The organism is Shewanella cyperi, assembly GCF_017354985.1.
GTDB classification, from domain to species: Bacteria; Pseudomonadota; Gammaproteobacteria; order Enterobacterales; family Shewanellaceae; genus Shewanella; species Shewanella cyperi.
The window spans coordinates 555,858-613,528 of the sequence record NZ_CP071501.1; the positions used below are offsets into that span (position 1 = coordinate 555,858).

At 54.7% G+C, this 57,671-nt stretch carries 45 protein-coding genes and 1 riboswitch (2 of these 46 cut by a window edge); of the genes, 21 read left to right on the top strand and 24 right to left on the bottom strand.

Annotation, left to right across the window (positions count from 1 at the left end; all coding sequences use genetic code 11):
* Positions 1 to 116, bottom strand: the beginning of a protein-coding gene (locus JYB84_RS02330; protein WP_207321852.1) for a cytochrome c. It extends 1,117 nt beyond the left edge of the window; the window shows 116 of its 1,233 coding nt (coding positions 1–116); it begins with the start codon at positions 114 to 116; its stop codon lies beyond the left edge, outside the window.
* A gap of 289 nt (positions 117 to 405) precedes the next feature.
* Here JYB84_RS02330 and JYB84_RS02335 point away from each other — a divergent pair, with 289 nt between their 5' ends.
* The 5 genes from JYB84_RS02335 (at position 406) to JYB84_RS02355 (ending at position 8,261) form a co-directional block, all read left to right on the top strand.
* The gene (locus JYB84_RS02335) at positions 406 to 1,464 is read left to right on the top strand and encodes an NHL repeat-containing protein (protein WP_207321853.1); all 1,059 of its coding nucleotides are present in this window, start codon (positions 406 to 408) and stop codon (positions 1,462 to 1,464) included.
* A 36-nt stretch (positions 1,465 to 1,500) separates the two neighbouring features.
* Positions 1,501 to 2,937 carry a 4Fe-4S binding protein gene (locus tag JYB84_RS02340; protein ID WP_207321854.1) on the top strand — a complete coding sequence of 479 codons (1,437 nt, stop codon included), beginning with the start codon at positions 1,501 to 1,503 and terminating at the stop codon, positions 2,935 to 2,937.
* Positions 2,938 to 2,949: 12 nt separating this feature from the next.
* The gene (locus JYB84_RS02345) at positions 2,950 to 3,549 is read left to right on the top strand and encodes an iron transporter (RefSeq protein WP_207321855.1); all 600 of its coding nucleotides are present in this window, start codon (positions 2,950 to 2,952) and stop codon (positions 3,547 to 3,549) included.
* A 198-nt stretch (positions 3,550 to 3,747) separates the two neighbouring features.
* Positions 3,748 to 6,042: a sensor domain-containing diguanylate cyclase gene (locus JYB84_RS02350; RefSeq protein WP_207321856.1), complete on the top strand. Its 2,295-nt coding sequence runs from the start codon at positions 3,748 to 3,750 to the stop codon at positions 6,040 to 6,042.
* The gene (locus JYB84_RS02355) at positions 6,039 to 8,261 is read left to right on the top strand and encodes a bifunctional diguanylate cyclase/phosphodiesterase (protein WP_207321857.1); all 2,223 of its coding nucleotides are present in this window, start codon (positions 6,039 to 6,041) and stop codon (positions 8,259 to 8,261) included. The genes JYB84_RS02350 and JYB84_RS02355 overlap by 4 nt, the downstream gene beginning before the upstream one ends.
* Positions 8,262 to 8,716: 455 nt before the next feature.
* On the opposite strand, the gene JYB84_RS02360 is transcribed toward JYB84_RS02355, so the two are convergent.
* The 9 genes from JYB84_RS02360 to JYB84_RS02400 form a co-directional block, all read right to left on the bottom strand.
* Complete coding sequence (locus JYB84_RS02360; protein WP_207321858.1) at positions 8,717 to 8,962, bottom strand: DUF2375 family protein; 246 nt, start codon at positions 8,960 to 8,962, stop codon at positions 8,717 to 8,719.
* A 26-nt stretch (positions 8,963 to 8,988) separates the two neighbouring features.
* Complete coding sequence (locus JYB84_RS02365; RefSeq protein WP_207321859.1) at positions 8,989 to 9,237, bottom strand: hypothetical protein; 249 nt, start codon at positions 9,235 to 9,237, stop codon at positions 8,989 to 8,991.
* 401 nt (positions 9,238 to 9,638) lie between these two features.
* Positions 9,639 to 10,571 carry a M48 family metallopeptidase gene (locus JYB84_RS02370; protein WP_207321860.1) on the bottom strand — a complete coding sequence of 311 codons (933 nt, stop codon included), beginning with the start codon at positions 10,569 to 10,571 and terminating at the stop codon, positions 9,639 to 9,641.
* Entirely contained in the window at positions 10,564 to 11,028 is a 465-nt protein-coding gene (locus JYB84_RS02375; RefSeq protein ID WP_207321861.1) for a YbjQ family protein, read from the bottom strand. Before JYB84_RS02375 ends, JYB84_RS02370 begins: the two co-directional genes overlap by 8 nt.
* A gap of 5 nt (positions 11,029 to 11,033) precedes the next feature.
* Positions 11,034 to 11,348: a YbjQ family protein gene (locus JYB84_RS02380; RefSeq protein ID WP_207321862.1), complete on the bottom strand. Its 315-nt coding sequence runs from the start codon at positions 11,346 to 11,348 to the stop codon at positions 11,034 to 11,036.
* Between the two features lie 125 nt (positions 11,349 to 11,473).
* On the bottom strand, positions 11,474 to 12,580 hold the full coding sequence (locus tag JYB84_RS02385) for a site-2 protease family protein (protein WP_207323066.1): 1,107 nt from the start codon (positions 12,578 to 12,580) through the stop codon (positions 11,474 to 11,476).
* Positions 12,581 to 12,625: 45 nt separating this feature from the next.
* The gene (locus tag JYB84_RS02390; RefSeq protein ID WP_207321863.1) at positions 12,626 to 12,997 is read right to left on the bottom strand and encodes a DUF4144 family protein; all 372 of its coding nucleotides are present in this window, start codon (positions 12,995 to 12,997) and stop codon (positions 12,626 to 12,628) included.
* A gap of 13 nt (positions 12,998 to 13,010) precedes the next feature.
* Positions 13,011 to 14,681, bottom strand: a complete 1,671-nt coding sequence (locus tag JYB84_RS02395; RefSeq protein ID WP_207321864.1) for a DUF342 domain-containing protein — start codon at positions 14,679 to 14,681, stop codon at positions 13,011 to 13,013.
* A 254-nt stretch (positions 14,682 to 14,935) separates the two neighbouring features.
* Positions 14,936 to 15,967 carry a methyltransferase gene (locus JYB84_RS02400; RefSeq protein ID WP_207321865.1) on the bottom strand — a complete coding sequence of 344 codons (1,032 nt, stop codon included), beginning with the start codon at positions 15,965 to 15,967 and terminating at the stop codon, positions 14,936 to 14,938.
* Between the two features lie 174 nt (positions 15,968 to 16,141).
* Here JYB84_RS02400 and JYB84_RS02405 point away from each other — a divergent pair, with 174 nt between their 5' ends.
* Genes JYB84_RS02405 through JYB84_RS02415 form a run of 3 tightly spaced genes read left to right on the top strand, consistent with a single transcriptional unit; the run spans position 16,142 to position 20,143 of the window.
* A complete protein-coding gene (locus JYB84_RS02405) occupies positions 16,142 to 16,540 on the top strand; it encodes a hypothetical protein (RefSeq protein WP_207321866.1) in 399 nt (132 codons plus the stop codon).
* Positions 16,537 to 17,688, top strand: a complete 1,152-nt coding sequence (locus JYB84_RS02410; protein WP_207321867.1) for a hypothetical protein — start codon at positions 16,537 to 16,539, stop codon at positions 17,686 to 17,688. The genes JYB84_RS02405 and JYB84_RS02410 overlap by 4 nt, the downstream gene beginning before the upstream one ends.
* A gap of 4 nt (positions 17,689 to 17,692) precedes the next feature.
* On the top strand, positions 17,693 to 20,143 hold the full coding sequence (locus tag JYB84_RS02415; protein ID WP_207321868.1) for a putative bifunctional diguanylate cyclase/phosphodiesterase: 2,451 nt from the start codon (positions 17,693 to 17,695) through the stop codon (positions 20,141 to 20,143).
* A 110-nt stretch (positions 20,144 to 20,253) separates the two neighbouring features.
* On the opposite strand, the gene JYB84_RS02420 is transcribed toward JYB84_RS02415, so the two are convergent.
* The 7 genes from JYB84_RS02420 to JYB84_RS02450 all read right to left on the bottom strand — a co-directional run bounded on the left by JYB84_RS02420 (position 20,254) and on the right by JYB84_RS02450 (position 27,276).
* A complete protein-coding gene (locus JYB84_RS02420; protein ID WP_207321869.1) occupies positions 20,254 to 21,636 on the bottom strand; it encodes an alkaline phosphatase in 1,383 nt (460 codons plus the stop codon).
* A gap of 35 nt (positions 21,637 to 21,671) precedes the next feature.
* Complete coding sequence (gene gshB / locus JYB84_RS02425) at positions 21,672 to 22,625, bottom strand: glutathione synthase (protein ID WP_207321870.1); 954 nt, start codon at positions 22,623 to 22,625, stop codon at positions 21,672 to 21,674.
* A gap of 20 nt (positions 22,626 to 22,645) precedes the next feature.
* Positions 22,646 to 23,377 (bottom strand): 16S rRNA (uracil(1498)-N(3))-methyltransferase, encoded by a 732-nt coding sequence (rsmE, locus tag JYB84_RS02430; protein ID WP_207321871.1) that lies wholly within the window; start codon positions 23,375 to 23,377, stop codon positions 22,646 to 22,648.
* A gap of 15 nt (positions 23,378 to 23,392) precedes the next feature.
* Positions 23,393 to 24,121 carry an endonuclease gene (locus JYB84_RS02435; RefSeq protein ID WP_323128507.1) on the bottom strand — a complete coding sequence of 243 codons (729 nt, stop codon included), beginning with the start codon at positions 24,119 to 24,121 and terminating at the stop codon, positions 23,393 to 23,395.
* Positions 24,122 to 24,240: 119 nt separating this feature from the next.
* The gene (locus tag JYB84_RS02440) at positions 24,241 to 24,789 is read right to left on the bottom strand and encodes a SprT family zinc-dependent metalloprotease (protein ID WP_207321872.1); all 549 of its coding nucleotides are present in this window, start codon (positions 24,787 to 24,789) and stop codon (positions 24,241 to 24,243) included.
* Positions 24,790 to 24,860: 71 nt separating this feature from the next.
* On the bottom strand, positions 24,861 to 26,018 hold the full coding sequence (locus JYB84_RS02445) for a C15 family peptidase (protein WP_207321873.1): 1,158 nt from the start codon (positions 26,016 to 26,018) through the stop codon (positions 24,861 to 24,863).
* Positions 26,019 to 26,364: 346 nt separating this feature from the next.
* Entirely contained in the window at positions 26,365 to 27,276 is a 912-nt protein-coding gene (locus tag JYB84_RS02450) for a LysR family transcriptional regulator (RefSeq protein ID WP_207321874.1), read from the bottom strand.
* Between the two features lie 120 nt (positions 27,277 to 27,396).
* Between JYB84_RS02450 and JYB84_RS02455 the strand changes: the two genes are divergently transcribed.
* The 4 genes from JYB84_RS02455 to JYB84_RS02470 all read left to right on the top strand — a co-directional run bounded on the left by JYB84_RS02455 (position 27,397) and on the right by JYB84_RS02470 (position 37,257).
* Positions 27,397 to 31,950: an ATP-binding protein gene (locus JYB84_RS02455; RefSeq protein ID WP_207321875.1), complete on the top strand. Its 4,554-nt coding sequence runs from the start codon at positions 27,397 to 27,399 to the stop codon at positions 31,948 to 31,950.
* 137 nt (positions 31,951 to 32,087) lie between these two features.
* Positions 32,088 to 33,491, top strand: a complete 1,404-nt coding sequence (locus JYB84_RS02460) for a diguanylate cyclase (protein WP_207321876.1) — start codon at positions 32,088 to 32,090, stop codon at positions 33,489 to 33,491.
* A gap of 269 nt (positions 33,492 to 33,760) precedes the next feature.
* Entirely contained in the window at positions 33,761 to 35,851 is a 2,091-nt protein-coding gene (gene fusA, locus JYB84_RS02465) for an elongation factor G (protein ID WP_207321877.1), read from the top strand.
* A gap of 185 nt (positions 35,852 to 36,036) precedes the next feature.
* Entirely contained in the window at positions 36,037 to 37,257 is a 1,221-nt protein-coding gene (locus JYB84_RS02470) for a methyl-accepting chemotaxis protein (RefSeq protein ID WP_207321878.1), read from the top strand.
* A gap of 7 nt (positions 37,258 to 37,264) precedes the next feature.
* Here JYB84_RS02470 and JYB84_RS02475 read toward each other — a convergent pair whose 3' ends face one another.
* The 3 genes from JYB84_RS02475 to JYB84_RS02485 all read right to left on the bottom strand — a co-directional run bounded on the left by JYB84_RS02475 (position 37,265) and on the right by JYB84_RS02485 (position 39,777).
* Positions 37,265 to 38,032, bottom strand: a complete 768-nt coding sequence (locus JYB84_RS02475) for a PepSY-associated TM helix domain-containing protein (RefSeq protein ID WP_207321879.1) — start codon at positions 38,030 to 38,032, stop codon at positions 37,265 to 37,267.
* Complete coding sequence (locus JYB84_RS02480; RefSeq protein ID WP_207323068.1) at positions 38,029 to 38,553, bottom strand: FMN-binding protein; 525 nt, start codon at positions 38,551 to 38,553, stop codon at positions 38,029 to 38,031. The genes JYB84_RS02475 and JYB84_RS02480 overlap by 4 nt, the downstream gene beginning before the upstream one ends.
* 63 nt (positions 38,554 to 38,616) lie before the next feature.
* Entirely contained in the window at positions 38,617 to 39,777 is a 1,161-nt protein-coding gene (locus tag JYB84_RS02485; RefSeq protein WP_207321880.1) for a porin, read from the bottom strand.
* A 244-nt stretch (positions 39,778 to 40,021) separates the two neighbouring features.
* Between JYB84_RS02485 and JYB84_RS02490 the strand changes: the two genes are divergently transcribed.
* The 5 genes from JYB84_RS02490 (at position 40,022) to JYB84_RS02510 (ending at position 48,126) form a co-directional block, all read left to right on the top strand.
* Positions 40,022 to 40,723: a DUF3581 domain-containing protein gene (locus tag JYB84_RS02490; protein WP_207321881.1), complete on the top strand. Its 702-nt coding sequence runs from the start codon at positions 40,022 to 40,024 to the stop codon at positions 40,721 to 40,723.
* Positions 40,724 to 40,937: 214 nt separating this feature from the next.
* Entirely contained in the window at positions 40,938 to 44,606 is a 3,669-nt protein-coding gene (locus tag JYB84_RS02495; protein WP_207321882.1) for an ATP-binding protein, read from the top strand.
* The gene (locus JYB84_RS02500) at positions 44,606 to 45,253 is read left to right on the top strand and encodes a hypothetical protein (protein WP_207321883.1); all 648 of its coding nucleotides are present in this window, start codon (positions 44,606 to 44,608) and stop codon (positions 45,251 to 45,253) included. The genes JYB84_RS02495 and JYB84_RS02500 overlap by 1 nt, the downstream gene beginning before the upstream one ends.
* Complete coding sequence (locus JYB84_RS02505; RefSeq protein WP_207321884.1) at positions 45,250 to 46,470, top strand: phosphoenolpyruvate carboxylase; 1,221 nt, start codon at positions 45,250 to 45,252, stop codon at positions 46,468 to 46,470. Before JYB84_RS02500 ends, JYB84_RS02505 begins: the two co-directional genes overlap by 4 nt.
* A 405-nt stretch (positions 46,471 to 46,875) precedes the next feature.
* Positions 46,876 to 48,126: a dicarboxylate/amino acid:cation symporter gene (locus tag JYB84_RS02510; RefSeq protein WP_207321885.1), complete on the top strand. Its 1,251-nt coding sequence runs from the start codon at positions 46,876 to 46,878 to the stop codon at positions 48,124 to 48,126.
* A 93-nt stretch (positions 48,127 to 48,219) separates the two neighbouring features.
* Here JYB84_RS02510 and JYB84_RS02515 read toward each other — a convergent pair whose 3' ends face one another.
* The 3 genes from JYB84_RS02515 to JYB84_RS02525 form a co-directional block, all read right to left on the bottom strand.
* A complete protein-coding gene (locus JYB84_RS02515; RefSeq protein ID WP_207321886.1) occupies positions 48,220 to 48,630 on the bottom strand; it encodes a hypothetical protein in 411 nt (136 codons plus the stop codon).
* Positions 48,631 to 48,888: 258 nt separating this feature from the next.
* Positions 48,889 to 49,419, bottom strand: a complete 531-nt coding sequence (gene ppa / locus JYB84_RS02520) for an inorganic diphosphatase (protein WP_207321887.1) — start codon at positions 49,417 to 49,419, stop codon at positions 48,889 to 48,891.
* A gap of 116 nt (positions 49,420 to 49,535) precedes the next feature.
* Positions 49,536 to 50,501: a class 1 fructose-bisphosphatase gene (locus JYB84_RS02525; protein ID WP_207321888.1), complete on the bottom strand. Its 966-nt coding sequence runs from the start codon at positions 50,499 to 50,501 to the stop codon at positions 49,536 to 49,538.
* Between the two features lie 227 nt (positions 50,502 to 50,728).
* On the opposite strand from JYB84_RS02525, the gene JYB84_RS02530 reads away from it, so the two are divergent.
* On the top strand, positions 50,729 to 52,981 hold the full coding sequence (locus tag JYB84_RS02530; RefSeq protein WP_207321889.1) for a S9 family peptidase: 2,253 nt from the start codon (positions 50,729 to 50,731) through the stop codon (positions 52,979 to 52,981).
* A 109-nt stretch (positions 52,982 to 53,090) separates the two neighbouring features.
* On the opposite strand, the gene arcA is transcribed toward JYB84_RS02530, so the two are convergent.
* Positions 53,091 to 53,807, bottom strand: a complete 717-nt coding sequence (gene arcA, locus JYB84_RS02535; protein WP_207321890.1) for a two-component system response regulator ArcA — start codon at positions 53,805 to 53,807, stop codon at positions 53,091 to 53,093.
* Between the two features lie 562 nt (positions 53,808 to 54,369).
* On the opposite strand from arcA, the gene JYB84_RS02540 reads away from it, so the two are divergent.
* The 3 genes from JYB84_RS02540 to JYB84_RS02550 form a co-directional block, all read left to right on the top strand.
* Positions 54,370 to 54,801, top strand: coding sequence for a DUF3293 domain-containing protein (locus tag JYB84_RS02540; RefSeq protein WP_207323069.1), 432 nt, complete (start codon positions 54,370 to 54,372; stop codon positions 54,799 to 54,801).
* Positions 54,802 to 54,930: 129 nt separating this feature from the next.
* Positions 54,931 to 55,108: riboswitch (Lysine riboswitch) on the top strand.
* A gap of 132 nt (positions 55,109 to 55,240) precedes the next feature.
* Positions 55,241 to 56,599 (top strand): lysine-sensitive aspartokinase 3, encoded by a 1,359-nt coding sequence (gene lysC, locus JYB84_RS02545; protein WP_207321891.1) that lies wholly within the window; start codon positions 55,241 to 55,243, stop codon positions 56,597 to 56,599.
* Positions 56,599 to 57,671, top strand: the 5' portion of a protein-coding gene (locus tag JYB84_RS02550) for a succinylglutamate desuccinylase/aspartoacylase family protein (protein WP_207321892.1). The gene runs 34 nt beyond the window's last position; the window shows 1,073 of its 1,107 coding nt (coding positions 1–1,073); it begins with the start codon at positions 56,599 to 56,601; its stop codon lies beyond the right edge, outside the window. Before lysC ends, JYB84_RS02550 begins: the two co-directional genes overlap by 1 nt.

Sequence of the window (57,671 nt, forward strand, 5' to 3'; positions counted from 1 at the left end):
CCATGGCATTGGGCACAGTTGTTGCGCCACAGTATGGCACCGTTCGCGTTTTGCTGAGAAGGCGTGTCCGCTGCCTGGCCGACGACGGTAAAACTGAAGAGGAGGACGCTAAACAAGCATCTGATAAGGTTTGTTTTTTCCATGGAACTCAACGGCCTCCGGCAACACTGGATGCAGGTATACTAACAAGGTTAAGGGTTGTACATCAGCAGAGCCTGATGCAATTGTGTAATGGATCACACTTGATTTTTAAATTTTTTGATAGTCTCTCACCAAGACAATGACCCTTAACCCAACAGGAACTTTGCAGGATATCTCATGGTGAAACTCAAGGGACCCCTAACGGCAGTGGCCTGTATTTTAGCAGTCAGCAGTTTGCTGTCGGCTTGTTCTAGCTCAAACAAAGTGCAAAAGGCAGAGGAGTTTGTTTACCCCAAGCCGCCCGATGAGCCCAGGTTTTACTGGGACCGCATGCTGCTGGGCAGCATGAGCGTGGAGCACCAAACGGAAGAGAGCAAGATCAGCTCCTTTCTCACCGGCACCTTTGCTGCTAACAAGGGATTCGTTAAACCCTATGGTATCGCCGTACACCAGGGGCGCATTTTTGTCTCGGATCCCCCGGGGCGTGATGTGATGATGTTTGACCCGGCCCACTACCTGTTCAAGTCTTTGACCTCTGATCCCAATGTATTGTTGATGAAGCCCTATGGGGTGGAAACCGATGCTCAGGGAAACCTGTTCGTGCTGGATCAGGGCCTCAAGGACGTAAAATTGTTCGACCGTGATGGCAATTATCTGCGGACCATCAAACCCGATGCCCAGTTGAGCATGCCCACGGATCTGGCCATTACACCCGATGGCAAGACCATGTACATTTCCCAGACCGGCGGTGTATCTGAGTCCATGCATGTAATTTTCCAGTTTGATACCGAGACCGGCAAGCTGCTCAAGACCTTGGGTAAGCGCGGCCGCGGCGACTTGGAATTCAACCTGCCGAAGGGCATTGACCTGGACAAGAACGGCCTGCTCTATGTGGTCGACAGTGGCAATTTCCGCATTCAGGTGATAGATCCCGATAAAGAAGTGATGGTGCGCACCTTTGGCCAGGTAGGCCAAAGATTGGGGACCTTCTCCCGACCCAAAGATGTGGCGGTGGATAAGGATGGCAACATCTATGTCTCCGATGCGGCCTTCGGCAATTTCCAGATTTTTAATCCCGAAGGACAGTTGTTGCTGTTCGTTGGTGAGCGCGGCAGCGATCTCAAGCCCGGTACTTATATGCTTAACTCAGGTATTGCCGTGGATGAGGATGGCCGTGTGCTGATGGCGGATCAGTTCTTCCGTAAGGTGGACATTTTCCGTCCCGCCAGAGTAGGCAAGGAGCAGGGCTTTTTGGGCGTAAAAGAGAAGATTACGGACGAGGAATACATGAAAATCAAGCAAGAGCAACAAAACGGACAATGATGCTGCCTTGCTTATCCGACACCGGAGAACACCACTATGCACGTATCTGAAGACAATGTAATCCCCTGCAGAAACGTCGATGTCGTGCCACAGCAGCAGGGACGTATGCTCTGGCTTGAGCGCTTCTTCTTTAAATACCGCAGCTATATAGGTCTGGTGCATTTCGCGGTGTTCTGGGTGTTTTTGGCCTTGCTGTTTGTGCCCTTGTTTCTCGACGAGGTGTCGGAAACCGACACAGTGTTTACCCACTTCACCCTGCTGGCCAATTACACCATGTGGGGCTTATGGTTCCCCTTGGTGTTTCTGTCGGTGATCTTCACCGGCCGTTCCTGGTGCGGCTTGTTGTGCCCCATGGGCGCAGCCAGTGAATACATCAACAAGTTCGGCCTGCACCTGAAAATCCCGGCATTTATCCGTTGGGAAGGTATGCCCATCATCAGTTTTCTGATTATCACCACCCTGGGACAGACCGTGGGTGTGCGGGACCATCCGGAAGCCATAGCTTATGTGTTCGGCAGTGTGATGTTGGCGGCTATCATCATTGGTTATCTGTATGGCCGGAACAACAGGGTCTGGTGTCGTCATATGTGTCCCATCGGCCTGATGCTGGGACTGTTTTCGCGCCTGGGCGTGGTGCAGTTTTTCCCCAAGCGTCCAAGTCATGGGGCCGATCAGTATCATGAATCCAGTCTGTGCCCGACCATGATAGATTTGCGGCACAAAAAAGAGAGCCGCCACTGCATTGAATGCTTCAAGTGTGTACACCCCGAAGCCAAATCCAGCCTGATAGTGAGGGCCCGTGCCCCCGGTGAAGAGGTGGAGAATATCCACAGCCATAATCCCAATTGGGCCGAAGTTTGGTTCTTCTTCCTCGGCACCGGCTCCGCACTGGGGGGCTTCCTGTGGTTGGTTTTGCCCTTGTACCAGGATCTGCGTCAAGCCTTGGGTGAATGGTTTATTGAACATGACCAGTTCTGGATTGGTGAATCCGGCCCCTGGTGGTTGATGAGTGTGCATCCCGAGCGTCGTGAGGTCTATAACTGGCTCGATTTTATGACCATAGTGGGCTTTATGACCGCGGTAATGCTGGTGTTTGCCACTGCCATGTTCCTGCTTAATCTGCTCAGCAGCAGTATCGCCCACGCTGGAACAGGAAAAGATCGCCGCCAGTTCTGGGGCAGCTATGTGGAATTGGCCTATCAATACATGCCCGTGGCCATGGTGTCATTGCTGATTGGCTTGGGCGGCAAAATATTCGAACTGCTTGGTTTGGTTGGCCTTGGCAGCAACGGCATTTTAACCATTAAGCTGGTGCTTTTTGGCATCAGCTTGTTATGGAGCCTGTGGCTTGGCTGGCGCATCCAGACAGTGCAGGAGGTTCCCTTGGGACGTAAGGTACCAGGTCAAATTGTCGGGACCTTGACCAGCCTCTTTATTGCTGCGTGCTGGTGGCCCGCTATCTTTGGTATTTGAGAAGGAAAAACAATGAAATCACTCAAGTTGACTGTCGGAACCCTGATGGCGGGACTGCTTTTTACTTCGGCCGGTTGGGCCGCCGGTCAGGCTCAGGACCAGATAACAGAAAAATACGGTATGAAGATCTGGGGTCTGTACATTCAACCCGTGTTGATGACAGGTGGCAGTACCAATCTGAAGATGCCACTGGGTGAAATGGCCGACATGCAGCATATGGATCATGCCAATATGAGCAGCACCGACCATAAAGTTGAAGCCGGCGCGGATATTCACCTGGAAGCCAAGGTGCACGCGCTGGAAAACAATCCCTATGGTTTTGTAAAGGATTCCTGGATCCCTTATCTCAAGGTTGACTACCGGATTGAAAAAGCCGGTTCAGACTGGTTTACCTCGGGCAGTTTCGATCCCATGGTCGCCAACGACGGCCCCCACTATGGTGGTAACGTTAAGCTCAATGGTGTCGGCAAATACAAGGTGATGTTCCGCATCACGCCGCCAAACCTGATGCTGCACACAGATAAAGAAACAGCACCGTCCAAATGGTTTGAACCTTTCATCGTCAGTTGGGATATGACTTATTTGGGAACCGGTAAGAAAGGTGGCTATTGATCCTGACTTTTTGCCAAATCTGTAATTGTGATCAAATAAATTGTCATAAATCTCAGATGATTAACCTTGCCAGTAGCTGGGTCTTCGGAGACACTGGGAACGCAGGATTTCCGGCCTTCCCGCTTGGGTTTCGGAGTACCCTGCGATGGTTCTGACTCAGGGATGGTCGTCTAGGCGCGTAAAGCTTCTTGAGTGCAGATGCAGCAAGTGTTTCGCGACAGTGACCGACTCTTGGGAGGTGGCATGATTGGTTGGTTGATGCAATGGTTTGATGTGCAAAATCAGATGATAAGTGCACAGGACTTGGCGTCGCTGCGAAAAAGACTGCTGGGCAAGTTTGCCACGGTTTATATGCGCCTCACCCTTGTCTGTCTGGTATTGGTTGGGCTCTATGTTCTCATCGCCTTTAAGCTGAGCTTTGCCGAACTGACCGAGCTTAAATACAGTGAGCTGGGGCGGGTACAGAGCCAAACCACCCAATTACTGCGGGAAATAGAGTTAACCAGTGAAGAAGAGGCCAATCGCTTTTCGGCCATGACCTTCAGCGGCCTGGATCACCGCGAGCGCAGCTTTACCATCTCCAAACTCTTCAGTGAATATGTCCAGGTCGTGTCATACATTGACGTGGGCAGCGGCATGATAGATGACTATATGCCGTCTTATCCATCGAACAAATTTAGGCATACCGTCAGTCAAAAGCTGGGTGTCGATAACCACCTGATAGAATATTATAAAAAAGGTAACCGGAACTCGGTTTTCGGTTTATTGACCCCGCCGGGCCATGATGCGGATGTCAATTTTTACGTTGCCAGCCCCATGTTGTTCGGTGACGATGTGGCCGCCATAGTGCTTATGGTATTCAACGCCAGGGTGTTGTGGCCGCAAGATTACACCGACCCCAATTTCAGAATGATGTTTGCCAATGGTCATGACCTTGGGGGGCAGCAGGAATTGTTTGATCTGCAGGACACCCCCTGGAACGGCGTCATTGACTATATCAAGCAGCATCCCGACCAAAGGGTAAAAGAGCAATCCCTCAGCCGTATCATTTACCGTACCATTTCCATGGCGGCCACCGACACCGAAACCAAGCCACTGTGGCTAAGTTTCAATCTGAATATTACTCCTTTTGATGTGTTTCACTTCGCCAGTTACCGCTTTACCACAGCCGGCGTGGTGTTTTTGCTGCTGTCCCTGTTGAACCTGGTGATCAGCTATTACTACTCGGTCAACCGGGTGCGCCAGTGGCTGGCCCAGCGCGAATCTGCTGTGCGGGCCATGGCCTTTGATTGCTGTGAAGGACTGATTATCCGCGATTCCTCAGGTGTGATAGTCAATGTCAACCAAGGGGTGCTGGACAGCACAGGGTATAGAAAAGAGCACATCTTGGGCACCAATTTGAGTTTGCTCGATAAAGATCAGGTGGAGCGCAGTTTTGCCCAGGGTATCTACCTGCAAGCCAGACAACAGGGCCGCTGGCGTGGTGAAGTAGTCACCTACAACAAGGACAGGAGCCACAGGGTTCAGCTGCTGACCCTGGGGGTGTCCTATAACGAACGGGGTGAGGTTGCATATTACGTCGAGAGTTATGCCGATCTGACCAAGATTAAACAGCAGGAAACCGAGCTGCGGATTGCGGCCGTGGCCTTTGAAACCCAGAACTCCCTGGTGATAACCGACGTGGAAGGCACAGTGCAGAAGGTCAACAAGGCTTTCAGCCAGATGACCGGCTATTCGGAACGGGAGATAGTGGGCGGCAAACCCAATGTGCTCAGTTCCGGACGCCATGATCAAAAGTTCTATCATGCCATGTGGCAGACCCTGTTACAGGAAGGCTGTTGGCGTGGGGCGGTATGGAATAAGCGTAAGGATGGTTCCATTTATCTGGAGCTTAAGGTCATCACCGCGGTGAAGGACGGCTCGGGCACTATTACTCACTTTGTTTCCAACGGTATGGACTTCACGTTGCAAAATGAGCTGGAACAAAAGCTCGAACGTATCTCCAAAACAGACGAACTGACTCAGTTGTATAACAGGCGTTGCTTTGACGAGATGCTTAAAGATCAAATAGCCATTTTCAATCGCTATCACACCGAGTTTTCAATCATCATCCTGGATTTGGACCACTTCAAGTCCATCAATGACAACTATGGTCATGATATAGGTGATGAGACCCTCAGGCAGGTGGCCCGCATTTGCCAGGAAAGTGTCCGTGATACCGACACTGTCTTCCGCTGGGGTGGGGAAGAATTTGTCATTCTCTTGCCGGAGACAGGTACAGAGGGTGTGGCAGTCATGAGTGAGAGGCTGCGAAAAACATTGGAAAACAGCAAACTGCAACCACCAGTCACCTGCAGCATTGGCGCCACCAGTTTCTGTGATCGGGATGACAAGGATACAGTCCTCAAACGGGCGGACGATGCTTTGTATCGAGCCAAGGTAACGCGCAATACCGCCATCATAGCTGAACTCGCCAATGAAGAAGTTACATGAGTGAATCCTTTCGTGTCGGGCTGAAGACCTATCTGCTGCCTTTGATCCTGAGCTTGCTGACATTTTTTGTTGGCACTCGCTTCATTGACTTGCAAACCACTCTGTGGAGCAGGGATCAGGCCGATATTTTGGAGGCGCTGGCCGAACAGCAGGCGATCAATATCAAGCAACAAATAGACAGTGCTCTGATCTCATTGGAGATACTGTCTGATCAAGTCAAAAAGAATCCCGATATCAGCCGTGAGGAATTTGAGGTGGTGGCCAAAACTGTGGTCAGTTCCATCAAGATCCTTTCCAATGTGCAGTTGGCCAGGAATGGAGTGGTGAGCTACATATACCCACTGGCCGGTAACGAGGCTGCCATTGGTCATAACCTGCTGATGGATGACAATCGCCGTGCCGATGTTCTCAAGGCCATCAATTCCCGCAGCCTGGTGTTATCCGGTCCCTATAAGACAGTTCAGGGGCCGATAGCCCTGATAGCCCGGCTGCCAATTTTTATCGGCGAAGGACAGGGCAAGGGTTTTTGGGGCTTTGCCACCGCGATGATCCACCTTGACCGGTTCGAGACCAAGGTGGGGATCAGTAACCTGGTGGAAAGTGGTTTTCTCTATCGCATAACCACCAAGGTGTCCGAAAGAGAGTTTGCCTTCGGCGACAGGATAGCCCCGGAACTGGTGTCATTTTCAAGGGAAATCCACATCAATAACAATGGGGTTTGGACTCTGACCGTGGCGTCCAAAGGCAGCTCCAATTTGTTTGCCATCCGCATGGCCTATGGCGCGCTGATCATCATATGTATGCTGATCTTCTATATCAATTTCCAGCTGTTCCGTCGCCCGAGCCGCCTGATTTCCAAGCTGGACAGCGCCACCAAGGAACTGGCCAGGCTGGAATACAATGATGAGCGCAGTGGCTTACCCAACCTGCATTACTTCACCGATATGTTCAACAAGAACAAGTCGAACAAGGAATCACGTCATGTGGGTGGCTTGCTGCTGATTAAGATTGATAATTTCAAGATGTTGCGCTCGGTGTTTTCGTCCGAATCCCTCAGACACGTATATCAGGATATAGCCTCGGTACTGACCACCATTACCCGAAAATCCGATTTGATTGCCCAGGTGGGGGAAGACAGTTTCGTCATATATATAGACAACTTCACCAGTCTTAATGATGTGTGGATTTGCGCGAACAAAATATCAAAGCTGTTGAATAAACAACTTTCTTTTGATGACAGAATTTTCCAGCAACACTGTTTGGTGGGGATCTGCCTTTTTGGCCAGGATGGCACAGATCCTGATCATTTACTCAAGCGGGCCAATATCGCCATTGATGTTGGGGTGCAGAGCAATTCCAATATCAATTTCTTCAGTCACGAGATGGAATCCCAGTTCCTGCAAATGATGGAATTGGAGATGCAACTTGAAAAAGCGACCGCTGAAGAGGAATTCATTCTTCACTATCAACCGCAGGTCGATATAGAGACCATGCAAATCAAGGGCTTTGAAGCGCTTATCCGTTGGCAGAAACAACCCAATGAAGTGATTTATCCCAATGTGTTTATATCGGCGATAGAACGCATGGGGCTTATCAACACCATAGGTTATTCGATCATTAAACAGGCCTGTCAGGCCCAGGCCATTTTTACCAACGTGCTGGGGCGGAATGTGGGCATGTCGATAAACCTTTCCCCGAGCCAGTTTGTCGACCCCAATCTGTTTGCCGTGATTAAGGAAAATATTCTCAGCATTGGCAGTCCTCCAAACTGTTTTACGTTCGAGATCACCGAGTCCCTGTTCGTGGATAACAGCGCCAATGTGATGGACACCTTGAATAAGTTGAGGGGTTTTGGGGTGCATATTGCCCTGGACGATTTCGGTACCGGTTATTCGAGCTTCAACGTGCTGCGGACCTTACCTATTACCGAGCTCAAAATTGACAAGAGCTTTGTCGATAATGTCACTCTCAATCCCGTGGATGAAGGTATCACCACCACCATCATCAAGTTGGCCAAAGATCTCAATATGAAGGTGGTGGCTGAAGGCATTGAGACCACCACTCAGCACGAGTTTATGAAAACCCACAATTGTAATCTTGGCCAGGGGTATCTCTACAGCAAGCCGGTTTCCCTCGACAAGGCGCTGGAGCTGCTGTATCAGGAACGTGAGCACAGGCCACATAGGCTGGGTGTAGACCCCATGCCTCAGTCAATCTGAGTCACCTCACAAAAAGCCAATCACAAGGCTGCTCAATAAAGCAGTTGAGAAAAGCAGCAAGCGGTGCACCAGTCACCGCTTCTTTGTCTGTGTGGCCGCTTGGACTTTGTGAAAGGCCTGCGCCAATGAAGTGGCTTAGGCAGTCTCAGCCACGAAAAAAGCCGCTCAGGAAAGCAGTTCAGGACAGCAGCACACGGTGTAACAGCCACCGCTTGTTTGTCTGTGTTGCCGCATGTGGTTTGTGAAAGACCGGTGCCAATTAGGGGCAAGCGTGAGCGGGCACAGTAGTCTGGGGCCTGGGGTGGTGGAGGGGCTGAAAAAAGTGACAGACAGCAAGACAGCCCCTTTTCGCAGTGGCAAAATATGGGCCGTACGCATAGGTGACCGCTTTATCGGCTAAAGCGGGTTTCCTGGCCCCGGGCAGGTGCAGCGATGGCAACCCGCCCGAAAGCAGGTCAGGCTACGGCGGATTCGACGTAAGCGCGCTCACCAAGTGAGTTGAGCACCTTCACGTTGCCTTCAAGTACCGCAACAATAGTCTTGTCTTGCTTGAATTCTGCCGGGATAATGACCCGCTGGTTGCGGATGGCGAGTTTATCAAGCACGGCGGCATGGATCTCCAGACCCAGGATGCCTTCGTAATAAAGTACTGTGATGGGGCCAGATACATTGATGCTTTGGTTGTTTGATACCTGCAGCATAATTGCCTCCTTTAATTCCTTTGGAATTAACAGTTTGATGAGAGCAGTTCAGTTGAATTGAAACTCATCTTGCCACTGGGGTCGAGAGTTCCAAGTTCAAATCCATTTGCAACTACGGCGTAGGGCTCACCTTTTCTATGGTTGACCAGCAACAGCTTGTAGCCATATTTGTAGAGACCGAAAAGCACTGTCTTTTGTGCTGATGTCAATGCATCCCAACGGTCATCCTGAGTTGTGTGTCCTTGCCTTCCTGCCAGCGCTAGATTGTGATGCATTTGTTAATCCTCGGCTAACTGGACAAGTTGTTTATTAATTCAACGATATAGTACCAACGTACCAAGTGCGGTTTGTTGACGGAAAACAAGGTTGCCCTCGCTTTTTCAATTCATCTGTAACCCATTGAAAAATTTATACCTATAAAGTGGTATCAAAAATTATTTCTCTAAGTGCATGAATATGCTGATTAATTTTTAGTGCCTATGGTGGGCAAATTTTGCTGTTCTTTTTCAGATAAGAAAAAATCATTCCCGAATTTGAGAATGATTCTTGAGGTGTAATGACTTTGTTTCCATAGGGTTGCGAAAAGGTATTCGGGTGCCGGATTGTACAATCTGGCATCAAACTGCCAGCTGCAACGGTCGGGCGAGTCGTGTCAGGTTGCTTGGCATGGCGCCGATCAAGGCCCCGGCTTATCAAGGGGCAGCAAGGGGTAAGGCAGGCAGATGTTGTCTTGCAGGCACACAGGCGACATGCCGGTAAGTGCAACCTTATCTGACTCAGGGAGTGGCTCGGCTATAGCGCTCGCCTTCACCTGTAAAGTGCGCTCGTTAATGGCCCGAATACGGCTATCCGGGGCGGGGTGAGTACTCAGCAGGGCAGGCACCTTGAAGCCTTCCTGGTGCGCCAGATAATCAAACAGCTCGCCACTGCCCGCCAGATGCCCGTAGGTGGCAAGCATGGCGTTCATCGCCTGCCCATCGGCATCCAGTTCCATATCGCGGCTGAACGATAGCAAGGTCGCCTGGCCTCCTGTGTTCACCAACCAGTCCGGCAAGGCGGTCTCGGACACCCCGGCAATGGCCGTCAGGGCAACCACGACCACCAATCCCCGTCCCAGTGCCTTGATCGGATGACGTAATTTAAGGTGCCCAAGTTCATGGGCAATGACGAAGGCCAGTGCGTTTTCGCTGTGCACCTGCTCCAGCAGGCCACGAAAGATGAACACCTGGCCATCCAGGGTGGCAAAGGCGTTAACCAGATCCGCGTCCACATAATGTATTTTGGGTGTCAGTTCCGGCGGCAGTGCCATATGGGTGCCTATCTTGCCGGCCAAGCGGTCGAGGTAAGCCTGCACCTTGGCCCTGTCTTCGGTTGTAGCGGCTTCCGTTACGGCGCTCTGGGCAACCAGCTGGGGCAATTTGCTGGCCAGAGCCGCTTCATAGCTTATGGGGATGTAGCGAACCAGGAAATCCGACGCCAGGATTAACAGGAACAAGGCTGCGGCGAGCCCCAGGCCCGTTACCAGCAGCAGGTGCAGGAAGTCCTTCAGCGGATGTTCCGTACTGACATTGATGCCCTCCGGCAGCCGGGGATTGCTGTATTCAGCCATTGGCGGGCGCAATCAAGGCAGTGCCATAGGCATACACCTCGACACTGCGGGTCTGATTATTTTGCCCCTGGCTTATGGCCGAGGTTTCCAAACGGACGTTGAATACTGCCTTGGCTCCCAAACGCCGCGCTTCTTCCTTCATCCGCAGCTGGGCTTCGCGTCTGGCACGTTCCAGCAGTGATTCATAGGCGCTAACCCGACCTCCCACCAGATTGCGCAGTCCCGCGGACACCATTTTGAAGTAGTCCACGGATACAACCACGGCGCCGCTAACCAGTTGGCCACGGCAGTTATCGAAATCTGTGGGGATTTTGCGTTCACTGAAGGTCAGTATGTCCGCAAGGTTTGCCTCACGCTCGCGGATGGATTTGAAGTGCCGCCGTTCGGCCATGCGACCAAAAATGTAGCCTATGAGCACCAGGCTCAGAAATATGCCCAGATTAATGAGTTGGTCCATGGCAGTTACTCGACCAACACGGCTGTGCCATAGACAAACAATTCGGCGGCCCCCGCGGTGACGCTGGAAGTGGAGAAGCGTACATTGACCACGGCGTTGGCTCCTATGGCCTGGGCCTGGGAGATCATGCGTTGGGTGGCCTCTTCCCGTGATTCATTGAGCAGTTCGGTATAGCCTACCAATTCACCGCCAACAATATTTTTCAGGCCGGCCATAAAGTCACGGCCAATGTGCTTGGCCCGCACTGTATTCCCTTGCACCATGCCCAGATGCTTGACTATGTTTTTTCCTGGAATCGTTTCTATGTTAGTGATTTCCATATCGGTTTCCTTAATTGTTATGCACTTGTATCTGAGGAATTTACCCCTATACCCAGATGAATGGAAGGGGACTGGGCCATAAAAAAGCCCGGCATTGCCGGGCGTTAGTTTGCAGGGGTATTGGTTCAGCTTTGCAATATCTTCAGCGGCAGGCCCAATATATGATTGCCATCGCCCGTGCCGGCGAAGAACCAGATGATGGCCACAAAAGCACCCAGGGTCAGCAGATACCATACAGCAGAAAAGATTTGTCCGTATCGGTCCAGCGGCAACAGATGACTCTGATGGCGGCTGCGCCATTCCAACATGATTTCGGCACAGCCGATCAGCAGCAGGAAGCCCAGCAGGCTCAACCCCAGTTTGTAGCTGATATAGACCCCAAAGATGGCGCCGCCCACACAAATAAGCAGACCTGTGATGCTGTTCATTGAGAAGCTGATGCTCTTGACCACATGGCCGCCGTCCAGGGGCAAAATGGGCAGCAGGTTGAACAGGTTCAACAGGGCGTTGAAGGCTGCCAGACCGGCGAACAGGGGATTGTCGGTCACCCACCAGACAAGCAGGCATGCCAGTGACATCAGTAACCCGAAGACGGGCCCCATGATGGCAATCACTACGTCCTGCCAGCGGGTATTGATCTTGTCATCGGTGAGGGCAACGCCGCCCATAAAGGGGATGAGGTAAAATCCCTTGGTCTTCATGCCGAAGTATTTCATCGCCCGCACATGGCCATACTCATGCACCACAAGACACAGGATCAGCGCCAGGGCAAACTGAAATGAAAACAGCCAGGAATAGGCCGCCAGGCTGGCTCCGGCCAGGGCCACCTTGATCACCTTGGCACTTTTCAGCAGTTTAAACAGCAGTGAGCCCAAGCCCGCCAGGCTCAGCTTGCGCTCCTGGGGCCGGACTGTGCTGGGTTGCTGTCGCTCAAGATCCCTGGCGTTGCGTTTGCCCTGGCTGACCACTTCATCATCGATCAGCAAGCGGTAGTCCAAAGAGAAGGGTTGCCAGATCAGGTCGGTTTCCAGACGGATCTGCAATGGCAGTTCCGCGCTGGCGGACTGCAGTTGGAATTCATGTACTTTCAACCCCTGGTTGTCAGCGCTGGCTGACTTTTCCGATACCAGATGATTATTCCAGAAAAGTTGTTGCCAGCCAGCCAGCGATGCTTCCAGTCGCAGCGGCTTGCCAAGGCAGTCGATATTCAAGAGTTCCAATGCGTTGTCCAGATGAAAAGAGAGTGGCGGCGATTTTACCCGGATTAGGTCCGGGGATCAGCTATCGAGTGAACGGACCAGCTCAATGCCCTGGGCCACGGTAGTGAATCCCAGTTTGGCAATGCAGCATTGGCCTGCTGCCAGGGCATGGGCTTTGACCCAGGGCAGCAGCTCCAGCGGAGTCAGGGGAAAGGATTGTGGACTCAGGTTTGGCAAGTGTGCGACCGGGCTGTCTTGCTGGGCCTCCGGTGCACTTATTCGATACTGTTGGCCGTCACTGTCCGCCAGACAGTCTCCTTCCTGAAAGCTGTGTTGATACAGGCAGGCAATTTCCAGCCAGTCCCGGGGGGATTCCAGGAGCAGCAGCTCATCGCTGTTGACCAGCTTAATGATGGCTGGCCAGTGAATGTCATTAATAATGCTTTTCATCTGTGACTCGCCATTAACCCCGGGCGCTGTAATCAAAATTGATTTCCTGCCCCTGATTGCTGACGATACAGGGGCCATGTTCCCTTTGGGTGCGATTGAAGGCATTGCCTATATGTATTTCCACGTTACCGAAGATGTGTTTGTGGGCTTCAATTCGGTAGTGGTTGAAATAGTTGTCTGCTTCAATACGCAGATGTTCAAATTCCAACTCTTCCCGGTTGCGCTCTTCCTGGATGCGGTTTTTCTCTTCAAGCATCATCTGCACCTGTTCGAGCATCACAGGATCGTTTTGCCACTCTGATTTTGGCGGCAGCTTGCGCAATCGGCCCTCTATGTCCAGGCTGGCGACCACCAGGGCTTTGACACTTTCATCCAGTTGCTTGAGTTCTTGCCTCAAATCGCCATGTTTCATGGCACAGTAGAGTTCGGTTCGGGTGCCCGCCGTTGCGCCTATCACCACGGCTTTGATCCCCTGATCTGCCTGAACCACGCCGCCGACCAAGTCGCCTCTGCGGCCCGTGGCGTCGCTGACCGTCAGGCAGCCGTGGGTGATGCTGTGACTATGGAGCAATTGTTTGGTCACCAGGATATTGCCCTCGGCCTCAAGCTGGGAATATTGCACAAACTGCGCGCAGATCTGCCCCTTGGCCTTGATTTGGGTCGAGAGTTTATTGCCGCCCAATTGCCTGCCAATGACCCCCTTGCTGACGATAACGTCGCCTTCGGCCTCCAGTATGGCTGAGTCAACGAACCCCATTACCGTGATATCACCTGTGGCCTTGACATGCATGCCCTCACAGACATCGCCGCTCACCAGCACCGAGCCCTTGAAGTTCACATGGCCATATTTGACATCGACGTTTTTAATTTGCAGTACATCGTCAACCTGCATGCCACTGCGGGTTTCTACCGGCTGACCGGCCACCAGGGCGATAAGTTTGTTGGGATCCTTGGGGGAGAAATCACAGCCATTGCCCGGGGTCATGGTGACATCTTTACCTGGCTTGGGTTCCAGTGGCTGTCCCGTGACTGTGTAGCCGGCGGTTCCCTCTGTGGCCGGGATCTTGACCATGAGAACGTCGTTGGGACGCACCATGATGACGGCACCCAGATCGCGCATATCCACTGTACCATCATCCCTTTCCTGGGGTTGCAGCAGACGCTCACGGGCCAGGGGGACCTTGCGATCCAGTCGGGCATTGACGCCGTTGATCGCTTCCTTGCCGTTGGCAATGATCTGGCGGCATTGTTCGCCCGGTGCCAGGGTTGGTAATTGGCGGAGCAGCAGCTCGATGCGCTGTTTGCTCAGGCCCATGGCCACGCCGTCGGTCTTGAGTGCCTTGAGAATGTCCTGCAAGGTCACTTGTTTACCACCCCAGGCCGAGGTGATGATCATCTCGGCCTGCATGTGATCGTCACTGATCACAATTTCGATCTGGCCGTCGCGCCGTTCGGCAACGGCAAAAAACTGTTCGAACTTGCCATCTTCGGTGCCGCAAAGCTTATTGGTTTGGAGGACGGCTTTTTGGATTACAGGTTCCAGGGGGCAGAAAGAAGAAAATTCGGGAAGGTGGAGCAAATGAACCAGATCATCCCGACTGATGGGGCCGTTGTTATTGGGGATCAGCCTCAGCTCGACTTTGTTTCCATCACTACTGAGTTCGAACAGTTCTGGCGCCAGCATAGTTTTCCCTGTCTTGTTGTTATATTTCTTCGCAACTGAAACCCAAGCGAGTATTTCGGGCATAGTCGAATAGAAATTAGCCGACTGTAATTGGCCCTGAACCTGGTTTGGTAACAGGAGTATAACAAGATAAACTTTGTACAAAAAAGCCTTAAATGGTCAATTCAGTTGCTTTATCTGCACTTCAAATGCACAAACTAACGTACAGCCTTATTTGGGACCAGTATGAAACTCAAATATGTCGTCGCCATTGGCTATTTGCCGCATCTGTGATGGTAAACCTTGTATTTGTTGTTTTCGGCCAACACCTGCACCTTGCCAAATACGTTGGCAATGGTATCGGCATAGGGCAGATGACGGTTGGCGACAATGTGCCACTGTCCGTTGTCGCTCAATTTGGCGGCGCTGTGCTCCACAAAGCGGGTGGCGATATCGGTCGTGCTCTTTAGTCCATCGTGGAACGGGGGATTGGAGATGATGGCGTCGTAGCGGCCTTCGGTCTGTGCCAGGCCATCCGATGGGTATATTTTGGCTTGCATGCCATTGGCCGCCATGGTGCGCTGGCAGGAGAGCAGTGCCATGGCATTGATATCCACGCATTCCAGCGTCAGTTCCGGCTGCTGCTTCAGCAGGGCCGCGGCAATAACGCCCGCGCCGCAGCCAAAGTCCAGCACCCGTCCGTGCAACCTTGGCAGGTGGTCAAGCAAGAGTGCCGTTCCCTCATCCAGGCGCCGATCGCTGAAAACGCCGACCGCATTACAGATCACCAGCTCACCTGCCGGCGTTGGCAAACTGTACTGCTGGATCCAGCTATCCAGGTTCCAGGCCGGAGCCTGCTCCTCCAATTGGCTCAAATACAAAAGACAATGGCGGGCATTGTCCAGCTTATGTGCCTGCCCAAAGCAGCCGGGCAAGAGTTTATCAAGGGACTTGATGCCGCCCTTGTTTTCTCCGCACACCAACAGCTGCCCGCCGGCCTTCAGATATTGGGCCGCCAAATTAAACAGGTAAGGTGCCAAGGACTTGGCCTTGGGAAAGAAAACTACTACCGAGTCGAAGCTGTCTTGGGCTTGCAGTTCGTGGCCAAACTCGACCTTGAGTCCGGGGCGACCGTGGCAGACCAATTGATTGAAGTGGTTGAAATCCAGCGCTAATGCGGTCACTTCGGTCGCAGTCCCCAGCAATTCGCTGCCTAAGGTATCGGCCTCGATATTGAGCAGTAACACCTTGTGGTTGGCGAGCAGTTCGATATTTCTAACGATAAGTTGTGATGGATTGGTCAGCAAGGCGTCGCACTTGGGCTGTGAATTTGGGCCGATTATAACGCAAGGACCGACATATCTTCAGCCAAATTCCTGTGCAGTGCCGTACATCCTTGCCTAAGCTTTTATTCATTAAGGCTGTTTTACCGGATTCAGGATCAAGTCGCAGGCGCCCGGGCGCCAATACGGAGAGTTTAGATGCGCTGGAAAATAACAGGGATGTTATGCCTGTGCCTGTTGTCCTCACCCGCCTTGAGTGAGGTGATTTTCAACGCATCAGTCGCTGAAGCCGGATTGGATGCGGCGGAGCTGAGGTTGATATTCAGTCGGCAGCGATTGTTCTGGACCAATGGTCAGGCGATAAGGGTATTTATTCTGCCGCCGGATTCCGAAGACCACAGGCAGTTTTGCCAAAACTCATTGGATGTTCTTCCTTATATGCTGCAACGCAATTGGGACAGGGCGGTCTATTCCGGCATGGCCGACAGGCCCGAAATTGTCAGTTCGATTGCCGAAATGCGCAGAAAGGTATTCAGCACCGCCGGTGCAGTGGGGTATGTGCCGGATGAAATAAGTGCTACAGGGAGTAGCGAATGAGATATATCAGGGGATTTGTATTGGTGACGGGAATGCTGTCTTCCCTGGCTTTGGCTCAGGATTGGCAGTGGAACGGTTTCATCAGTCAGGGGCTGGTCGGTGTTGATGGCAGTCATTTTTTCACCGATGACGATACCAGTCTCGAGCTGACCGAAGCGACATTGATGTCCTCCTGGAGACCGGCTGAGCACTGGCGATTGGCTGGAGCCCTGAACTACAGACAAAGAGGCAATCTCATCGACGAAGCTTGGCAGACGGATTACCTGTTTGTTGAGTACCTCCATTTTCTGGCGTCGGGCCACATGGGCGCGCGTCTGGGCCGGGTCAAGAATGAAGTGGGCCTCTATTCCAGTACCCGGGATGTGCCCTTCAGTCGCCCCGGGATCATCATGCCGCAATCCATTTATTCCGATTACTATCGTGATGCCCAGTTGCATATAGATGGCCTGGATATTTTCGGCCAATATCACTTGGAAGACGGTCAATTGAATTGGCACCTAACGGGAGGCAGCGCCGATGCCACCAAGGATTTGACCCGTAATGTCAATGGCACCCTGGCATATGGCCAATATCATTCCGATGCGTTCGTGTCCCTGGACCTGGACCTGCAGTATCAGGATTGGACCCTGGGTGCCACCTTGTTTCATGTGGGGCTGGGATTTGAAACCGAACCCAAAACCTTCGAGAGCCACGTGGATCTGCGGGCTCTGGTGCTGTCGGCCCAATACCGGGCAGGCCCGCTGGAGCTGACCGCCGAATTCATGCAGGGCAATCGCTATCTCAAGGGGATTTTTTCATCCGGGGGGGAGCAGCGAGAGCCTTATCGGGGTTATTACCTCGACCTTCACAGCCGCTTCGCCTCACCGGTTAACGTTTTTGCCCGCTTCGACCACATGATTAACAATCTGGATGACCGCAACGGAGTCAGGCTGGAGCGCGCGACCGGGATCCCAGCCCATTATGGTTACAGCAAGGACTGGGTCGCCGGAGTGCAGTGGCAACTGGCAGACAACTGGCTGTTGGTTGCCGAACATCATTGGATAGAAGGGGCTGCCTGGGTGCCACCGGTTATATTTCCTCAACCTTTAACTCAGGATAAATACTGGTCGATCTTTGCCCTGCAACTCTCTTATCGGATGCAGTGGTGAGCCTATGGCGGAAGTCAGACCTTTTCTCAGTCTGAAATGGAAACTGCTGCTGAGCGTATTGTCGCTGATGACAGTGCTTACCCTGTCATTGGGATGGTTTGCTTCCCGGGAACTGTCGCAACAGCAGGGATTTTTGCTTGAGTCACAGCAAAATGGTCTGCAGCAAAATCTCAATAATGTCATACACCAGGCGGTGGACCATGCCGTCGACTCGGTGCAGCAATTGGTCATCCTCTATGAACAGAATGAAGCTATTGCCGACATGGAGACCCATTGGGCTGACGTTCAATTGCGCTGGGGTATCAGTGCCTTGGGTATTCTTGGGCGCGCAGGTGAGCCTTCCTATTTTCTGGGGGCTGCGCCCGGTGCCAGTGAAAAGGCCTGGTTTGAGCGTTGGTCCAGGGCCTCTGTGCCTGTATGGCGTATTCATTGTAACAGTCGCTGCCTGTTGCAGGTACAGGTGCCGATACTGCTGAATAAACAGCAGGTGTATTTCTTTATTGAATCTGAATTGACCTCCATTTTGGCGAACTTCCGCTCCCAGGAATCCTTTGAGTTGGCCGTGCTCGGCAGCCATTCGGAACATCCCATAGCCAATGCTTATTGGGGCCGACAACTGCACAGCATCAGCAACCGTTCCCGCAGTGAACCCCTGTTGCGCCAGGCCGCGGCCAATTGGCGCTGGGATGAGATAGTGGCAGGCAACAGTCTGTATCAGATAGGGGATGCTCCCTATGCCATCTGGCGCTTTCCTCTGGATCAATCCGTCGATGGCCCCGCCTTGCTGGTGATCTCCAATCTGGTGGAATGGCACCAGCTGCTCAAACAGTTTCAGCAAAGTATGCTGGGGTTGCTGTTGATATCCTTGCTGTTGACTGCGTTGTTGCTGTCAATGTTCGCCTGGTCGCCCATTGCCAGGTTGGAAGGGCATGTGAAGGCCTTGCCGCTGCTGGCGGAACGACGCTTTGATGAGGTCAGGCACCGCCTCAAACCCATGCACAATTGGTGGCAGGATGAGGTGGACCTGCTCAATGGCGCCACCCTGGGATTGACCGACAGGCTTCAGTCCCTGGAGCAGGATATCAGTGATTACACCCGGGAACTGCAGCGTCTGGCCATGCTTGATGGCCTTACCGGATTACCCAATAAGGCCATGCTGCTCCACGAGCTGAACAAGGCCATTGCCTGTATGGGGCGGCAGCAGGACAGGGTGGCCTTACTGTTTCTGGATTTGGATGAGTTTAAAAGGGTCAATGATGCTTTGGGCCATGATCAGGGCGATGAATTACTGAAGATCATTGCCGAGCGCTTAACCAACAGTGTGCGGGCCATGGACACGGTATTCCGCCAGGGGGGCGATGAGTTCCTGATCCTGCTGCGTGGTATAGGTGAAGAGGCCGATGTCCGGCGGGTGATCCACAAGATTTTTGCCGGTTTACAGCAACCCGTGGTGCTGGGAAATCACAAGCTTATTATCACCACCAGCATTGGGGTCGCTTTCTGTCATTCGCCCTCGCTGCGGGCCGAAGAGTTGATTAAGCATGCGGATCTTGCCATGTACCAGGCCAAGGCCGCCGGTCGCAGCAATTTCCGCATTTTCAACGAAGATATGCTGTTGCAGGCCAATAATCGCCTGATGATAGAGCAGGACATTGGCTCCGCCATCGCAGAACATCAGCTGCGCCTGTTTTTGCAACCCATAGTCAGCATTGCCGATGGCAAGCTCAAGGGCTTTGAAGCCTTGTTGCGTTGGTTTCACCCCAAACGTGGCCTGATCATGCCGGCGAACTTTATTCCCGATATTGAAAACAGTGATGCCATTATTCAGGTGGGGAACTATGTGCTGGCGGAGGCCGTGCAACTGCTGCAGCGCCTTAAGCACAAGGACTGGGGCGAACTGTATATTGCCGTTAACCTGTCAGCACGCCATTATCTGGCTCCGGGTCTGGCGGAGTACATTCGTTCGCTTTTGCTCGGCAATGGCATAAGTGCAAAGGGGTTATTGTTGGAGGTCACAGAGGAGAGCGTGATTGAACAGGTAGACAAGGCCATGGAAGTCATGGCCGAGCTCAAGGCCTTGGGAGTGAGAATTGCCATCGATGATTTCGGCACCGGCTATTCGTCCCTGAGCTATCTGAAGCAACTGCCCTTTGATGTGCTGAAGATAGATCGCTGTTTTACGTCGGGCATTCAGGAGAATGACGCAGATACCCACATAGTCACCACTGTGATTGATTTGGCCCATAACCTTGGGCGCACCGTGGTGGCTGAAGGTGTCGAAAGTGAGCTGCAATACGAGTTTCTGGCGACCGCGGGCTGCGAGCTGGCCCAGGGATTCCTGCTGGCCAAGCCCATGGATGAGCACAGAATCATGTCTGTGCTCGACTCCATTCACGACAGCCGCCGCTGGCCAAGGGAAGATATGCCAAGCCTGCTGGCCAAGCTGGGCACCTAGCAGCGCCTTGTCAGCCTTGGTATAGCTTCCAAGGCTGATCCCAGGTGTTGCTGCTTAAAGGGCTGTTGCTTAAAGGGTTGTTAGTCAAGGGGCCGTTAGTCAAAGAACCGTTAATTGGTGACGACTTGCTCTTTAAGTGGCTGAGCCTCGGCCTGGGGTTCGTTTTTCGCGTCTGGAGTGGTGGCCACAGATTTTTTGGCCTCCCTGGGCAACAGACTCATCAGCTTCTGGGCTATGTCGGTATTGTCCTGATGGCCATTGAACAGACTTGAGGCAGGACCGGCGGCAAAAACCTGCACATCCACACCTGTATGCCCCCCGGTGGTCCAGCCGGTGTTGGAGCGTACATCTATCAGACGCTTGATGGCGCTTTCCAGTACATCCTTACCCTGCATTCTGGCTTTGGCCAGCTCAGCGTACTCATCGGCTGAGGGGGCAAAGGCCAGTTGCTGGGCCAGGGGCTGTTGCCAATCCTCATTGGCAAGGGCCATGGTGGCCATGGTTTCCGGACTGGCATTCAGAGTGCGCAGTACTTCCGGAGTCCACTTGTATTCGCCCGCAGCACCTATGGACATACCACCTGTGTTGTGATCGGCTGTGACCACCATCAGGGTATCACCATGGCTGCGGACATACTGTTCCACCACTTCAATGGCATTGGCGAATTCGTTCATTTCTCCCATGGCGGCCGCAATGTCATTGCCATGGCCGGCCCAGTCGATAAGGCTGCCTTCCACCAGCAAGACAAACCCTTGCTCCTGGGCGGACAACAACTCCAGCGCCTTGGCCGTTAGCTTGCTCAGTTTGTGGGCCTGCGGTTCATCCATGGCCCAGGGCAGTTGCACGTCGGCAAACAGCCCCAGCACCTTGCCACTGCTGATGCCATCCAGCTGGTCAAACTCGCTTAGGGTTTGGTAACCCTTGTCGCGAAAACGGGCGAGCAGCGCGTCGGGGAAGTAGCGTTGGCCGCCTCCGAGCAACACCTGGGCATCGCTGTCCAGATAGCTCTCGGCTATGGCGTCGTAGTTGCGGCGGCTGTCGTTGTGGGACAGGAAGGCCGCGGGGGTGGCATGGTTAATCTGACAGCTGACGGCGATGCCTGTGGCCAGGCCGGCGCCCCTGGCGAGCTCCATCAGCGTGGTCAGTGGTTTGTGTTCTGTGTCGACGGCGATGGCACCGTTATAACTTTTGTAGCCGGTGGACAGGGCGGTGGCGGCCGCCGCTGAGTCGGTCACGTAGCCACTTTCCCTTGCCGGATAGGTGCTGGCCATCCCGACCAGCAGGCGGTCAAACACGGTTTGCTCTATCTCTTCGGTTTCTGGGTTGTCCTTGAAATAGCGGTAGGCGCTGGTGTAGGCGGGGCCCATGCCGTCGCCAATCATGATCACCAGATTTTTGGGCTTGGTATTGGTCTTGACCAGGGCGTTGCCATCGGCGGCCATGGCACACAGTGGCAGGCACAGCAGCAGGGCTGAAAGGTGACGCAATGACATGTCGGTTTCCTGTTGTAGTTCCGGGAGCTCTGGGATTACTGGCGCTTGCCGAGGCGCGTTTCTATGGCGTCCATCAGCATGCCCGTAATATCCACCTCAAAGGCGGCCTCAATTTCACGGATGCAGGTTGGGCTGGTGACATTGATTTCAGTGAGCTTGTCACCAATGACATCCAGGCCGACAAAGACCAGCCCACGGCGCTTCAGTTCGGGACCTATGGCTCGGGCAATGTGCCAGTCGCTTTCGGACAGGGGCTGGGCCACACCGCGGCCACCGGCTGCCAGGTTGCCGCGGGTTTCGCCCTGCTTGGGGATCCGCGCCAGACAATAGGGCACGGGCTCGCCGTCCACCACCAGAATGCGCTTGTCGCCCTGGGTGATGGCCGGAATGAAGGTCTGCGCCATGGCATAGCGCTGACCATAGGCGGTCAGCGTCTCTATGATCACCCCGAGATTGGGATCGTCCTGCTTGATCCTGAAGATGAGGGTGCCGCCCATGCCATCAAGTGGCTTGAGAATGATGTCCCCATGTTGCTGGTGGAAGGCGCGGATGCGATTCGGATCCCGGGTGACTATGGTGTCCGGGGTAAACTCAGAGAACCAAGCGGTAAACAGCTTCTCGTTGGCGTCCCGCAGGCTCTGGGGCTTGTTGACTATCAGCACCCCCTGTTCTTCGGCGCGCTCCAGCATATAGGTGGCGTAGATATACTCGGTATCGAACGGCGGGTCCTTGCGCATCAGGATCACATCCAGTTCGGTCAGTGGGCAGTCACTCATCTCACCCAACTGATACCAGTTATCGGCGTCCTGCTTAACGGTCAGGGGGCGCATATTGGCGCGGGGGACACCATTGATCATCGCCAGATCCTGCATCTCCATGTAGAAGAGTTGGTAGCCACGGCTCTGGGCCGCCAGCAACATGGCAAAGCTGGAATCTTTCTTGATGTTGATGGCGCTTATGGGGTCCATCACTATACCGAGTTTGATCATTGTCTAATCCTTAAGGTCGCTCAGCCCAGATCGCCAAGTCTGAGCTGCAGGGCTGTAATGGCGGTCAGGGCGGCGGTTTCGGTACGCAACACCCGGGGGCCAAGCAATACGTCGGTGAAGGCGTGGTTCTCTGTCATGGCTATCTCCTCGGCAGAAAGTCCCCCTTCAGGGCCGATCAACAGGCGGATGCGCTTGTTCTCCAGTGGCAGACCATTGATACCGTGTGCCGCCCTCGGATGCAGATTGAGTTTGAGCGCCGTGGTGTTTTCGGCGCACCAGTCAGCCAATTCCATTGCCGGTCTGACTTCGGGTACTGTGCTGCGGCCCGATTGTTCACAGGCGCTGATGACTATCTTCTGCCACTGCTGGATACGTTTATCCAGGCGCTCACCGCTGAGCTTGACGCCGCAGCGTTCGGAAAACAGCGGGGTAATGGTGTTGACCCCAAGCTCCACCGATTTTTGCAGGGTAAAATCCATACGATCGCCGCGGGAAATCACCTGTCCCAGGTGTAAGTGCAAGGGCGACTCGGACTCATTGGTCTGCCCGGACAGGACCCGCACAGTGACGGATTTCTTACCGGCCTCGGTGATTTCGGCCAGATAATCCTTGCCGTCGCCGTTGAACAGGCACAACTGCTCACCCGGACCCATGCGCAGCACCCGACCTATGTGGGCCGCACCGTCTTCATCCAGGGCCAGTTCTGCGCCAGGGCTCAGGGGAAAGGGTTGATAAATACGTGGCACTCTCATCTGTGTTCCTGAAATTCAGTCGGCAACCTTTGCCGCGCTCGGGTGAGACTGGCAGGCTTTCGCCACAAAGGGATTATGATTTCCCTGCACCTCGGCTATGGCCTTATCGCGTTTGCATTCAATCATATCAACTGGATAAGTTTTATCCCATGCCTGGAATAACTTTAATTGGCTGCTGGACAGGGCGAGTTTATAGCTCTGTTGCATGTATAGATAAGTTCGGGCTATGGCCCCGCGACTGCGTGCCGGCGGCTGTACCTTGCGGCCCTTGAAGTCCACCACCATGTCACAACTGCCGTATTGGCCTGCCATGGCATTCCACTGACTGAAGCGGAAGTTGCTGCGATCGCCGTTAACCTCACCTATGGCCGGCACCAGGTTGTGAAGATCGGCTTCCATGCGCCTGAATTGCGGATCCTGCTCGGCACACTGCTTGCGGCCGCCCTTTTGCCAGCATTGGCGCTGATGTCCCAGCTCCCAGGCAGGTACTATGTGTTCCCATTCGATTCGCCCGGCCCTTTGGGCCTGTTTGCGCACCTGGTAGCCACAGCGGGCGAGCTCCGGCTGCCATTGCTTGCCCTGCAGCTTGATGTCGCAGCCGCAATAAAAGCTCTGCAGCGGCAATTGGGTTTGATAAATATTGCGGGCCAGCTTCTTGGCCTGGGAAAAATCACTTGGATGACCGGTTGAGGCCAACAGCGAAACAGGAAAAAACAGCAAAAACAGCAGCGCAGCTCTGAGCAAAATAAGGCATTCCCGAAAATAGCAATTGTCATCGGCACTGACTGACGATTTGAGTCGGCGTCAGTGTCCTGTTATGGAGCCGCATGGTAAGGGATTGTTATCCCGGTCGCAACCGGGCTTCAGGCAGCGCTGAGCCTTTGGCCACAGCGGCGGCACAGGTATTGGCTTTGGCCGCGAACCACCTTGTTGTGACGCCGAATGGACAGGGGGACGGTGCCGCAGCCGCAGCGATAGTCGACGCTGCGACTGACAGACTGGGTGTCCAGGCTGTGGGTGGTACGGGGTGCCAGGCCAAAGACGCCGCGCATCAGGGCTTGCCATTCGCGGCCATGGGGGGCAACCCGGCCATGCTGGCGGTAAGCCAGCAGGTGACAGAGTTCGTGGGGAATGACCTCGGTGAAGAATACCTGCGGATTTTCTTCCAGCAGCACCGCATTGAGGCGCATACGGTTTTCCTGCAAGTGGGCCATTCCGGCACAGCGGCCCCTGAGTTTGAAACTGAGGGCGGGGCGTGGCACCTGGATGCCAAGCACGGCTTCGGCCCGCAAGCAGGCACTTTCCAGATGAATTTGCGCCTCTTCCTGCGCCCGGGTGGCGGGAACACACTGAGCTTCTCTCGCTCCCTGAATTACGGGCCTGTGGGCTCGGCTGAACAAGCGCTTGAACATCTGCTGACCATGGCTGGAGATAATAAAAAGGCGTCATTGCCAGAGACAATGACGCCTGCGACCGTCCCAGTTTACAGCGCCTTGGCGGCGGCCTCCACCATGGCCTTCACTTGCTCGGCTATGGCGCCCTCTTCATCGGCGTTATAGCCGGCGATCCTGGGGGTGTGGATATGGCCCACGGGCAGGGTGCGACCGAACTGCTGTTGCAGCAAGATGGCGCGGTAGGAAATCTCGTTGGACAGGTATCCGCCACCTGAGCCTTCCACCGAGGTGGCATCGGTCAGTTCCTTCAGGGAAGCGGCATCGAATTCGCCCCGCTGCAAGGTGGTGACCCTGTGGTTGTCGTTGACTTGCCAGCGTCCCTTGACGGCCTGCATGGCGGCGACCGGCAGTGAGAATTGCACAAATTCGTCGCCGTTCAACATCTTGCCATCCAGCATGGGAGCCAGAGGCGCGGTCTTGCTGGCACCCGTCATCACATTGAGGTTATCGGGGGCTTCGGCGCTGCGGTTGCGTCCGGGGAAGCGCTCAAGATCAAAATTGTCCCGGCCCATGCTGACGGTCAGCACCATGTTGATGCTGTTATTGCGGTAGAAGGGCGTCAGTAAAGACTCAATTATGCCCTGATCGAAGTCGGCAAAACGCACCGGAACCATCACGGTTTCCACCTGGGCCTTTTTGCCGTTAACCTCAAAGCGGTAACCATCGAGCATCAGCGCCACCAGACCCGACGGGTTGCTCTGGCCTATATTGCGGTCGAGGAAGAAAGGATCGAAACCGGTGAGCAGGATTTTCAGCTGCACATCGTCGGCAAAATGGATGTCACTGAAGCCGCGGGAGGATTTTTCCACGGCCTTGACCAGAATGTCGCGCTGCCAGGGGGCGATGTTGAAGCCTGGTTTCTCCTGCTTGAGCTTGGTGCGCATGGCCAGTCGGGACCAGTACAGCGGCCTGTCGTCCAGGTTGCCCGATTGCACATCGCGCACCGCCTGCTGCCACAGGCGCAGACCCTGGTGTGCCATGGTATTGGTGACGGCCAACTCTTCGGTGCTGGCGGCATACTTTTCCACCAGTCCCTCCAATAAACCCTGATAACGCTGGCTGACTTCGGGGAGTTCACTGTAGGCCTTGGTCAGACGGGCCTCCTCGACATCCAGGTTGGCAAAAACGGCAAATGGCGCGGCTGTCAGCCCCAAAGAGAGCATTGCCGGAAGCAGGCGCTTGAACATGGGAATTCCTTTAAACTTGGCCGGACAAAGATGTATGGCGTTGATTTGACATAATTCTAGTTGAAAAACAGGGATATCACAGCGTGGCCCGAAAATCGAGTTACAGGTTCAAGAATTCTTCATCCTGTCACTGTTGCAGCCCTCGGCCCATCATACCGGGCAGGGATTCCTGGCTGCCTATGCGTTTGGCCAAGAAGTCCTGGCGCGCGCTGCTGGTTTGGATGCAGGTGGCTGTCAGCCCATCATGCCGAGCAGGGACTCCTGGCTGCCGATACGTTTGGCGAAAAAGTCTGGGAACACGCTGATGCTGATGGCTGAACGTTTGGATGCAAGCGGCCGGCGGTTTTCAGCCCATCATGCCGAGCAGGGACTCCTGGCTGCCGATACGTTTGGCGAAAAAGTCCAGAAACACACTGATATTGGTGGCCAACTGGCGACGGCTGGAATAGACCCCATAGACCTTGAAGGGCTCCATGGGCCATTCGGGCAATATGGGGACCAGAGCGCCACTGGCCAACTCCTTTTTGCACACCGAATGGGACAGCATGGCGATACCGAAGTCATCCAACGCCAGCTGTTTGACCATGATGGAGCTGTTGACCCGCACTTTACGGTTAAAACTGACCATGGTCTTGCGGCTGCCCTTGCCCAGCGGCCAGATGGGAGCCGAACGGGAGGTTCCCAGCAAAATGCCTGAGTGATCCCCCAGCTCAGAGGGGGTGGCTGGGATGCCCTTGGTTTTTAAATAACCTGGGCTGGCCACCAATATGGGTTGGCGCTCGAACAGCAAGCGAGCAACCAGATCCGAGGATTGTAACGGGCCGTATTTGATGGCGACATCAAAACCTTCACCCACCAGACCCACGTCCGAATCGGTAAATTGCACATCCAGCTGCACATTGGGGTAGAGGCGCATAAAGCCACTGCAGAGCTTGGCAATCAGCTCCTGGCTGAAGGACACAGGAATGGCAATGCGCAGCGAGCCGCTGACATCGTTTTGGGTATGTTCTATGACGGCCTTGGCCGCCTCCACTTCGTTGACTATGGACTCGCAATGCTGATAAAAGAGGGCGCCTACCTGGGTCAGACTCAGATTGCGGGTATCTCTTTGCAGCAATCGCACGCCAAGTTGTTCTTCCAATTGGGCAACTTTGCGACTTATGGTGGATTTTGGCAGGCCGGTATCCCGGGCCGCCTGACTGAAACCCTGAGATCTGACCACTGCGGCAAACAGCGCCATCCCATTCAAATCTGGCATGTTTTTCTACTGTCTCAAATATGGAACAAAGCGTCCAAGGCAGTTTAATGGCAATTGGCGAAAGAACAAAGTTATATTTATTGGCTAAAAATTTTCAGAGGCTTAGCAGAGGATCTCTTGATGACCAGCAAAAAGCAGCCCGTAACAACGACTCAAGCACAGACGCCCGATCCCCTGTTTTTGCAGGCGGAGCATCTGGCAAAGGATTTTTCGCTGTTTCCCAAACACAGCAAACAGAGTTTATCTGATGAAATTAAAGGCCTGTTGGATGATGATGCCATCCAGGCCAACCTGAAGACCCTGGCCAAACTGGACGTAGATGGCTATGTGGCCAAGGTGATCCAGCCCACCCAGGATAAGAATCGTCCCGGTGCCAAGCGTATCATTGCCGATTTGAAAGGCAAGGTGATCACCGAGACCCATATGGGCTCCTTCTACAGCGCCGAGGTAGATCTCAGTTTCGGCAGCCGTAACCGTCGTATCGGTTTCATCGCCCAGGAGCGCACCACAGCCAACGGTGCCTGGATGCCCGAGCATCACCTGGCGGCCTGCAAGGCCATTCGCCATTTCGCCGAACTGTCCATGCCCATTGTGTACCTTATCGACACCCCCGGTGCCGATGCGGGTGAAATTGCCAACAGCAACAACCAGGCACACTCCATTTCCAAGGCCATTGCCGAGAGTGCCAACGTCGACGTGCCAACCGTAGGTATAGTGATTGGTGCCGGTTATTCCGGTGGTGCCATCCCCCTGGCTGCAGCCAACATTCTGTTGTCTTTGCGCGACGGTATCTTCAACACCATTCAGCCCCAGGGTCTGCAAAGCATTGCCCGCAAATACAACCTGTCATGGCAGGAATGTGCCAAGTCCGTGGGTGTATCTCCGGAAGAGCTGTACACAGCCGGTTGTATCGACGGCATTATCGACTTTTCACCCTCAGATCGCGACGAGCGTCAGCACAACCTGCGCCGCGCTATCATCAGCTCCATTGAGGCCGTAGAGCGTGCCGCAGTGAAGTTTGTGAAAGAGTCCGAAGATCTGCGTGAACACTATGACCGTTCGCTGCATCGCTTCCTGAATCCATCGCCAAACATCAAGGCCCTGGACACCACAGCCAATATGGCGGTGGCCAGCAGCCCGACCATGCATCTGAACCTGTTCGGCAGCGCTTACCGTTATCTGCGTTACCTGACCCTGCGCAGTCGAATTCATTCCATCTCCCAGGAGCAATACGGTCGCCTGTCCAAGGTGAGTGTGCCCGAGGGTGATCTGCTGGAACGTATCCAGAAGGAACAGGAAAAGGTATTCCAGTCCTGGTTGTCTGCACCGGACAAGGTGGTATACGACGAGGAACTGTCCAAGCTGTGGAATAACTTTGTTGCCAAGCGTGCCGATATCGCCACCGAGCGCAACATGCTGACCCGTTTGATTCTGGGTGAGCCGAAAGAGAATTACAAAAAGGCCCGCAAGGCGCTGATGTTCAACATCGTTTGGTCTCTGTTCCATCGCTGGAAAGCCAACGCCGCCAACAACTTCAAGGGCCTGATCCACTATCTGGAGACACTGCCTGCCGAAGTGACCCAGGCCGATTGGCCCGAGCTGAACAACCTGACAGTGCTGGACGTGGTGGTTAATCACGAACTGCGTGAAGACTTTATTTGGCAATGCTATAACATATTGATCTTCAACGCCCTGTACGACAACGTGGTCGGCAGCCTGGCATCCATCGCCAAGGAAGCCATGATGTCCAAGAGCCTGTCCCGCGCCTCTGTGGACAGTCTGCTGCACAAGGCAATCGACCGTGCCCTGTCTACCCAGGACATAGCCAACGACAAGAGCAAGTTCTACAAGTGGCTGAAGTACTTTATGTCTCAGTCCAACCGTGCCGAACTGCTGACCAAGACTGAGCAGTGGAAAAGCGTGGGCTTCCCACAGCTGAACGACTCTCTGTTCGTTATCCTGACCTACTTCTTCGAGCGCCTGTTGCCCGAGTATTTCGACAGCGAAGAAGACAACGGCAAGTACACAGGCACCATCAACCCGGTGCGTATCGGTCGTCGTAAAGACTTCTGGAACCGCCTGACCATGGGCTACCAGGATCTGCTGATCCAGAAAGTGCTGCGTGATGAGAAGAAGGCCGGCAAGATGACCTGGGAAAATGTCATCAACCGCTTCTTCAAGCATTTCGAAGAGATCAATGGCGACAAGATGTCTGCCAACCTGCTCAACTTCCCCGGTTTCCGTTTGTCCATTGAAGATGCTATCGACAAGGGCATCCGTCCTTGTGGTCTGATCACAGGTGTGGCCGATTTTGAACATCAGGGCAGCAGCCTCAAGGTGGGTTTGGCCGTGTCCAACACCGCCTTCCAGGCCGGTGCCTTCGATATGGCCTCCGCCGAGAAGTTCTCTGCCCTGCTGATCGAGTGTGCCAAGCGCAAGCTGCCGGTGATCTGCTTTATCTCCTCTGGTGGTATGCAGACCAAGGAAGGCGCCGCGGCACTGTTCTCCATGGCTGTGGTGAACGATCGTATTACCCGTTTTATCCGTGACAACGAACTGCCGGTGCTGATGTTCGGTTTCGGTGACTGTACCGGTGGTGCCCAGGCGTCCTTCGTGACCCATCCTCTGGTGCAGACCTACTACCTGTCCGGTACCAACATGCCGTTCGCCGGCCAGATGGTGGTACCGGCTTACCTGCCGTCCACTTCGACCCTGTCCAACTACCTGTCCAAGGTACCGGGTGCCATGAACGGGCTGGTGTACAACCCCTTCAGCGACACTCTGGACGGTCAACTGGCGAGCATAGATCCGCTGATGCCAATGCCTGCGACCCGCATTGAGGATGTGATCACCAACGCCCTGTCTACCCTGGTACCCGATACCCAGGTGGAAGACGAGGAAATCCGTCAGGATGACCCACGTGCGCTGATGAAGCCCATCGACAAGGTGCTGGTACACGCCCGTGGCTGTACTGCGGTGAAACTGATCCGCAAGGCACACGACAACAATATCAATGTGGTGCTGGTGGCCTCGGATCCCGACATGACAGCCGTACCGGCCGACATGCTGAAGGAAAACGACAAGCTGGTGTGTCTGGGTGGTAACACCTCCGACGAATCTTACCTGAACGCTTACTCAGTGCTGAAAGTGGCCGAGTACGAGCAGGTTGACGCACTGCACCCTGGTATCGGCTTCCTGTCCGAAAGCCCACAGTTTGCGGCCCTGTGTGTGAACAACGGTGTGAACTTTGTGGGTCCGAGTGTGCACTCCATGACCACCATGGGTAACAAGTCCAACGCCATCAAGACCTCCCAGGCCCAGAACGTGCCTGTGGTACCCGGTTCTCACGGCATTCTGTCCAACGCCGAGCAGGCGGTGAACGTGGCCAGTGAAATCGGTTATCCGGTACTGCTCAAGGCGGTACAGGGCGGTGGTGGTAAGGGTATCCAGGTGGTGAGGCGCCCCGAGGATATGATCCCGCTGTTTATGAAGACCTCCACCGAAGCGGCTGCCGCGTTCGGTAATGGCGACCTGTACCTGGAAAAATATGTGACTTCACTGCGTCACATCGAAGTTCAGTTGCTGCGTGACAAGTTCGGTAACACCAAGGTACTGGGTCTGCGTGACTGTTCGGTACAACGTAACAACCAGAAGGTGATCGAAGAGTCAGGTTCCACCATGCTGCCGCCTGAACTGAAGCAGCAGGTGCTGGATTACACCCGTGCCCTCGGTGATGCCGTGGATTACATGGGCGCAGGTACTGTGGAATTCATCTACAACCTGGATGCCAACGAAGTGTACTTCATGGAGATGAACACCCGTCTGCAGGTGGAACACCCAGTGACCGAGGCCACCTCAGGTATCGACATAGTTTCTGCCCAATTCGACATCGCTGCCGGTCGCTCCATCGAGAAGCTGGAACCGAAAGAAATTGGCTACGCCATGGAAGTGCGCGTGACCGCCGAGAAGGCCGCGCTCGACAGCAATGGTGTACTGCAACTGGTACCGAACCCAGGCAAGATCACCGAGTGTGTACTGCCTGAGCGCGACTATGTGGAAATCATCTCCATCGCTGCCGAAGGCAAAGAAGTGTCGCCTTACTACGACAGTCTGATTGCCCAGATCATTGTTCGTGGTGAAAACCGTGAAGACGTGGTCGCCAAGCTCTATGACTACCTCGACAGCGTAGTGATCAAGGGTATTGCCACCAACATTCCATTGCTGAAGCGTATCCTCAAGGATGCCACCTTCAACGAAGGCGTGTATGACACCAACTACCTGCCACGCCTGTTGGCCGAGCTGGATATCCCTGCGCTGATTGCCGAGATGGAAGCTGCCGCCGAGACCCAGGGTGTAGACACCGAATCTCTGCGTGTGGGTGAGTCCAACGAACTCAAGGTGTTGGCACAGGGCGCAGGTATCTTCTATACCTCTCCCGCTCCCGGCGAAGCCGACTTCGTCAAGGAAGGCGATGTAGTGACAGTGGATCAAACCCTGGCTCTGACCGAAGCCATGAAGATGTTCTCCCAGGTGACACTGGCCGGCTTCAACCGCAAGGGTGCAGTGCTCTATCCGGAAGATCAGAAATACCGCATTGAGCGTATCCTCAACACCAATGGTCAACAGGTGTCTCAAGGGGATCTGCTGTTCGTGGTATCGCCCGTCGAAGCCTGAGCCCAAAAGGCTAATTGATTGAAAATACCCGCCATTTGGCGGGTATTTTTTTAGCGGGAGGGCAGTGGCTGACTGCGTTGGCGCTGAAAGTGCGCTACGCTCAGACTGGAGAACTCTGGCGGAGGATTAAAACGAATATGGTTTGGCGCGGCAAACTGATGGCCTGTGTTTTGTTATTTGTCCCTGTCATGGCCATGGGGGCCCAGCCCCGGCATATACGTGTCTGTGTCGATCCGGATTGGCTCCCTTTTGAGGCCCTGCATGAAGGCCGTCATATAGGAATTTCATCGGACTACTTGCGTTATGTGGCTGATTATCTGGGGTTCAGCATTGAGCTTATCCCTACCAGCAGTTGGCAGGACACCCTGGAGCTGCTCAAGCGGGGCGGCTGTCAACTCAGCCCCATGCTGAACAAAACCCGCGAGCGCAATGCTTACCTCAGATTCAGTGATGTTTATTTCCGCTCACCCAATGTGCTGGTATCCACCAAGGAGCAGCCTTTTTTGCAGAGTTTTGAGCAAATTGGCGATCGCTCGGTGGCGGTGCCGAGGGGCTATCGGCTGCAGGAATACGTTAAATCCTATTATCCCAGGGTGAGGTTGCGCCTGGTCTCCAGCGAGCGCGAAGGCTTGGCTGCGGTGGCCACAGGCAAGGCCGATCTCTATGTCGGCGCCATGTTTTCGGTGAATGCCCAGATCCAGGATAGCGGTCTTTCAAATCTCAAGATCGCCGGTTGGGGTGGGCCCGAGGATGAATTGCGGATGGCGGTGATCCCCGAGCTGGAGCCCATGCTCAAGGATATCAATGCCGCGCTTGCCAATATCAGCGATCAGCAGCGCCTCGCCTTTTACCAGAAGTGGAACAATATTCAGGTCATAGATGAGACCGACTACGACCTGCTCTACTGGGGGTTGGGCTTGGCCTTTCTGAGCAGTCTGTTACTGTTTATGCGCAATCAGATTATCAGCCGCTACAACAGTGAATTGATGTTGAAAAACCAACAGTTGGAGCAGATGCGTGAGGACTTGCAGGCTTCCAACCGTGAGCTGGCCTTCCTTTCCTGGCACGACCCCCTGACGCGGCTGTACAACCGCCACTATGTTAATCAGTGGGTTGATGACAACCCCGCCACCCTGGCCGGACGGCACTATCCCATTTGTCTGATGATCATTGACGTGGACTTTTTCAAAGAGATCAATGATGAACATGGACACAACACAGGAGATCAGGTTCTGGTGGAACTGGCAAGCGTGTTGCAGTCGCAATTGCAGCAGGACGATATTCTTGCCCGTTGGGGAGGTGAAGAATTTGTCATAGTGTGCCAGCGCTGCTCACCGGAGCAGGGGGTTACCCGGGCCGAAGCCTTGCTTGCCGCGGTAACCGCCAAACGATTTTGCAAAGGTATATCCCTGGGTTGCAGTGTGGGACTGGCGGTACTGCGACCGGATGAATCCATGCTGTCGTGCCTGGAACGAGCCGACAAAGCCCTGTATCAGGCCAAGTCCGAGGGGCGCCATCGCGCCATAATGGCCCTGGATTAAGGCCCGTCATCTTGCCTTGCCTGTCTGATTTCTAAACAGTTTGTCATCAGGCCGTTTGACTCAAGAGGTCAGGTCTTTAGTGTGTGATTTTTAATCGTTTTATTCCTTAAGCCTTTAGGGCTAAGCACTTTGGCTGCTAAAAAGTGGCGAAGCTGTTTGCGCCGCGAAGGGTTCCCATTTACAATATGCGCCTTAAATCCTGATGTGTGGTCTGCTGCTTTTTGTGGCATACTCCGTCTACTTTCTAAACTAAGCAAAAAAGTTGAATCATGACCGACTTATCAAAATACAGAAACATTGGTATTTTCGCTCACGTTGACGCGGGTAAAACCACGACCACAGAGCGTATCCTCAAGCTGACCGGTAAAATCCACAGACTGGGCGAAGTGCATGACGGCGCCTCTACCATGGACTTCATGGAGCAGGAAGCAGAGCGTGGTATTACCATTCAGTCCGCTGCTACTACCTGTTTCTGGAAAGATCACCGTTTCAACGTTATCGATACACCCGGCCACGTTGACTTCACCGTTGAAGTTTACCGTTCTCTGAAAGTACTGGACGGCGGTGTTGGTGTATTCTGCGGCAGCGGCGGTGTAGAACCACAATCAGAAACCAACTGGCGTTATGCCAACGATTCCGAAGTTGCCCGTATCATCTTCGTGAACAAGCTGGACCGTATCGGTGCTGACTTCCTGCGCGTTGTTGCCCAGGTTAAGAAAGTACTGGGTGCCAATCCTCTGGTTATGACCCTGCCAATCGGTCGTGAAGACGAGTTCGTGGGTGTAGTTGACGTTCTGAACCGTCAAGCCTACGTATGGGATGACACTGGTCTGCCAGAAAACTACGAAATCAAAGAAATCCCTGCCGACATGGTCGACCAGGTTGAAGAATACCGTGAAATGCTGGTTGAAACTGCCGTTGAGCAGGACGACGACCTGATGGAAGCTTACATGGAAGGTAACGAGCCTTCTATCGAAGACCTGAAGCGTTGTATCCGTAAGGGTACCATCAACCTGTCTTTCTTCCCCACCTTCTGCGGCAGCGCGTTCAAGAACAAAGGTATGCAGCTGGTACTGGATGCAGTAGTTGACTACCTGCCTTCTCCTACCGAAGTTGATCCTCAGCCTCTGACCAATCCAGAGACTGGTGAAGAGACCGGTGAAGTAGCTACCGTTTCTGTAGACGAGCCTTTCCGCGCTCTGGCGTTCAAGATCATGGATGACCGTTTCGGTGCCCTGACCTTTATCCGTATCTACTCTGGTAAGCTGAAGAAGGGTGACACCATCCTGAACTCTGCTACCGGTAAGACCGAGCGTATCGGCCGTATGGTGGAAATGCACGCCAACGATCGTAAAGAGATCGAATCTGCCCAAGCCGGTGACATCATCGCCATCGTGGGTATGAAGAACGTTCAAACCGGTCACACCCTGTGTGATCCTAAGAGCGAATGTACTCTGGAACCCATGATCTTCCCAACGCCAGTAATCTCCATCGCCGTGACTCCTAAGGACAAGGGCGCTTCCGAGAAGCTGGGTGTTGCTCTGGGTAAGATGGTTGCTGAAGATCCATCATTCCAGGTTGAAACCGACCAGGAAACCGGTGACACCATCCTCAAGGGTATGGGTGAACTGCACTTGGACATCAAGGTAGACATCCTGAAACGTACTCACGGTGTGGATCTGACTGTAGGTGCTCCTCAGGTGGCCTACCGTGAAACCATCACTCAAGCAGTTGAAGATGGTTACACTCACAAGAAGCAATCAGGTGGTTCTGGTCAGTTCGGTAAGATCGACTACCGCATCCGTCCAGGCGAGCCAGGTTCTGGCTTCAAGTTCGTTTCTACCGTTGTGGGTGGTAACGTTCCTAAGGAATTCTGGCCAGCTATCGAGAAAGGCTTTGCTGGTATGATGGGTGAAGGTCCTCTGGCCGGTTTCCCTGTGCTGGACGTTGAAGTTGAACTGTTCGATGGTTCTTACCACGCAGTTGACTCATCAGCCATCGCCTTCGAAATCGCCGCCAAAGGTGCATTCCGTCAGTCCATGCCTAAGGCCAAGCCACAGCTGCTGGAGCCTATCATGAAGGTTGACGTGTTCACTCCAGACGATCACGTAGGTGACGTTATCGGTGACCTGAACCGTCGTCGCGGCATGATCAAAGATCAGGAAGCTGGTCTGACTGGCGTACGCGTTAAGGCAGACGTACCGCTGGCCGAAATGTTCGGTTACATCGGTCATCTGCGTACCATGACCTCTGGTCGCGGTCAGTTCTCCATGGAATTCTCTCACTACAGCCCATGTCCAACCAACGTGGCAGATACTGTAATTGCTGAGACCAAGGCCAAAAACGCCGCCAAGAAGTAATTGAACTTCTAATGAAAAACCCGCCTTATGGCGGGTTTTTTTATGTCTGTGATCTGGCGGTATATGCGTCTCTCTGGCACAGCCTTGGGTCATCACCCATACTTGCTTGGCTGTCTGGGTACGGTGAACGTACATAAAGAGATAGGGATTTTTCTATGAAACAACACGCCCCTTGGACAATCTTGATGGCTGTCATTCTGGGATACCTGCTTCTGGCCGCTGCCTGTTTTGTGACTATTCCATCCCGGTTGCTGGCACTGGCATTGATCTCTGGATTCGGCTTGTTGGGGCTGGGGCTTTTTCTCGGCGTTCGTGCCCGGTTACGCTTTTACCTGGCTGATCTCTATCGTCAGCTGGAGAGCCGTGATGACAAGGTAGATTTGAGTCGCCGATTGGAGTTGTATGAGGGCAGCCTGGTATGTGAGATGCAGAAAAGCATTAATGCCCATCTGGGGCGCTGTGACAGGCAATTACTTTCCCTATCCGAATCCTTTGGCCGCCTGCAGCCAATCTCTGCGGATTTATCAGAATCTTATGCAAACATGACCCAGAAGGCGAGCCTGCAGGCCAGTGTCAGTGCCGGCATAGATGACGATATGCAAAGGGTTTGGCAAGCCAGTAATGAGGTCAGTGATCTCACGGATAACATAGTCAAGGCGTCGGCCCACAGTGAGCAGCGAGCCGTCGTTGGTATGGCGGTCACCGCTGAGGCGGTCAAGACAATTCATCATTTGGCTGGCAAAATGGATGCTGCCTATAAGGAGGTGGAGGCCCTGACACTGAGCAGTAGCAAGATAGGTTCGATTCTTGAGGTCATTACCACTATTTCGGAGCAAACCAATTTGCTGGCGCTTAATGCCGCAATTGAGGCTGCGAGGGCGGGGGAACAGGGAAGGGGCTTTGCCGTGGTGGCCGATGAGGTGCGCTCCCTTGCCAGTCGTACCCAGGCATCTACCCATGAGGTGCGGGCCATTACCGAAGCAATTCAACGCTCAGTGGAGGTGCTTTCCGCTCATATACAGCAGACCCACGGGCAGCTGGATAATTCGGTTAAGCAAATTGAAAGTGCCAATCAGGAGCTGGAAGAGATCAACCGCGCTGTCGCTGAAACCAACAGTGCGGTGGCTCAGATCTCCAACTCTATCCGCATTCAATCCGAAGCCGTGGTGCACGTCAAGGATGCCATGGAAGGTCTGCAGCAGTTGAACCGGGATGCTCTCAACAATTCACAAATGCATACGGTTTCGGCAGACGATCTGCAAAAGCTGGCCGATACCTTGTATCAAAAGTTGGATGTGTTTGTACTCAGCAAATCGGCGCTACCGGACAAGCTCAAGCGCCGTCAGCAGGTGCGCTTGAAATCCGGTGTAATACCCGAGCCTGTCGGCGGTGTGGAACTGTTCTGAGACCCTCTCAATGGCGCTTTTGTTGCCACCAGATGTAACCACCGCTGACACTGATGAGCACAAAGACAAACGCGAGAAAGTCCCACAGCCACTTGGCCAACTGACCGAATAAACGACCGCTGTGCAGATCCAGCAAGACCCTTTCCCAATTGAGACTGGCAGAGCGGGCCTGCAACTGCAGTGCCGTATCTGCTTGTGCCACAGCTTGAATCCATTCCGGAGCCTTGAAGGGCATGGCCCGGGTCCATTCGATCAATTGCGAATCGCTTTGGTACATGCCATCGGCAGCCTGCAGCCAGATTTCATCGGGCCCCATTACCGCCAGATTTGCGAGCGCTTTCGGCAGGCCGGTACTGGTGTCCTGCACTTCCTGCAGTTGCCCTTGGCCGTCAAGCAGATACAGGTTGTCGCTGTCTATGGCCAGAATAAATCCTTCGGTCCTCGCCGCCGCCAACAAGGGACCCTTGGCTTCCAATATCTGACGTTCTCCAAGCCACAGCAGGTTATCTGTTGCACCGAGCACGTCCGGTGCGGTTTCAAACAGCAGAACCTGGTTTGGTGGTTGAATGCCGTACCAGTCCAGCAACCAGTTGAGGGTCACCCGACTTTGGGGCAGGTGCCAATCATCGGCATGGTTGATGGCCACGCCTGTGAGGGCCAGAAGCACTAAAAACAGGGCGCCGACCAGACCCAGGCGCCTGTGCCAGGGCCTCAGGTGACGTTTGAAGGCCAGCGACAGGGGCGAGCGTTTGCCTGAATGTAACTTTTTGCTCATTGGGAGACTTGGGCTTCCTGAGGTTGCAGTGCAGCATCCAGGTACAGGGCAATGCGTGACAGCTTGGTCAGGGCCCGCACCGACAGGGTTGCCCCCGTGATACCGTCAATGGTTTTGTCCAATTGCAGATTGTCGGTCAGTGTCGCTGATTTGAATTGATCGGTAAAGAAGTCATGGCGTACTTCGTCACCGCGGCTCTCCCGGTACACCAGCACCTTGGTGCGCACTATGTGGCCTTGGTCCACATGGATGCCGACTGTGATGGGGGATTCTTTGCCAATTTCTTCCAATATCCATACGCTTTGAGATGGCTTGGCCCAGTAGCGTACCCTGAATTTGTTGAATTTATGGGCGAGGATTTCTTCTATGTCGCTCTTCTGCTTATCACTGAGCCACAATACCTGGGCCTTGGGCAGTTCACCCAATGACTGGCGAATAAAGTCATCATTGCTCTGGTAGATTTCATCGGCCTGAGTGGAGACCATGAACAGCAGGGAAAGGAGCAGCAGTAGGGGCTTCATCATAAAATTATCCGCTGGCAGAAAGTCAAAAAGGGGCCCGAGGCCCCTTTTATTTTGCATGGCTTAGAACTGGTAGCCAACACCCAGGTTGAAGCCGTCTGAATCCAGGATGCCACCCTGATTTTCATAGTCGGCTTTCAGCACAACATTTTCGTGGATCCAGTAGTTCACACCCACGGAAGTGACCTTCTTCTTGCTGTCGGCACTGTTGCCGGCTTCGTTGTCCCACTCGTTGTAACGGGCGAACACACCGAACTGGTCGTTAATGCGGTATGAAGGCTCAACGTACCAACCCTTCTGCGTGTCACGACCTTTGGCCTTGGCTTCGGCGCCATCGATATCCCACTGGGCGTACAGACCTTTAACTGTGAAACCGCCGATGTTGTAGATCACATGGGCTTCCAGCAGGGTGGCAGAGGCTTCTTCACCTACATCGGTATCACCTTGGGTGACATCGGCTTGGTATTGAACAGTGGCGGCCAGTTCCAGACCTGGAATGGCGGTGTACTTCACACGGCCTGTGTAGGCCAGGGCTTCGGCACTGGCTTCAGACACTTTCTGACGGCCATCGCGCACTTTGAAGTTGTCTTCCACTTTCAGACCAGAGGTCACGGCCGCATCGAAGGCCAGACCAGGTGCTGCCTTGATATTCAGGGCCAGACCACCTTCCCACCAAGTGGCAGGGATGATGTTTTTCTCAACAGGGTTACGCTCAACACCGTAGAAGGCTGGTGGCTCGTGGGTTTCGTTGATGATACCAACCGGTACCAGGAACAGACCGGCTTTACCAGTCAGGGCATCGCTGAAGTCATGCTCAACATAGGCCTGTTCCAGCTCAACTTCACCGGCATCATCTTCTTCGTGGGAAGCGATAACGTGCTCAACTTCCAGTTCGGAGAAGAAACGGGTCTTGCTGCTGAACTCATGGCCGAAGAACATCACGAAACGATGGAAATCGATCTCGGCATCACTGTCAGACATGTTGTTGTAGTGCAGTTCGCCGTAACCACCAATGGTAGTGGCGCTCTTGCCGTGGCCTTGTTCGGCGGCATCGGCGGTCTGTTCAACGCGCTTTTCGGTTTCTTCCAGACGCTTTTCCAGATCCTTGAGCACTTTTTGCTGCTGTTCGATCACTTGGCGCAGTTCCTGAGTGTCGTCGGCGGCGATAGCGGCTTGGCTGGCAAACAGGCCCAGCATGGCGGTGGCGAGCAGAGTCTTTTTCATTATTCCCATTCCCCGAAATGTAAGAAGTTGGATGCTTGTTTTGATGGCGGCTATTCTACTCACTGATTTTTTAAATGCAAACGATTCGCATTGATATTTATGATCCAGATCAAAAACCGGGATGTTTCAGCAAAATTCCGCACCTGTGTCGGGGGCTTAAGTCATCGGGTGAGTTATTCGCCGACTTTAGGGTAGACTTGGCGCCTGTTTTACCTCAGTTAATAGAGACAGTGTTCGAGCGCCTATGTTTTTGGATCCTTATTTCAACCAGACAGACACCAGAGTTCAGATCAGCAAGGCCCAGGCCAGTGCTTTCGCCAAGGGTATAGCCCAGGACTTCAACCCCATACATGACGTGGATGCCAAGCGCTTCTGCGTTCCCGGCGATCTGCTGTTTGCCCTGGTGCTGAGCCACTATGGTTTGAGCCAGAAGATGCAGTTTCGCTTTGAAGGCATGGTGGGAGACGGGGTTGAATTGCAGTTTCCTGCCGAGGTAGCTGATGCCTTTTCCGTTCGCGACAGCCGCGACAAAAGCTACCTGCAGGTACAACGTCTGGGCGAAGTGAGTCACTGTCCCGAGCAAATCGAGTCTTTTATTCGCAGCTACGTAGCCTTCTCCGGGCTTAACTTTGTCCACGTGTTGGTGCCCCTGATGCATGAACACGGCATGATGATCAATCCGGACCGCCCATTGGTGATCTACGAGAGCATGGCGTTCGAGCTCAATAGCCTCGATTTCACCCAGGTGACACTGGAACTGGTGAAGTCCAGCCTGGCCATAGATGGCAAGCGCGGCGACGTGACCCTGGAATTTGCGCTCAAGGCCGAGGGCAAGACAGTGGGCACCGGCCTCAAGACCCTGGTAATGAGTGGTTTGCGTCCGCTGGAATCAGAGCACATCGATGCCATGGTGGCCGAGTATGAATCCCGCCGTCAGCGTGGCTGAGTTTTTCCTGGCACCCTCAGCCAAAATCGTTGCAAAAATGGCCTGAAACCCGCATTCCAGGCCGACTTTGGCCGGGTTGAATTGCCAACCCAGCCGCTTTCCTTTAAGTTATCTCTTTCCCGTGTCCGGGTAGGTTTCAGGCCCTGTTTTGCTCAGGCCCCAACCCTGCCCATGGCCCTGCCACGGCCGGCACCAGTTTGCTTTAAGGATAGAGATGTCAAGCCTGATCCGAATCGTGCTCATAGACACCCACCTGCCCGGTGTGGTGGAGCTGGCCCTTGACGGCCATACCAACATCTGCGGAACCAACGCCTCCGGTAAAACCACGCTGCAGCGCCTGGTACCCGTGTTTTACGGTGAGTATCCCAGCCGCGTGGTGCCTTCCACCCGCGACAGCTTTGAGCGCTGGTATCTGCCCCACGACGGCAGCTACATCATTTACGAATACCGCAAGGCCGACGGCCTGCTGTATCAGGCCGTGCTGTCCTCAGCCGGCGAGGGCAAGGGCGTCAGCTACCGTTTTATCGCCAAGGGCTTTGAGCTGGACGATTATGTCAAGAACCGCAACGGCGACACATTGCTGTGCCACAAGGCGGCGGATCTGGGCCGCGAACTCAAGCGCGCCGGTGTGGCACATACCAATCTGCTCAATACCCGCGAATACCGCGCCATCATCCAGAATGACCGTACCCTGCTGGCCACCGGCGGCAATCGCAGCGAGCTTCGGGCCTATGCGCGCCAATTCTCCCTTTGTGAGCCCGAGCACTCCCTGCGCCACATAGAAAAGCTGGCCAAGGCGGTGCACTCCAAGGAAGGCAAGATGGAGACGGTCAAGTCGATGATTGCCGCCATTCTGGAAGAGGATGGGGTCAATCCGCCCAGTTCCCGCATCAATCCGCAGCAGGTGGAAAGCTGGATCCGCGAGTGTCAGCTGATTGCGGGCTTCGAGGCCATCCGCCCCGAGTTCGACAAGCTGGAGCAGGAATTCAACCAACTCTTGTCCGCCGAGCTGCGTCTCGGCGCGCTGCACAAGGGTTACAGGGATGACGAGGTGCTTGAGGCCCAGCGCCAGGAGCACAACCAAACCCTGTCCAAGGAGCTGAACTTTCACCTGCGGCAGCTGGATGAGGAATGGAAGGAGCGCCGTGACGAACTCAACCAGGAAATCTCCGCCGCCCGCGGTGATGCCGCCAAGTTTGAGCACGACCTCGAGGTCATTGAAAATCAACATGGTGCCTTCCTCGATGCCGACATAGAACAGGCCCGCACCCATCTGGAGCAGTTGCCCCTGTGGCGTATCGATCTCGATAACCTGAGCGAGCGCCACAAGCTGCTGACCGACAAGCATCAGGACGTGGAAGCCGCCTACAACGGCCGTCGCAGCAAGATAGTCGAGCAGCTGAACCGGGACCTCGAAGGCCTGGATGCGGAGCTAGACCGCCAGCGTGACAGCCGCGACCGCCAGGCCGCCAGTGCCCGTGCCGATTTGGAAAAGCTGGAGCAGCAGTGGCGCGACCAGCTGGAGGTGATCAAGAGCCGCTTCCGCGATGAAGAATACCGTCTCAAGCTGGATGCCGAAAAGCTCAAGCTGCAGCAGGACGCCGTCACCTACACAGAGGAAGAGAAACTCAATCTGGCGGTGTTTGACGAGCGTATCCAGCGCGCCGACGAGGAGCAGGAAGTCAGCAATGCCAACGTGGAACGCCTGTCCGCCGACGAACGTCGCTTGCGGGCCAGACGCGATCAGGCCAGCGAGGCCCTGCGCCTGGCGAGCTTGAGGCACAATGAGCGCCGCGCCGAGCTGGAAGAGATCCAGCACGTGCTCTTCCCCCAATCCCACACCCTGCTGGAGTTCTTGCGTAAAGAAGCGCCGGGCTGGGAACAGACCCTTGGCAAGTTGGTGGCGCCGGCCCTGCTGCACCGCAGCGATCTTCATCCTGTGCTGACCGAAGGCGACAGCTTCTACGGCATAGGCCTGGATCTCAAGGCCCTGGAGGTGCCCGAATACGCGGCCACCGAACAGGAGCTTAGGCTGCGCCTGGCCCGCGCCGAGGAAGCCCTGGCCCTGGCGGCCAAGGTGCAGGACGAAGCCGAAGCGACCCTGGTGGCCATCAACGGCGAGCTGGAAAGCCTGAGCCGGGAGCTGACCTTTGCCCGCACCGCCTACAAGAATGCCCGTGAGGATCTGCGGCGCCTGTTCGACGAGAAGCGCGCCGAGCAGGACAAGATCAACAAGGCCCTGGCCGAGCGCAAGGCGGTGGCCAACAAGCGCCTGACCCAGCTGGATCACGAGCTGCGTCAGCTCAAGGCCCAACATCAGGAACGCCTGGACGAACACCAGGAACAGGCCCTGGAAGCTCGTATGGAGAAAAATGCTTACTGGCAGGAAGTGGTCGGTGCCCTCGACAGCCAGATCAGCGCCCTGCGCGGCAGCATGGAGCAGCGTCGCAGCAACGCCAAGGCGGAAACCAAGGCCTGCGAACAGTGGTACAAGAACGAGCTTAAGTCCCGTGGTGTCGATGAGGACAAGATCATCGCCCTCAAGAGTGATATCCGCAGCCTGGAGCAACGCATCCAGGACGCAGAAGGACGCAGGGCCGAGGTGCTGCGTTTCGAGGATTGGTACCAGCATACCTGGCTTGGCCGCAAACCCAAGTTGGCCCAGCAGCTCAGCGACGTGCGCCGGGAGTTGGCGGATCTGGAGCAACAGTTGGCGGGCCGCATGGCCGAGGTCAAGGCCAAGCGTCTGGAGCTGGAGACCGCCCGCAAGGCGTCCGATGCCGCCCAGGTGGAGGCCTCGGAAAACCTCACCAAGCTGCGTGCCCTGCTGCGTAAACTGAACGAGCTCAAGCTGGCCGCCGGCGAAGATGAGGCCCAGGGCAGCATAGGCGAGCGCCTGCGTCAGGGCGAGGAGCTGCTGCTCAAGCGCGACTATCTGATGGGCTCGGTCAAGCAATACGTGGAGCACTTCGACACCATCATCGCCGGCAAGGCGGGATCGGGCCTGGCGGAGTTCTGGGAACGGGCGCGGGAAGAGGCCACCGTGGTCACCGACAAGGGCATCCGCCTGCTGGATTACCGCAAGCTGGTGCCGGGTCTGGAGCAGCTGCTCAATGTGATGGTGCCGCAGCGGATGCGCTCTCTGATCGATTTGGGGCGCAACTTCGGTGTCGACCTTTGTGCCTTCTATGATGTGCTGGCCGACATCGATCGCCGTATCGCGTCCCAGAGCGCCCGCATCACCCGCGAGGTGGGCGAGGAGCTGTTCCTCGATGGCGTGTCCGAATCTGCGGTACGTATTCGTTCGCGGATCAGTGAACTGGAATTCTGGCCTGAGCTGGAAGTGTTCGTGGCGGCTTTCCGTCACTGGAAGACCGACGGTTTCAACGGCCTGCCGAGCGAACATTACACCGGCAGCATGCGCCGGGCGCTGGACATCATAGGCAAGGCGGCCCTGAGTGGCGGCATCGCCAAATTGCTGGAGATTGAACTCAAGCTGCGGGAAGGCAACAGCGATCTGGTGATCCGTACCGACAGGCAGCTGAATGAGTCCTCCAGCCACGGTATGGCTTATCTTATTCTGTGTAAGTTCCTGCTGGCCTTTACCCGTTTGTTGCGGGGCCCGGCCGACGTGACCATACACTGGCCCATAGATGAGCTTGGCACCTTGCACCATGGCAACGTGAAGAAGATTTTCGATGCCTGCGAGAACAACAATATTTCCGTGCTCGGCGCCTTCCCCAACCCCGAATCCGAGGTGCTGGGGCTGTTCCGCAACCGCTATATCATCAACAAGCAGACCCGCAAGCTGCAGGTGGTGAAACCCAAACTCAATCCCATCGCCGATAAGCTGGCGAGCCGTATCGCCCGGGAGGCCGTGTAATGACCGACGCTATTAGCCTGGTGGGCCAGGGCGCCCTGATTGAACGCCTGCTGCGGGGCGAATTTATCTGCCGCGTGACCGACGAAGACGGCTGGCGGGCCCTGAAGGAGCCCGGCATGCGGGCGCGGGTGGAAAGCTACCTGAATCAGATCAACCGCACCGTTGCCACCGCCGGTGAAGGTGAGGTGTTTTTCTGCGGCTATGCCCAGCTTGGCGAGGCCGAGCGCAAGGTGATCTCCAGCCAGTTCAAAGACATCTGCCAGGCGCTGATCCCCCTGGTGGAGTGGTTGGTGCTGGTGCAGGAGGCTTCGGGCCAGGATGCCCCCCTGACCGAAGGCGCACCTGTGCGCCTTACCGAGCTGCAGAGCCGCATCGAGGACACCCCGGCATTTCGTGAGCAGCTGGCCAAGCTCAGCCAGTATCGCCTGTTCGGCTCCACTTCCAGCAACGTCGATGCCCAGATGAAGCTGGTGTTCAAGCGTCTGGTGGAGCTGGGTTACCTGACCCGCCCCAATGCCGAGAAACAGATTTACATCGCCACCGGCAAGCTGGATTACCTCTATGAGGTGATCCGCTTTATCGACGAGACCGAGGGGCTGGGACTGGAGGCGCAGGCCGAAACCGCGACCCAAAGGGAGCTGATATGAGCAGCAACCTGCACCAGTCCGGGGTCAAGCTGCTGCGCCTGCTGGGGCGCCATGCCGAGACCCTGATGGACGTGTACCTCAGCGGCAGCGCCGAGGAGGGACGCCATGACGCGGCCGTGCTCAGTAAGCTCACCGACGCCGGCATACTCTGGCGCCCCGAGGCCGGCGAAGGCCTGCGGCTGACCCGCAATGTCCGCGCCCTGCTGGAAGAGGGCCTGAAGGACGAGCGCAACCGCCAAATCAACTCCAACGTGGGTTCGTCCCTGGCCACCATCAAGACCCTGGCCTCCCACTACCGCGAGGCCCGCGCCAGCGTTGATTACAGTGCCGCCGAGGCCTACCTGGCGGATCTATCCGAGCACGTGTTCGCATTTACCGAAAATCTGCGCTATTCCATCCGGGTGCTCTGGGGCCGGATCAACAACGAATTCGGCTACGTGGGCAGCATCAGCGCCAAGATCCGCGAAAACGAACTGGCCCAGAGCCAGGTGGGCGAATTGCTGAGCGGCCTGGAACTGTTCCAGTTTACCGAGTTGGGTGAAATAGCCGGTGACATACGTGAGCTCAGGCGTTTGCTGGTGACCACATTGCAGGAAACCCTGAGCGATTGCAGCAAGGAGCTGAGCGTGGTGCAGGGGCGTTTGCTGGAGCTGCTGGGGCGTTTCCGCCAGATCCAGGGCCGCACCCGCTTGCTCAAAGGCTTGTTGCTGTACACAGACATGCACCCAGACTATCACCCCCAGGATCACGTGGCACATCGCAAGGTGCCGGGCCTGTTCAACCGCGCCGAAGCCATATTGGCAGATGCAGCGGTCGACGTGCACAACAGTGCCCAGGAGCTGGAGCTGATGGAGCTGGTGGCCCGCATCAAGGCCATTTCCAGACTTGATGTGCCAGTTCGACACAGGGAAGCCGAAGCCGAGGTGGTGCTCAGTCAGGCCGAGGACTTCGACGTGCCGGACAACCCGCTCAAACAGGCGGTGGAGAACTACTTCTGCGCCGTTATCGATTCGGGAAGGCGCCAGTCGGCGCTGGACTTCCTCAAGGCCAATCAGTTGCCCTGGGACGCCGAAAGCTGGTTGTATCAGGTGATTGGCGGCTTCGAGGGCCTGAGTGAAGAGCACAAAGGCTACTTTGAGCTGGAGCCTTTGGGAGAACCTCATCCTGTCTACAGCGGCAACTTTATCATCCGGGATGTGGAGCTGTGGCTCAGCTGACCCCGATAACCCCGGCGGGCCGTAGCTTGCCGGGGTTGCTATTGCGGACGGCTTGTTCCACTATCCAGCCAGGCCCAAATGACTTGGGCATGTATCACTAATAACAGATAACTGGGATGAGGGCGTGGCGACGTTTCGAGATTAGGTTTTGTTCGCCTTGGTGGCGCTTTGCTTGAGAAACGAGGAGCGAAGTTTAGTTCGTTCTAAATGAGTGACGAGTGACAAAGAGCAGAGTGCCGCCCAAGCGAACCCGAAGGGCAGTGCTTGGCCGGTCTTTCTAATGCATTAGTGCCCGCTTATGTAGGATGCTACATTGCGCAGGCGCTGCCTGATATAAAAGCCGGCCAAGTTAATGCAAAAACAATCATGAAACATCAACACGCCCTAACCTAGGGAAGGCAAGCTATGTTGAAGACTCTCTCGGCGCGCATCTTTATCGGCCTCTTTGTCGGTCTGGTGTGCGGTTCCATAGTGCAGTACCTGCTGCAGGACATTTCCTTTTTCTCATCCACCTTGGTGGACGTGGCCTCGGGCCTCGGCACCATGTTCGTCAATATGATCATGATGCTGGTGGTACCTCTGGTATTCGTCAGCATAGTCTGCGGTGTCTGCGAACTGCAGGATCTGGGCAGTTTCGGCCGTCTGGGCACCAAGACCTTCGGTTTCTACATCATCAATACCCTGGTCTCCATCTTTGCCGCCGTGGGCGTCGCCCTGGTGCTGGATCCCGGTCGCGGGGTGGACATGACAGGCGGTGAAGGAGTGAAACTTACCGCCACCGAGCTGCCAAATCTGATGAGCCTGATAGTTGATATAGTGCCGCGCAATCCGGTGGCGGCCTTTACCTCCGGCAATATGCTGCAGGTCATCTTTATGGCGCTGTTGCTGGGGGCCGTGCTCAAGTCCATGGGACCACACGTGGCCGGTGCCGTCAGCGGTTTCCAGACAGCCAACAAGGTAATGATGAAGCTGATTTCAGTGGTGATGCATCTGGCGCCGCTGGGTGTGGGGGCGCTGATGTTCAAGCTCGGTGCCACCCTGGATGCAGAAGTGTTTTACAGCGTGCTTGAATACCTGTTGCTTATCATAGGTATGCTGACCCTGTGGGTGTTCGTGGTTTATCCCTATGCAGTGCAGCTGTTTACCCCGGTATCGGCCAGCACCTTCAGGCAGAAGACCCAGGAGCAGATCCTCTTTTCCCTGTCCACCGCCAGTTCCAACGCCACCATTCCCGTGACCATGCGCACCCTGGTGGAGAAGCTGCAGGTGAACCATGCTGTGGCCGGGTTCGGTGTGCCACTCGGGGCGACCATGAACATGGGCGGGGTGTCCATCTACATCACCATAGCCATCTTCTTTATCGCCAATGCCTTTGGCATGCCCATCACCCTGGAGCAGCTGCCTACCCTGATGTTCAGCATTTTCCTCTTGTCTGTGGGCGCCGGCGGCGTACCCGGGGGCGGCATGGTGATGATAGGCGTGCTCATCCATCAGATGGGCCTGCCGGTGGAAGCCTTTGCCCTGGTGGCAGCACTCGACCGTTTAATCGACATGATCCTCACCTCCTGCAACGTGGTGGGTGATACGGCAGTGCTGACCATAGTCGACCAAACCGAGCGCCCACACAGGGTGTTGGAACAGGCGGACGAGGAATAAGCCATATCGGCTCATCTGTGCCGAAGACAATCAGAGCGGGGACCCGTAATAAAAAGGCCGCCTTAGTGCGGCTTTTTTAATGTGGCAGCAAGTTTAGAGTTGGCACTGTTTGGCAAATTCAGATAGTTGGCTGCGGATCGGGGCAAGATTCAGCGTTGACTCAATGCTGTTGCCGCTGCGAAACGACACAGCCTCTAGGCTGATATTGTCCAGCTCGCTGGTCAGCAAGCGTTGCAGCCAATCCATATTGGTTGTAGCGGTAAATCTACCGATACTGGCCAGGCCATCCAGCTGGGCAATCACTTGTTTTTGGTTCAAAAAAATAAGGCAGCTTTTATCGCGGCTGAATGCATATACTTTTGGCACAGTGAACTTCAGGGCCAGTTCTTGGGTCGGCTTGTCACAGCTGAGATCCAGTTGCAGCTCTGGCTGTTGGATAGTCAGTGAGTGGGCTGAGACAAGGGGCAGGTATAGCAACAACAAGGCGGCACTGAGACGAAGCATTTGGTACATCCTTAATACCTAAAAAGAAATGGTTATGGTTAAGCCGACCAAGAGTAGAGCAATAACATTAAGTGCTCGTGGATTCTAACAGTGATTTGACGGGTGTCAAAATTATGCCATGCCTGTGGATGTGGATGTGGATGTGGATGGACAGTTGTGAGAGGCGAATAGAGAGAATGAAAAGGAAATTGGTCAAGTTTATATGAAGTATAAAAAAGCCGGCAAAATGCCGGCTTTTTCGTATTTGTGCTTTAACGCTTAGGCCTGGGCGTAACGCTCGGCGCTGGTGCGGATTTCTTCGCGGGCAGATTCAACGTCTTCCCAGCTTTCAACCTTGACCCACTTGCCTGGCTCGAGATCTTTGTAGTGTTCGAAGAACTGTTTGATCTGGGCTTTAAGCAGGGCTGGCAGATCGTCCACGTTCTGGATGTGGCCGTATTCCTTGGAGATTTTCTCGTGTGGTACGGCAACAATCTTGGCATCTTCACCTGACTCGTCGGTCATTTTCAGTACGCCAACGGGACGGCAACGGATCACGCTGCCGGGTTGCAGTGGGTACTGGGTTGGTACCAACACGTCAACCGGATCACCGTCCAGGCTCAGGGTCTGGTTCACGTAACCATAGTTGCAGGGATAGAACATGGGCGCAGTCATCATGCGGTCAACGAACAGGGCGCCGGTTTCCTTGTCCACTTCATACTTGATGGGATCGTGGTTCTGAGGGATTTCGATGATCACATAGATATCATCTGGCAGGGATTTGCCCGCTGGCACAGCATTTAAGCTCATTTGCGTATCCTTAACGGTGTAAACACAGGTTTTCGTAAAATAGTGGCGCGTATTATAGCGCGATTTGGCGGCTTGCCAATGAAAGCCGCCTTAGACCTTATAGCTAGGGCCAGGCCTTAGCGGCCGTGGTACTCCAGGCACACATCGACCTCGTTGGCCGAGCCGAGGATCACAGCTACCCGCTGGTGGATCTGCTCGGGTTGGATGTCGAGTATGGTGTCATAACCCGTGCTGGCCTTGCCGCCAGCTTGCTCGACCAGCAGGGCCATGGGGTTGGCCTCGTACATCAGGCGCAGCTTGAATGGCTTCTTGGGATCCTTGGTGTCGGTGGGGTAGGTGAACAGGCCGCCGCGGGACAGCACTCTGTGCACATCGCCCACCATGGCGGCAATCCAGCGCATATTGAAGGACTTGCCCCGCGGGCCTGCCTTGCCTTGGATCAGGTCGGCGATGTAGTTCTGCATAGCCGCTTCCCAGAAGCGCTGATTGGACATGTTGATGGCGAATTCGGCGGTGTCCTTGGGGATCTGCACTTCTGCCACGGTCAACAGGTATTCGCCGCTGACGGGATCCAGGGTAAAGAGTTGCACACCCTTGCCCGTGGTCAGGGCCAGCATGGTAGATGGGCCGTAAAGCACGTAGCCGGCGGCAACCTGATTGCGACCGGGCTGCAGGAAACTCTGCTCGCTGATCTCACCGACGGGGGCCGGCAAAACCGAGAATATGGTACCCACCAGGGAGTTGATGTCGATGTTGGAGGAGCCATCCAAAGGGTCGAAGCACACCAGGAACTCGCCCTTGTCGCCCAGCACTACCACCTCATCTTCCTCTTCCGAGGCCAGGGCGCGCACGTGGCCATCGGCGGCCAGGGCATCTTTGAGCATGTCATTGGTGATCACGTCGAGTTTTTTTTGGCTCTCCCCCTGGACGTTTTCGGTACCGGCTACGCCGAGCACACCGGCGAGGGCACCTTTGCGCACGGCCTGGCTGATGTCCTTGGAGCTGTTGGCCAATGTGGTCAGCAGCGCCGCCAGCGCAGGCGACAACTGGGCTTGATTCAGGTATTGGGACAGGGTCTGCATGTTATGTCCTTAACGGAAAGTGAGGGCTTGATGATTTTTGCCGCCAATGATACCCGAGATTGATGAATTTTTCAGTGCGTTCCCGCGTGGGGCCGGCTTTGCTTTTCATAGTGGCATACAGACCTTTGTTACAGTATCGGCTTTGGTAAACGTGGCCACTTAAGGCAGAATGAGGCCTGTTTTGCCTTGGTCACAAGGGCCGGGCTTGGACCCCAATGGATAAAATAATGATTAAAAATTGGTTAGGGACTGTGTTGATGAGCAGTGGTTTATTGGCTGTTGGGTTTGGCAATCAAGCTTTGGCGGCCCAGGCATTTCCGGGGGCGGGTACTGCGCCTTTGGCAATCGAGCGCATGTATGCTTCACCGGCGCTGGCGGGCACCAGCCCCCGTGGGTTAAGCCTGTCGCCGGACGGCAAGCGGGTGACCTATCTGGCCGGTCGCGCTGACAATCAACACTTTTACGATCTATGGCAGATGGATGTGGCCAGTGGCAAGGTCAGCCTGCTGCTGGATGCCGACAAACTGGCGGCCGGTGAGCTGTCCGATGAGGAAAAGGCCCGCCGTGAACGCAAGCGTATCTATGGCCAGGGCATTATGGAGTATTTCTGGGCCGATGACAGCCAGGCGCTGCTGATCCCCGCCGCCGGTAAGCTGTACTATTTCACCCCGGCTAACGGCGAGGTCAGGCTGCTGGCCACGGGTGAGGGCTTTGCCACCGATGCCAAGTTGTCGCCCAAGGGCCATTATGTGTCCTTTGTTAGCGAGCAGAACCTTTTCGTGTTTGATTTACTGCAGAACAAGTTGCTTCAATTGACCCGGGATGGCGGTGGTGCCATAAAAAATGCCATGGCGGAGTTTGTTGCTCAGGAAGAGATGGACCGCATGACGGGCTACTGGTGGGCACCCGATGAGTCGGCCATCGCTTTCACCCGCATTGATGAGTCAGGTGTCGAGTTGGTCACCCGCAATGAAATCTATGCCGATGGCATCAAGCTCACCGAGCAGCGTTATCCCTATGCCGGCAAGGCCAACGTTGAGATTGCCTTGGGTGTGGTGACCCTGGCTTCCGGCAACACCTCCTGGGTAGCGCTGGGCCAAGATAAGGACATCTATCTGCCGCGGGTGGATTGGTTACCGGACAGCAAGCAGCTGAGTTTTCAATGGCAGAATCGCAATCAGCAGCGGCTGGAACTGCGCAAGGTGGCCATCAATCAACCGGACAGTTCAACCCTGCTGCTGGCGGAGACCAGCAAGGCCTGGGTGAATCTCAATAACGATTTGCACTTTCTCAAGCAAAGCTCCGATTTCCTGTGGGCCTCGGAGCTGGACGGTTTCAAGCACCTGTATTTGTTTGACGAGCACGGCAAACTCAAGAGTCGGCTGACTCAAGGAAACTGGGCAGTCGATGAGGTGGAGTTTGTCGATGAACAGGCCGGCATGGTCTATTTCAGCGCTCGCATGGATAAGGTTACGGAAAAGCACCTTTACCGGATTAGCCTCAAAGGCGGAACGCCCGAACGCCTTAGCCAGGAGGCGGGGATGCACGATCCCGTGTTTGCCGACGATAAGGCGGTGTATCTGGACTATTTCAACAGTTTGAGTCAACCGCCCCAGATAAGTCTCAACGATGGCAACGGCAAGCGCCTGGCCTGGGTGGAGGAAAATGCGGTGAAAGCCGGCCATCCCCTGTATCCCTTTGCCGGCCTGTGGCAATTGCCTGAGTTTGGCACCATCAAGGCCGATGATGGCCAGGCCTTGCATTACCGCTTGTTCAAGCCGGTCGATTTCGATGTCAGCAAGCGTTATCCGGTGTTGGTGCGGGTTTATGGTGGACCCAATGCGCAGATGGTGGTCAACAGTTGGAACGAGCAGGATTACTTTACCCAGTATCTGTTGCAGCAGGGTTACCTGGTATTTCAGCTGGATAACCGCGGTTCGGCCCATAGGGGTACCCGCTTTGAGCAGGTGATCTACCGAAACATGGGCGATGCCGAAGTGCGGGATCAGGTGGCGGGTGTGGACTATCTGCGCACGCTGCCCTTTGTGGCCGGAGACAGGATTGGCATTTTTGGTCACAGCTATGGCGGCTACATGGCGCTGATGAGCCTGTTCAAGGCGCCTGAGCATTTCAAGGCGGCCATATCCGGCGCCCCTGTGACCGACTGGCGCCTGTATGACAGTCATTATACCGAGCGTTACATGGGTACACCGCAGGATAACGAAGCCGGTTATGAAGCGTCCAGTGTTCTGCCCCATGTGGCGGGATACCAAGGCGGCTTGCTGATGTATCACGGTATGGCGGATGACAACGTGTTGTTTGAGAACAGTACCAAGGTATTCAAAGAGTTGCAGGATCAGGGCAAGCTGTTCCAACTCATGACCTATCCCGGCTCCAAGCACTCGATGCGTGGTGATAAGGTGCGGGCCCATCTGTACCTGACGTTGGCGGACTTCCTCGACCGAGAATTGAAGCATTAATAAAGAAAAAGCCAGTCGAATGACTGGCTTTTTCATGGTCAGGCCCGAATTTGAGCCAATAAAAAAGCCAACCTAAGGGTTGGCTTCTGATTTTGGGTGCAGTCCGGGATTACTCGCCCAGGTTGCCGCAGAAACGATAACCTTCACCGTGAATGGTGGCGATGATCTCCGGTGTATCCGGCAGGCTCTCGAAGTGCTTGCGAATACGACGAATGGTCACGTCCACGGTACGGTCGTGTGGCTTGAGCTCACGGCCGGTCATTTTCATCAGCAGGTCGGCACGGGTGAGGATCTTGCCCGGGTTCTCCACAAAGTGCAGCATGGCGCGGAATTCGCTGCGCGGCAGTTTGTAGGATTCACCCTGGGGGCTCACCAGCGAACGGCTGTTGATTTCCAGGCTCCAGCCATTGAAGCGATAGACTTCAACTGAGCTTTTCTCTTCTGTCTCGGCGCCTGCGCTGTTGACGCGGGTCAGAAGGTTACGGGCACGAATGGTCAGTTCGCGGGGATTGAACGGCTTGGTAATATAATCGTCCGCGCCAATTTCCAGCCCCAGGATCTTATCGACCTCGTTATCACGGCCTGTCAGGAAGATAAGACCAATGTTGTTGATTTCACGCAGTTCACGTGCAAGCAACAAACCATTCTTACCGGGCAGATTGATATCCATCACCACCAGGTTGACCTTGTTTTCCTGCAGGGCTTTATGCATTTCTGCGCCATCATTGGCTTCAGTAACCACATATCCTTCTGCCTCGAAAATACTTCTCAATGTATTACGGGTTACAGCTTCATCTTCAACGATAAGAATGTGCGGATTTTGCATATCAAGTACCTAAGTTAATCAAATCTTTGCTAATCATAAGTGCCCGTCGCCCCGGGCTCTCTACCAAAACGCTGACTGGATCAGTGGTCACGCAAGTGCTTTCAAAGACGGGTCTGAACGGCAATACACTTGATGATTAGTACAAATCGCCAGCTGTCACAGGAAGTCGCGGCCGTACTTTCTTCGATAATCCAAGGCCAGGGAAGGTCCCTTAGCCATTGTTTTTCTGTAAAGTTTACATGTTAAATTCAATGTAGATCACATTTGCTTAGGCCGTGTAGTCATACTGCGACAGCAGTGTCCGGTTATGTAACATTTTATGTCAATGTACGGCCGGATGCTTGGATGGCTACGTGCGGCATTGTACTCGTTTTAGGCATTTGTTAACAATTGAAATGTTAACAAATCGGCTGCTCTGGTTGGTTAATATTTGTTAACTCAAATAATGTTCATAAAAATTAAATATTTAAAGTTAAATCTTATCATGGCTGTGCCTGAGGGCTGGGCAAGATGTTTCAGTCTGCTAAACTGTATCGGGTTCTGAAAGATGAAAAGCAACATCATGGAATGTCAGATCAATCACCTCTGGTCCCTTTATCAGCAGACCGAATTTCTGTTGATGCAGAATATTTCCCCCGCCGCGTCCTTTGCCATCATTACCGCCCATAATCCCCGCGGCGAACTGCTGTCCGAATGTCAGAATCGTCTCAGGGACAGGCAGCTGTTGGCGGACATAGAGGCCTTGGGCGTCCCCTATAGGGCGATGGTCGGCACCAGTCCGGATTTGCAACATAAAGAAAAAAGCTGGGCGGTATTTATGGAGGCCGGTGATGTGTTGGCGCTGGCCGAAAAATACCAACAAAATGCCATTTATTATGTGGAGCAGGACAGGTTGAAACTGCTGCCCTGCTTAATGCCCGGCCCTGAGTTGCAGCTGGGCAGCTTCCGCAGCAGAGCCCGCCTTATTGGTTCCATGACCGACTTCAACTGTTAGTCTTTCCTTGATACGTTGGCAGTGTTGAATCCTGCCAACCAAACTCCTTGCGCTATATTTAACCGGTCAAAAAATGTCATTGACTTGGGACGGGCTTTATTGCTACTTTTTTGGTCCCTTCCCTTGGGAAGGCACAGAAGAGGAGCGTCAACTAGGTAGCCGTTTCGAGGAGCATCCACTCCGATGACGAAAGGTGAGGGAGATTGACGCCGAGGTAATGCCATGTGGAATTGCATGTCGTTATCGGTCGGCCAGGCTGAATCCTGTCGATTGTCACCTGTTTTTTTGGTGGAGAGCTTCTGGTGACGATCGCTGTTTCCCTTCTATGGGGTGCTGTATCTTTGCACCAGGCTCTTCGAACGTATTTTGTTCGGAGCTGATTCATGAATATCCAATCCCTGTTTGTTATTGCTGCTTCCTGTTGTCGGGAGGTGTGCTGATGTCTCTGGTTGTTGCCAAATTCGGCGGTACCTCGGTGGCCAATTTCGACGCCATGTCACGTTGTGCCGACATAGTGCTCAATAATGAAGCCTGTCATCTGGTGGTGGTCAGTGCCTCCAGCGGTGTGACCAATTTGCTGGTAGAGTTGACCCAGGCTACGGTCAATGATGAACGGCGCCTGCAGCTGCTGAAGCAGATTGCCCAAATTCAATATGAAATCCTTGATTGTCTGACCCGCCCCCAGGATGTGGCTGCCCAGCTCGATAGTCTGCTGAGCCGCATTTCTGCACTGAGCGAGGCCTTGGTGCTCAATCGCAGCAAGGCGATTATGGATGAGCTGCTGTCCATGGGAGAGCAATGCTCGTCATTGTTGTTTGCTGCGGTGCTGCGGGAACGCGGCGCCAGCGCCAGCAGTTTCGATGTGCGTCAGGTGATGCTGACCGACAGTCACTTTGGTCGCGCGGAGCCGCAAATAGGCGAGATTGCCGAGCGTGCGCAGCAATGGCTAGCGCCTTTACTGACAAACCAGATTATTGTGACCCAGGGTTTTATCGGCGCCGATAGCGAGGGCCGAACCACTACCTTGGGTCGTGGTGGCAGTGACTATTCGGCGGCCTTGCTGGCCGAGGCCCTACGGGCGGAGGCGGTGGAGATTTGGACCGATGTGGCCGGTATTTACACCACAGATCCGCGCCTGGCGCCCAATGCCCGCCCCATCAGCGAGATAAGTTTCAGCGAGGCGGCCGAAATGGCCACCTTTGGTGCCAAGGTGTTGCACCCGGCCACCATACTGCCGGCGGTGCGCCAGCAAATTCAGGTGTTTGTTGGCTCCAGCCGCGAACCGGAAAAGGGCGGCACCTGGATCCGTCATCAGGTCGAGAATCCACCCACCTTCAGAGCCGTGGCGGTACGCCGGGATCAGACCCTGCTCAATCTCCATAGCCTGGAAATGCTGCATGCCCGTGGTTTCCTGGCCGAGACCTTTGCCACTTTAGCCAGGCACAAGATCTCGGTGGACCTCATCACCACCTCAGAGGTGAACGTATCCCTGACCTTGGATAAGACAGGATCGGACTCCAGCGGCCAGGGTCTGCTGAATGAGGCTCTGCTGCAGGAATTGTCCCAGCACTGTCGGGTCCGGGTTGAAGAAGGCTTGGCGCTGGTGGCCATCATAGGTAACCGTATTGCCAGCACCGCCGGGATCTGCAAGCGGGTGTTCGAAGTGCTGGAACCCCACAATGTGAGGATGATTTGCCAGGGTGCCAGCCCTCACAATCTCTGCGTGCTGGTCTCCGAATCCGAAGCGGCGCAGGTGGTTAAGTCACTGCACCAAAATCTGTTCGAGGAGGGGCTGTAATGGCATTTGTAAAGAGTGCCGTTCCAGTCGGTGAGTTGGCTGCTGGCCAGCCATTGGAGTTGCCGGTCTACAGGCTCAAAGGGCAGGGGAGTGGACACCCCAGCGTTTATATCCAGGCCAACGTCCACGGTGCCGAGGTGCAGGGCAATGCGGTTATCTACCAGCTGATGAAGCTGCTGGAGCACTATCAGGTACTGGGAGATATTACCCTGGTGCCGCTTGCCAATCCGCTCGGGATAAACCAAAAGAGCGGTGAGTTTACCCTTGGCCGGTTTGATCCCATTACCGGGGTGAACTGGAATCGCGAGTATCTGGATCATCATCTCGACATTGAGGCCTGGTATGCGGAACATGCAGGATTGGATGACGCGGCCTTGGTGATGGCCTTTCGCTCTACCCTGGTGGAAAGCTGTCAGGCAAGACTGAATAATCCCTGGGGCGTGACCACGGGACACAGGCAGGCGGTGACCTTGCAGGCCATGGCCCACAACGCGGACATAGTGCTGGATCTGCATACCGGCCCCAAGTCATGCAAGCATCTGTACTGCCCTGAGTTTGATCGTGCTGCGGCGCAGTATTTTTCCATTCCCTACACACTGCTGATCCCCAACAGTTTTGGTGGCGCCATGGATGAAGCGGCCTTTGTTCCCTGGTGGACTCTGGCCGAGGTGGCAAAGGCAAGCGGTCGTGAGCTGGGCGTCAAGGTGGCGGCCTTCACCCTGGAGCTGGGCAGTCAGGAACGAATCGATCTGGCCGATGCACTGGAGGATGCACAGGGTATATTGGCTTACCTCAGTCATCGCGGTGTGATTGCCGAACAGGTCGCCCCCAAGTCGATGAAGCGCCATGGCTGTTTGCTGAAACACTATCGCAAATTCCATTCTCCCAAGGCGGGTATGGTGGAATATCTTGCCAAGGTGGGAGAGCCCCTGCGCGCCGGAGCACCTCTGGTAAACCTGCTCAGGATGGACAAGTATGGCAGTGGTGAGGGATTGAGCACAGTGTCTTTACCCGAAGACTGTGTGCCGATACTGCATTTTGCATCGGCCTCTGTACATCAGGGCACAGAGCT

What these genes read in the sequence shown, in the direction of transcription:
- fusA (WP_207321877.1), top strand. Translation starts at nt 33,761, where the DNA reads ATGACCGACTTATCAAAATACAGAAACATTGGTATTTTCGCTCACGTT.
- JYB84_RS02470 (WP_207321878.1), top strand. Translation starts at nt 36,037, where the DNA reads ATGGCTGTCATTCTGGGATACCTGCTTCTGGCCGCTGCCTGTTTTGTG.
- JYB84_RS02370 (WP_207321860.1), bottom strand. Translation starts at nt 10,571, where the DNA reads ATGGCTGAATACAGCAATCCCCGGCTGCCGGAGGGCATCAATGTCAGT.
- JYB84_RS02515 (WP_207321886.1), bottom strand. Translation starts at nt 48,630, where the DNA reads ATGCTTCGTCTCAGTGCCGCCTTGTTGTTGCTATACCTGCCCCTTGTC.
- JYB84_RS02440 (WP_207321872.1), bottom strand. Translation starts at nt 24,789, where the DNA reads ATGTTCAAGCGCTTGTTCAGCCGAGCCCACAGGCCCGTAATTCAGGGA.
- JYB84_RS02460 (WP_207321876.1), top strand. Translation starts at nt 32,088, where the DNA reads ATGGTTTGGCGCGGCAAACTGATGGCCTGTGTTTTGTTATTTGTCCCT.
- JYB84_RS02510 (WP_207321885.1), top strand. Translation starts at nt 46,876, where the DNA reads ATGTTGAAGACTCTCTCGGCGCGCATCTTTATCGGCCTCTTTGTCGGT.
- JYB84_RS02540 (WP_207323069.1), top strand. Translation starts at nt 54,370, where the DNA reads ATGGAATGTCAGATCAATCACCTCTGGTCCCTTTATCAGCAGACCGAA.
- JYB84_RS02495 (WP_207321882.1), top strand. Translation starts at nt 40,938, where the DNA reads ATGTCAAGCCTGATCCGAATCGTGCTCATAGACACCCACCTGCCCGGT.
- JYB84_RS02405 (WP_207321866.1), top strand. Translation starts at nt 16,142, where the DNA reads ATGCGCTGGAAAATAACAGGGATGTTATGCCTGTGCCTGTTGTCCTCA.
- JYB84_RS02395 (WP_207321864.1), bottom strand. Translation starts at nt 14,681, where the DNA reads ATGCTGGCGCCAGAACTGTTCGAACTCAGTAGTGATGGAAACAAAGTC.
- JYB84_RS02450 (WP_207321874.1), bottom strand. Translation starts at nt 27,276, where the DNA reads ATGCCAGATTTGAATGGGATGGCGCTGTTTGCCGCAGTGGTCAGATCT.
- JYB84_RS02375 (WP_207321861.1), bottom strand. Translation starts at nt 11,028, where the DNA reads ATGGACCAACTCATTAATCTGGGCATATTTCTGAGCCTGGTGCTCATA.
- JYB84_RS02475 (WP_207321879.1), bottom strand. Translation starts at nt 38,032, where the DNA reads ATGAGCAAAAAGTTACATTCAGGCAAACGCTCGCCCCTGTCGCTGGCC.
- JYB84_RS02360 (WP_207321858.1), bottom strand. Translation starts at nt 8,962, where the DNA reads ATGCTGCAGGTATCAAACAACCAAAGCATCAATGTATCTGGCCCCATC.
- JYB84_RS02480 (WP_207323068.1), bottom strand. Translation starts at nt 38,553, where the DNA reads ATGAAGCCCCTACTGCTGCTCCTTTCCCTGCTGTTCATGGTCTCCACT.
- JYB84_RS02340 (WP_207321854.1), top strand. Translation starts at nt 1,501, where the DNA reads ATGCACGTATCTGAAGACAATGTAATCCCCTGCAGAAACGTCGATGTC.
- JYB84_RS02505 (WP_207321884.1), top strand. Translation starts at nt 45,250, where the DNA reads ATGAGCAGCAACCTGCACCAGTCCGGGGTCAAGCTGCTGCGCCTGCTG.
- JYB84_RS02525 (WP_207321888.1), bottom strand. Translation starts at nt 50,501, where the DNA reads ATGCAGACCCTGTCCCAATACCTGAATCAAGCCCAGTTGTCGCCTGCG.
- JYB84_RS02390 (WP_207321863.1), bottom strand. Translation starts at nt 12,997, where the DNA reads ATGAAAAGCATTATTAATGACATTCACTGGCCAGCCATCATTAAGCTG.
- lysC (WP_207321891.1), top strand. Translation starts at nt 55,241, where the DNA reads ATGTCTCTGGTTGTTGCCAAATTCGGCGGTACCTCGGTGGCCAATTTC.
- JYB84_RS02380 (WP_207321862.1), bottom strand. Translation starts at nt 11,348, where the DNA reads ATGGAAATCACTAACATAGAAACGATTCCAGGAAAAAACATAGTCAAG.
- gshB (WP_207321870.1), bottom strand. Translation starts at nt 22,625, where the DNA reads ATGATCAAACTCGGTATAGTGATGGACCCCATAAGCGCCATCAACATC.
- JYB84_RS02365 (WP_207321859.1), bottom strand. Translation starts at nt 9,237, where the DNA reads ATGCATCACAATCTAGCGCTGGCAGGAAGGCAAGGACACACAACTCAG.
- JYB84_RS02355 (WP_207321857.1), top strand. Translation starts at nt 6,039, where the DNA reads ATGAGTGAATCCTTTCGTGTCGGGCTGAAGACCTATCTGCTGCCTTTG.
- JYB84_RS02410 (WP_207321867.1), top strand. Translation starts at nt 16,537, where the DNA reads ATGAGATATATCAGGGGATTTGTATTGGTGACGGGAATGCTGTCTTCC.
- JYB84_RS02500 (WP_207321883.1), top strand. Translation starts at nt 44,606, where the DNA reads ATGACCGACGCTATTAGCCTGGTGGGCCAGGGCGCCCTGATTGAACGC.
- JYB84_RS02415 (WP_207321868.1), top strand. Translation starts at nt 17,693, where the DNA reads ATGGCGGAAGTCAGACCTTTTCTCAGTCTGAAATGGAAACTGCTGCTG.
- rsmE (WP_207321871.1), bottom strand. Translation starts at nt 23,377, where the DNA reads ATGAGAGTGCCACGTATTTATCAACCCTTTCCCCTGAGCCCTGGCGCA.
- JYB84_RS02445 (WP_207321873.1), bottom strand. Translation starts at nt 26,018, where the DNA reads ATGTTCAAGCGCCTGCTTCCGGCAATGCTCTCTTTGGGGCTGACAGCC.
- JYB84_RS02420 (WP_207321869.1), bottom strand. Translation starts at nt 21,636, where the DNA reads ATGTCATTGCGTCACCTTTCAGCCCTGCTGCTGTGCCTGCCACTGTGT.
- JYB84_RS02485 (WP_207321880.1), bottom strand. Translation starts at nt 39,777, where the DNA reads ATGAAAAAGACTCTGCTCGCCACCGCCATGCTGGGCCTGTTTGCCAGC.
- JYB84_RS02345 (WP_207321855.1), top strand. Translation starts at nt 2,950, where the DNA reads ATGAAATCACTCAAGTTGACTGTCGGAACCCTGATGGCGGGACTGCTT.
- JYB84_RS02350 (WP_207321856.1), top strand. Translation starts at nt 3,748, where the DNA reads ATGCAGCAAGTGTTTCGCGACAGTGACCGACTCTTGGGAGGTGGCATG.
- JYB84_RS02455 (WP_207321875.1), top strand. Translation starts at nt 27,397, where the DNA reads ATGACCAGCAAAAAGCAGCCCGTAACAACGACTCAAGCACAGACGCCC.
- JYB84_RS02530 (WP_207321889.1), top strand. Translation starts at nt 50,729, where the DNA reads ATGATTAAAAATTGGTTAGGGACTGTGTTGATGAGCAGTGGTTTATTG.
- ppa (WP_207321887.1), bottom strand. Translation starts at nt 49,419, where the DNA reads ATGAGCTTAAATGCTGTGCCAGCGGGCAAATCCCTGCCAGATGATATC.
- arcA (WP_207321890.1), bottom strand. Translation starts at nt 53,807, where the DNA reads ATGCAAAATCCGCACATTCTTATCGTTGAAGATGAAGCTGTAACCCGT.
- JYB84_RS02490 (WP_207321881.1), top strand. Translation starts at nt 40,022, where the DNA reads ATGTTTTTGGATCCTTATTTCAACCAGACAGACACCAGAGTTCAGATC.